41 protein-coding genes and 1 pseudogene (2 of these 42 only partly in view) are annotated in these 57,671 nt (G+C 64.9%); 15 read left to right on the top strand and 27 right to left on the bottom strand.

Features of this window, described 5'->3' with window-relative positions; translation table 11 throughout:
- Positions 1-334 carry the beginning of a carotenoid oxygenase family protein gene (locus tag I1A62_RS37540; protein ID WP_219457340.1) on the bottom strand. Its footprint begins 1,067 nt before the window's first position, so only the first 334 of its 1,401 coding nucleotides appear in the window; the start codon lies at positions 332-334; its stop codon lies beyond the left edge, outside the window.
- A 139-nt stretch (positions 335-473) separates the two neighbouring features.
- On the opposite strand from I1A62_RS37540, the gene I1A62_RS37535 reads away from it, so the two are divergent.
- From I1A62_RS37535 to I1A62_RS37525, 3 genes are read left to right on the top strand one after another with little or no spacing between them, the layout of a single operon-like run.
- Positions 474-1,736 (top strand): pyridoxal phosphate-dependent aminotransferase, encoded by a 1,263-nt coding sequence (locus I1A62_RS37535; RefSeq protein WP_005253480.1) that lies wholly within the window; start codon positions 474-476, stop codon positions 1,734-1,736.
- Between the two features lie 56 nt (positions 1,737-1,792).
- On the top strand, positions 1,793-2,512 hold the full coding sequence (locus tag I1A62_RS37530) for a helix-turn-helix domain-containing protein (RefSeq protein ID WP_124395729.1): 720 nt from the start codon (positions 1,793-1,795) through the stop codon (positions 2,510-2,512).
- Entirely contained in the window at positions 2,509-2,949 is a 441-nt protein-coding gene (locus I1A62_RS37525) for a hypothetical protein (protein WP_219457338.1), read from the top strand. The genes I1A62_RS37530 and I1A62_RS37525 overlap by 4 nt, the downstream gene beginning before the upstream one ends.
- On the opposite strand, the gene I1A62_RS37520 is transcribed toward I1A62_RS37525, so the two are convergent.
- Positions 2,940-4,121: an MAB_1171c family putative transporter gene (locus tag I1A62_RS37520; protein WP_219457337.1), complete on the bottom strand. Its 1,182-nt coding sequence runs from the start codon at positions 4,119-4,121 to the stop codon at positions 2,940-2,942. The two genes, I1A62_RS37525 and I1A62_RS37520, sit on opposite strands and share 10 nt — an antisense overlap.
- Before the next feature lie 4 nt (positions 4,122-4,125).
- Positions 4,126-4,587, bottom strand: coding sequence for a hypothetical protein (locus I1A62_RS37515; RefSeq protein ID WP_257890636.1), 462 nt, complete (start codon positions 4,585-4,587; stop codon positions 4,126-4,128).
- A gap of 559 nt (positions 4,588-5,146) precedes the next feature.
- On the opposite strand from I1A62_RS37515, the gene I1A62_RS37510 reads away from it, so the two are divergent.
- Positions 5,147-6,448: a YibE/F family protein gene (locus I1A62_RS37510; protein ID WP_219457333.1), complete on the top strand. Its 1,302-nt coding sequence runs from the start codon at positions 5,147-5,149 to the stop codon at positions 6,446-6,448.
- An 11-nt stretch (positions 6,449-6,459) separates the two neighbouring features.
- Here I1A62_RS37510 and I1A62_RS37505 read toward each other — a convergent pair whose 3' ends face one another.
- The 4 genes from I1A62_RS37505 to I1A62_RS37490 form a co-directional block, all read right to left on the bottom strand.
- A complete protein-coding gene (locus I1A62_RS37505; RefSeq protein WP_257890635.1) occupies positions 6,460-6,693 on the bottom strand; it encodes a hypothetical protein in 234 nt (77 codons plus the stop codon).
- A gap of 84 nt (positions 6,694-6,777) precedes the next feature.
- The gene (locus I1A62_RS37500; protein WP_219457331.1) at positions 6,778-8,205 is read right to left on the bottom strand and encodes an Hsp70 family protein; all 1,428 of its coding nucleotides are present in this window, start codon (positions 8,203-8,205) and stop codon (positions 6,778-6,780) included.
- Positions 8,206-8,320: 115 nt separating this feature from the next.
- Positions 8,321-9,280: a triacylglycerol lipase gene (locus I1A62_RS37495; protein ID WP_219457328.1), complete on the bottom strand. Its 960-nt coding sequence runs from the start codon at positions 9,278-9,280 to the stop codon at positions 8,321-8,323.
- A gap of 107 nt (positions 9,281-9,387) precedes the next feature.
- On the bottom strand, positions 9,388-10,710 hold the full coding sequence (locus I1A62_RS37490; protein WP_124395736.1) for a UDP-glucose/GDP-mannose dehydrogenase family protein: 1,323 nt from the start codon (positions 10,708-10,710) through the stop codon (positions 9,388-9,390).
- Positions 10,711-10,815: 105 nt separating this feature from the next.
- On the opposite strand from I1A62_RS37490, the gene I1A62_RS37485 reads away from it, so the two are divergent.
- A complete protein-coding gene (locus tag I1A62_RS37485; protein WP_219457326.1) occupies positions 10,816-11,334 on the top strand; it encodes a protein tyrosine phosphatase in 519 nt (172 codons plus the stop codon).
- On the opposite strand, the gene I1A62_RS37480 is transcribed toward I1A62_RS37485, so the two are convergent.
- Both I1A62_RS37480 and I1A62_RS37475 read right to left on the bottom strand, forming a co-directional pair.
- A complete protein-coding gene (locus tag I1A62_RS37480; protein ID WP_219457324.1) occupies positions 11,299-13,011 on the bottom strand; it encodes a polysaccharide biosynthesis tyrosine autokinase in 1,713 nt (570 codons plus the stop codon). The two genes, I1A62_RS37485 and I1A62_RS37480, sit on opposite strands and share 36 nt — an antisense overlap.
- A gap of 121 nt (positions 13,012-13,132) precedes the next feature.
- Positions 13,133-28,909 (bottom strand): non-ribosomal peptide synthetase, encoded by a 15,777-nt coding sequence (locus I1A62_RS37475; RefSeq protein WP_219457322.1) that lies wholly within the window; start codon positions 28,907-28,909, stop codon positions 13,133-13,135.
- 236 nt (positions 28,910-29,145) lie between these two features.
- Here I1A62_RS37475 and I1A62_RS37470 point away from each other — a divergent pair, with 236 nt between their 5' ends.
- Complete coding sequence (locus tag I1A62_RS37470) at positions 29,146-31,017, top strand: DUF4012 domain-containing protein (protein WP_219457320.1); 1,872 nt, start codon at positions 29,146-29,148, stop codon at positions 31,015-31,017.
- Between the two features lie 19 nt (positions 31,018-31,036).
- Here the strand turns inward: I1A62_RS37470 and I1A62_RS37465 are convergent, their stop codons facing one another.
- The 3 genes from I1A62_RS37465 to I1A62_RS37455 form a co-directional block, all read right to left on the bottom strand.
- On the bottom strand, positions 31,037-31,270 hold the full coding sequence (locus tag I1A62_RS37465; RefSeq protein WP_219457319.1) for a hypothetical protein: 234 nt from the start codon (positions 31,268-31,270) through the stop codon (positions 31,037-31,039).
- The gene (locus I1A62_RS37460; RefSeq protein ID WP_219457317.1) at positions 31,267-32,520 is read right to left on the bottom strand and encodes a S8 family serine peptidase; all 1,254 of its coding nucleotides are present in this window, start codon (positions 32,518-32,520) and stop codon (positions 31,267-31,269) included. The genes I1A62_RS37465 and I1A62_RS37460 overlap by 4 nt, the downstream gene beginning before the upstream one ends.
- 187 nt (positions 32,521-32,707) lie before the next feature.
- Positions 32,708-33,139, bottom strand: a complete 432-nt coding sequence (locus tag I1A62_RS37455) for a hypothetical protein (RefSeq protein WP_219457316.1) — start codon at positions 33,137-33,139, stop codon at positions 32,708-32,710.
- Between the two features lie 289 nt (positions 33,140-33,428).
- On the opposite strand from I1A62_RS37455, the gene I1A62_RS37450 reads away from it, so the two are divergent.
- Positions 33,429-36,047, top strand: a complete 2,619-nt coding sequence (locus tag I1A62_RS37450) for a LuxR family transcriptional regulator (RefSeq protein WP_219457314.1) — start codon at positions 33,429-33,431, stop codon at positions 36,045-36,047.
- Positions 36,048-36,138: 91 nt separating this feature from the next.
- Here I1A62_RS37450 and I1A62_RS37445 read toward each other — a convergent pair whose 3' ends face one another.
- Positions 36,139-37,458 (bottom strand): HNH endonuclease signature motif containing protein, encoded by a 1,320-nt coding sequence (locus tag I1A62_RS37445; RefSeq protein ID WP_219457312.1) that lies wholly within the window; start codon positions 37,456-37,458, stop codon positions 36,139-36,141.
- An 87-nt stretch (positions 37,459-37,545) separates the two neighbouring features.
- Between I1A62_RS37445 and I1A62_RS37440 the strand changes: the two genes are divergently transcribed.
- Complete coding sequence (locus tag I1A62_RS37440; protein WP_257890633.1) at positions 37,546-38,124, top strand: cold-shock protein; 579 nt, start codon at positions 37,546-37,548, stop codon at positions 38,122-38,124.
- A 37-nt stretch (positions 38,125-38,161) separates the two neighbouring features.
- Here the strand turns inward: I1A62_RS37440 and I1A62_RS37435 are convergent, their stop codons facing one another.
- The 13 genes and pseudogenes from I1A62_RS37435 to I1A62_RS37380 form a co-directional block, all read right to left on the bottom strand.
- The gene (locus tag I1A62_RS37435) at positions 38,162-38,719 is read right to left on the bottom strand and encodes a YdcF family protein (protein WP_257890632.1); all 558 of its coding nucleotides are present in this window, start codon (positions 38,717-38,719) and stop codon (positions 38,162-38,164) included.
- Positions 38,720-38,788: 69 nt separating this feature from the next.
- Positions 38,789-40,114 carry a UDP-glucose/GDP-mannose dehydrogenase family protein gene (locus I1A62_RS37430; protein WP_219457310.1) on the bottom strand — a complete coding sequence of 442 codons (1,326 nt, stop codon included), beginning with the start codon at positions 40,112-40,114 and terminating at the stop codon, positions 38,789-38,791.
- Positions 40,115-40,162: 48 nt separating this feature from the next.
- The gene (locus I1A62_RS37425; protein WP_219461646.1) at positions 40,163-41,125 is read right to left on the bottom strand and encodes a GDP-L-fucose synthase; all 963 of its coding nucleotides are present in this window, start codon (positions 41,123-41,125) and stop codon (positions 40,163-40,165) included.
- Entirely contained in the window at positions 41,125-42,153 is a 1,029-nt protein-coding gene (gmd, locus tag I1A62_RS37420; RefSeq protein WP_219457308.1) for a GDP-mannose 4,6-dehydratase, read from the bottom strand. The genes I1A62_RS37425 and gmd overlap by 1 nt, the downstream gene beginning before the upstream one ends.
- Positions 42,154-42,304: 151 nt before the next feature.
- On the bottom strand, positions 42,305-43,087 hold the full coding sequence (locus tag I1A62_RS37415) for a WecB/TagA/CpsF family glycosyltransferase (protein ID WP_219461642.1): 783 nt from the start codon (positions 43,085-43,087) through the stop codon (positions 42,305-42,307).
- Between the two features lie 14 nt (positions 43,088-43,101).
- A complete protein-coding gene (locus I1A62_RS37410; RefSeq protein WP_219457306.1) occupies positions 43,102-44,388 on the bottom strand; it encodes a hypothetical protein in 1,287 nt (428 codons plus the stop codon).
- On the bottom strand, positions 44,379-45,593 hold the full coding sequence (locus I1A62_RS37405; protein WP_219457305.1) for an O-antigen ligase: 1,215 nt from the start codon (positions 45,591-45,593) through the stop codon (positions 44,379-44,381). Before I1A62_RS37405 ends, I1A62_RS37410 begins: the two co-directional genes overlap by 10 nt.
- 28 nt (positions 45,594-45,621) lie before the next feature.
- Complete coding sequence (locus tag I1A62_RS46700) at positions 45,622-46,266, bottom strand: glycosyltransferase (RefSeq protein WP_257890631.1); 645 nt, start codon at positions 46,264-46,266, stop codon at positions 45,622-45,624.
- 201 nt (positions 46,267-46,467) lie between these two features.
- Positions 46,468-46,767, bottom strand: a pseudogene (locus I1A62_RS47355) (glycosyltransferase family 4 protein); the annotation flags it as partial.
- 8 nt (positions 46,768-46,775) lie between these two features.
- Entirely contained in the window at positions 46,776-47,942 is a 1,167-nt protein-coding gene (locus I1A62_RS37395; protein ID WP_219457301.1) for a glycosyltransferase family 4 protein, read from the bottom strand.
- Complete coding sequence (locus tag I1A62_RS47350; RefSeq protein WP_374710850.1) at positions 47,932-48,273, bottom strand: DapH/DapD/GlmU-related protein; 342 nt, start codon at positions 48,271-48,273, stop codon at positions 47,932-47,934. The genes I1A62_RS37395 and I1A62_RS47350 overlap by 11 nt, the downstream gene beginning before the upstream one ends.
- 260 nt (positions 48,274-48,533) lie before the next feature.
- Positions 48,534-49,364: a glycosyltransferase gene (locus tag I1A62_RS47345; protein ID WP_219457297.1), complete on the bottom strand. Its 831-nt coding sequence runs from the start codon at positions 49,362-49,364 to the stop codon at positions 48,534-48,536.
- A 149-nt stretch (positions 49,365-49,513) separates the two neighbouring features.
- Complete coding sequence (locus tag I1A62_RS37380; RefSeq protein WP_219457296.1) at positions 49,514-51,037, bottom strand: sugar transferase; 1,524 nt, start codon at positions 51,035-51,037, stop codon at positions 49,514-49,516.
- A 483-nt stretch (positions 51,038-51,520) separates the two neighbouring features.
- On the opposite strand from I1A62_RS37380, the gene I1A62_RS37375 reads away from it, so the two are divergent.
- The 4 genes from I1A62_RS37375 to I1A62_RS37360 all read left to right on the top strand — a co-directional run bounded on the left by I1A62_RS37375 (position 51,521) and on the right by I1A62_RS37360 (position 54,434).
- The gene (locus tag I1A62_RS37375) at positions 51,521-52,648 is read left to right on the top strand and encodes an acyltransferase (protein ID WP_219457294.1); all 1,128 of its coding nucleotides are present in this window, start codon (positions 51,521-51,523) and stop codon (positions 52,646-52,648) included.
- A gap of 84 nt (positions 52,649-52,732) precedes the next feature.
- Positions 52,733-53,074, top strand: a complete 342-nt coding sequence (locus I1A62_RS37370; RefSeq protein WP_219457292.1) for a hypothetical protein — start codon at positions 52,733-52,735, stop codon at positions 53,072-53,074.
- Positions 53,071-53,553: an ISAs1 family transposase gene (locus tag I1A62_RS37365; protein WP_257890630.1), complete on the top strand. Its 483-nt coding sequence runs from the start codon at positions 53,071-53,073 to the stop codon at positions 53,551-53,553. The genes I1A62_RS37370 and I1A62_RS37365 overlap by 4 nt, the downstream gene beginning before the upstream one ends.
- Positions 53,554-53,942: 389 nt before the next feature.
- Positions 53,943-54,434, top strand: a complete 492-nt coding sequence (locus I1A62_RS37360; RefSeq protein ID WP_219457290.1) for a hypothetical protein — start codon at positions 53,943-53,945, stop codon at positions 54,432-54,434.
- Here the strand turns inward: I1A62_RS37360 and I1A62_RS37355 are convergent.
- Entirely contained in the window at positions 54,418-54,816 is a 399-nt protein-coding gene (locus I1A62_RS37355; protein ID WP_219457288.1) for a hypothetical protein, read from the bottom strand. The genes I1A62_RS37360 and I1A62_RS37355 overlap by 17 nt on opposite strands.
- 358 nt (positions 54,817-55,174) lie before the next feature.
- Here I1A62_RS37355 and I1A62_RS37350 point away from each other — a divergent pair, with 358 nt between their 5' ends.
- The 3 genes from I1A62_RS37350 to I1A62_RS37340 all read left to right on the top strand — a co-directional run.
- Positions 55,175-56,989 carry an MFS transporter gene (locus I1A62_RS37350; RefSeq protein WP_219457287.1) on the top strand — a complete coding sequence of 605 codons (1,815 nt, stop codon included), beginning with the start codon at positions 55,175-55,177 and terminating at the stop codon, positions 56,987-56,989.
- A 56-nt stretch (positions 56,990-57,045) separates the two neighbouring features.
- A complete protein-coding gene (locus I1A62_RS37345; protein ID WP_219457285.1) occupies positions 57,046-57,477 on the top strand; it encodes a nitroreductase/quinone reductase family protein in 432 nt (143 codons plus the stop codon).
- 123 nt (positions 57,478-57,600) lie between these two features.
- Positions 57,601-57,671 carry the start of a family 43 glycosylhydrolase gene (locus tag I1A62_RS37340; RefSeq protein WP_219457284.1) on the top strand. Its footprint extends 1,369 nt past the window's final position, so only the first 71 of its 1,440 coding nucleotides appear in the window; the start codon lies at positions 57,601-57,603; its stop codon lies beyond the right edge, outside the window.

Genomic DNA, 57,671 nt, shown 5'->3' with positions numbered 1-57,671 from the left:
TGACCCCGGCCCAGATGACGTGTCCGGCCTCCTCTTCCGCCGCCACCATCGGGGTGCGGACGAATCGGTTGGTGTACCGGGCGGCACTGTCGGCCAACTCGACCCGGTGGACCATGCCGTCGCCGTCGAGTGGATACACGTAGGTGCCGATCGGGTCGAACCGCGGATTGGGACCGTTGCGCAGATACGCGCCGTGCAGATCGGCGGGCAGTTCGCCGATCACCTCGAGATCCCGGACGTCGACCTCCTCCCGCTGCGGCTCGAACACTCCGACGAGGTGGCTGTGGTGCGCGATGTCGACGGGGCCGGGACGGCCGGTTACCGGTGCTGCCATGTGGGTCTTTCCCTCCGGGCGCGGTGAACACGACCCCCTCTCGAGGGTACGACGGGCGCGTGCGCGGGCGGCGTGTTTCGACGACACGACGACGGTCCGATACCCACCAGTAGAAATCGGGTTGCCCGGGAGTGGGAGAATGACCGTCGTGAGCAACCCAGACCACGGCCACCACCGCATGCCGCATCGCAAGCTGGAGCAGTCCACCAAGCTCCAGAACGTGCTCTACGAGATTCGTGGACCGGTACATGCCCACGCCGCCCGGCTGGAGGCGGAGGGACACCGGATTCTCAAGCTCAACATCGGCAACCCCGCGCCGTTCGGTTTCGACGCGCCCGACGTGATCATGCGCGACATGATCGCCGCGCTCCCGTACGCGCAGGGGTACTCCGAGTCCAAGGGCATCCTGTCGGCGCGCCGCGCGATCGTCACCCGCTACGAACTGGTCGCCGGGTTCCCCGAACTCGACGTCGACGACATCTACCTGGGCAACGGCGTGTCCGAGCTCATCACGATGACGATGCAGGCGCTCCTCGACAACGGCGACGAGGTGCTGATCCCGGCGCCGGACTACCCGCTGTGGACGGCGATGACGAGCCTTGCCGGCGGCACCCCGGTGCACTACCTGTGCGACGAGGGCAACGACTGGAACCCCGACATCGCGGACATCGAGTCCAAGATCACCGACAAGACCAAGGCCCTCCTCGTCATCAACCCGAACAATCCGACGGGTGCGGTGTACTCGATGGAGGTGCTGCAGCAGCTCGTCGATCTGGCGCGCAAGCATCAACTGTTGCTTCTCGCGGACGAGATCTACGACAAGATCCTCTACGACGACGCCAAGCACATCTCGCTGGCGACGCTGGCCCCGGATCTGCTGTGCCTGACGTTCAACGGTCTGTCGAAGGCGTACCGCGTCGCGGGTTACCGGTCCGGCTGGGTGGCCATCACCGGCCCGAAGGAGCACGCGGCGGGTTTCCTCGAGGGACTCGACCTGCTGGCGTCGACGCGTCTGTGCCCGAACGTGCCCGGTCAGCACGCCATCCAGGTGGCGCTCGGCGGGCACCAGAGCATCGAGGACCTGATCCTGCCGGGTGGCCGGCTGCTCGAGCAGCGTGACGTGGCGTGGGAACGCCTGAACATGATCCCCGGCGTCTCGTGTGTGAAGCCGAAGGGCGCGCTGTACGCGTTCCCGCGTCTCGACCCGAACGTCTACGAGATCTACGACGACGAGAAGCTGGTCCAGGACCTGCTGCTGCAGGAGAAGATCCTGATGGTGCAGGGCACCGGTTTCAACTGGCCGGACCACGACCACCTCCGGATCGTGACGCTGCCGTGGGCGCGGGATCTCGCTGTCGCCATCGAGCGGTTCGGTAATTTCCTCACCAGCTACAAGCAGTAGGATCGAGACACAGCAAGCGACACGCGCGTCGCTTGCGTGTCTCCTGGGGGAAAACAATGGTCACCAGCACCCGCGCGCGTTTCGGACAATTCGTCCACCGGCGACGGCGTCTGCTGAACCTCACACAGGACCAGGTCACGGCCGCCGGTGGCCCGTCCGACGCAGCTCAGACACGCGCCGAGAACGGGACCGGCCCGGATCCGAGCATCGAGACGCTCCGCAAACTGGACGTCGCGCTGCGGTGGGCGCCGGGCAGCGCTGCCCGCACCCTCGACGGCGGTCACCCGACTCCCCTCGAGGCGCTCGACGGGGACGAGCGGGCGCCGTCGTCACGTCCGCTGACGCTCGGACCGTCGGAGATTCCGCTGGATCTGGACACGATCATCGAGATCCTGGGGCCGCACACCCAGCTCACGAGGCTGAGCGTGGCGCACCCCGAGGTTCCTGGTCTCGTCGAGGCGGCGGGTGAACTGAGCCGTGTGGTCTCGAAGATCACCGGCGCCTACGTGACGCGGTTGCTGGAAGTCAACGGAGGCCCCGCCGGACCGCGCCAGCCGCTGGTGGAGTTCGCGTTCGGTCACCTGCTGGAGGAGCCGTCGACCGTCACCGACCCCCGCGAACTCGAGGAGGCGCGGTATCGCCGTTTCCTCTACGGCCGGGGGGAGGATCTCGACGCGGCCACCCGGGAGCGTTTCTGGCGTCGATGGGAGGACGCGGTGAAACTCGTCGCCACCGACGATCCTGAACGCAGCGGAGACGCGGAGGTGACCGCATGAACGGGGTGCCGTTGTCGGTGCGGGTCAACCGCCTGTTCTCCCTCGCCCACGATCTCGACGGTCCCGAACCGGGCGAGGACACCGTCGCCGCGGGGGTGTCGCGGATCCTCGGCCGCCCCGTTGCGCCGTCCGAGATCGAGTCGCTGCGCACGAATGATCACGAGCCGCCCGAACCCGACGTCCTGCGGGCGGTCGCGCAGCACTTCCACGCCCCCGAGCAGTACCTCGCGGCCGACGGCTACCACGACTACGACACCCTGGTCCGGTTCAAGATCGCGGTCCGCGAGGCGGGGGTGCAGCACCTGTCGATGCGATCGCTCGACGCGAACGCGGAACCGACCACCGCCGAGATGGAATCGCTGATCCCGCTGCTGGAGAATCTGCGGCGGAGCCACGGCCAGCTGCCGATCGCGTCGCCGGACTCCCGTCAGACCTGAGCGGGGACGCGCGCCGACGGGTCCTCGGGCCCGCCGAACTGCGGGAGGCGCCGCGCCCACAGCGCGGCCGCCATCCGCTCGCCGGCCTTCCAGTGGTCGGCCAGCCGCGCCAGTTCCCACGGTTCGCCGCCGACGTCGGTCGCGAACCGGTGCGTCGTCCCGCCGGTGCCGTGCGCCCGGTGGCCGGCGCTGCGGGCGAGGCACGCGAGGTGCAGTCGCGCCGCCGTGACCACGGGCGGTGCGATGCCGGTGTGGTCGCCGAGTTCGAACACGACGTGCCGGTCGAGGACCATGATCGCGTCGCGGATCTCGACGCTCATGCGGTCCAGGCGGCCGCGGACGGTCAGTGCCCGGCGGTCGGCCGGCCGCAGTTCCAGGACCACTTCCGGGACCGCGCCCGTCAGGGTCCGCCACATCGGCTGCAGCCGGCGAATGATCCGCCGCGACCGCCACCGGTGACCGAGCACCCGGATCACCGGTCCCGCCGAGATGATCGCGCCCGCCGACACGACGAGCACCCGGATGAACGCCCCCGAGTCGCTGTGCGATTCGGTCAGGGCGTTGTCTTCGCTGACGGCGTTGACCACCCCGGTCGTCATGACGACACCCATGTCGAACACCTCGAACAGCGACAGCGCGATGACGGCGAGAAACACCCGGCGTTCGCGTCCCGGGGTCGCGCTGCGCACGGCTTTCAGTGAGATCCACAGGTTGAGCACGGCGACGGCGAGGATCGGGACGGCGTACGTGATGCAGTAGGCCGCGAAGAGCCAGCCGCCCTCGTCCGCGATGGCGACGCCGCGCGACCGTGCCGGGGCGCTCAGCGCGATGAGGGTCGCCCCCGCGACGAGGCACACCGACAGCGACACGACGTGGATGTGGGGCAGACGCGCCGGGCCGAGCGCCCACGCGGAGAAGAGGCTGATCAGCGACGCCGCGGTGAGGATGATGCAGACGTTGCTGAGGGTGTTCGCGAATCCGTACCCGAACCAGAGGTCGAGCCAGTGCTGCGCCGGCGACCGCTGGAGGACCAGGGAGAGCGAGGCGAAGACGAGGGCGGCGTTCATCCGGCGTTCGGCGACGGTCGACCGGACCAGGGCCACGCGCAGGAGGGTGGTCCCCCAGACGACGGCGAGCAGCGGCCAGCTCACGTAGGTGGGCGGTTCGTACACGGCGTCAGAACGTTCCGAGCATCCGCGACGCCCGGGCGTCACCGGCAGTGACGCCGCTCGTCGTCACGCGGCGACCGGCCATGATCAGCGTAGCCAGCAGTTCCGCCTCGTATTCCTGGTCGTTCGAATAGTTGGATCGGCCGAGCATCTTGACCACACCTGCCGTGTCGACCGACGGCGCGGCCGCCGACAGCACCGTCGAGTCGACGGACGTGTCTCCGACGGCGTCGCGGTCGTGGCCGAGTTCCATGTGCGCCAGTTCGTGGCAGATGATGTGGGTGGCGTGGACGTCCGACATCCCTGTCGCGTAGAGGATCACGTCGTCGTCGGCCCGTGCGAGCCAGAGTCCGGAATGTCCGCCCTGGACCAGGGCGTGCGAGACGGGGACCAGGTGGATCGGGCGGCCCCGGCGGGCTGCGACACCGCCGATCAGCTGATCCCTGTTCCAGGGCACGGGAATACCCATCTCCGCCACGATCCGGCGAAGATGGTTGCTGGGTCGTCGCGATGGCCGCGAGATTCGCACTGGTAACACCTCCGAACGGCAATAATCCTAAGCCGTCGGCGTTCGAGGTCACGACATGTGGGCGATTTCACCTACCCGGTTGACGAATACCCCTCATGTGTCGGTAGATTGGCAACCGGCACCTCGAGTGCCGCGAGCACCTGTCGCCCCTCCCCCCTGTGGGCGCCAGGTTGGTGGCGGGGTCAACCCCCTGTACCCCGCCACCCAGCTCGGCACTTCTCCACGCAGTGGCTTGTCGCCCGCGGAACACACCCCTCGTTCGGAGTTCCGGACCACCTTCGCGTGAAGCTCGGCGTTCGCTGCAAATTAACTGCTGCGTGCCATGTTCCGATATCTAATCACACCGGCGACATATAAGCGACACAAGAGCAATACGCACCGGACAGCTCGGCAACACCGGCACCGCACGCCACTTCCGTCACAGCGTTCCCGGTCTGCTTCCGGTTACCCTGTCGTGCGTGCGGAGACAATCCCCCCAGCAGCCGACGCGAAGCGGACGATGAGCGAATTCCACGGACACGGCCACGGACATGGACACGGCCACAGCGACGGACCGGCCCCGATGGGACCCGTCGCCGCCAAGGTGGTCGTCGGGCTCCTCGTCGCCATCGGTGTCGCGGTACTCATCGGCGCCATCGCGTTGTGGCCCGGCAAGCCGAGCGTCGACGTCGAGCAGCCGTTTCAGAGCGCCCAGGGCGGTGCCGTCGTCACGGAGTCGGGCACGGTCACGATGCAGAACATCGGCGACTGCGGCAGTCCGTCGGCCGGGCGCGCGTTCACCGGCGCACCGCTGCCCCCGCCCGCCGGCGCCTACGAGTGCCAGCGCAGCATCGTCGACATCGAGTCCGGTCCCAACTCCGGCACCCAGACGCTGCTCGAGATCATCCCGGGCCCCGGCCAGCCCGACCTCCGGGTGGGCGAGCACATCCGGCTCTCCCGCCAGACGGATGTGAACGGCACGACGGACTACTCGTTCGAGGACTACGCCCGCGGTCTGCCCGTCACCCTCATCGCACTCGCGTTCGCCGCCGTCGTGATCGCGGTCGCGCGGTGGCGCGGGTTCCGGGCGCTCGTCGGCATCGTCGTCTCGTTCGGCGTGCTCGTCCTGTTCACGCTCCCGGCCCTGCTGGACGGGCAACCGGCGATCCCGGTGGCGCTCGTGTCCGGCGCCGTCATCCTGTATGCCGTGCTGTATCTCGCGCACGGCGTCTCGCTGCGCACCAGTTCGGCGTTGCTCGGCACCCTCGCGTCGATGGCCCTGGCGGCCGTCCTCTCCTACGCCACCATCGAGATGACGCGCCTGACCGGGCTGTCCGAGGAGCAGAACACCAACGTCCAGACTTACATCCAGCACGTCAGCATCACCGGGCTGCTGCTGGCCGGTTTCATCATCGGCTCGCTGGGTGTGCTCAACGACGTCACCATCACGCAGGCGGCGTCGGCATTCGAACTGGCCTCGCTCGACCCGGACGCGTCGAGGCGCCAGATCTTCGGTTCCGCGATGCGCGTCGGCCGCGATCACATCGCCAGCACCGTGTACACCCTCGTCCTCGCGTATGCCGGCGGGGCGCTGCCGCTGCTGTTGCTGTTCAGTGTGGCGGGCCGGTCGATCCAGGACGTGCTGCTCAGCGACGCCGTGGCCATCGAGATCGTGCGCTCGGCGGTCGGCGGCATCGCGTTGGCGCTGTCGGTTCCGCTGACCACCGCGATCGCGGTGATGCTGGCGCGCCCGATCGGCGCAGGGCCCAGCGGCGCGGCGCCCGCGGTCAGGCCGTCACGGGGTGGCCGTCACTCCAAATAGCGGGTGCACCCCTAGCTGAAGAGTCCGACCTCCCGGAGGACGATGAAGATGATCGCGATGACCATCAGCGCGTATACGGTCAGCATCGTCACCTTGGCCGCATGTTCGCTGGTGGGCGGGAACATCTTCAGGATCGGCTTCGTATACGCCACGAGCCGTCGTGTTTCTGCCGGCGCGGCCGCCGAAGACGGGGAAACGTTGGGAGTGCTGTGGAACTCCGCTGGATTTGCAGTCACTGCACACATCCTCTCTACGCCGGAACCATTCCCATGGTAGGCCCGCGGAGCGGGGCAAGGCACCTCGAATCGGCGGCCGGGCCGCGGCGACGTCTAGGTTCCGGGGAGCCTGGGCAGTTCGGGCAGTTCGGGCAGTTGGAACGGCGGCAGTTGGATCTGCGGCAAACCGGGAAATATCGGTGCGGGCGGAGGCGGCGGCGGTGCGGGTTCCGCCTCGGGAATCCGGATCTGCGACGCCGTCTGCACGGGCGCCTCGACGGTCTCGGACGTCGGCGGCGGCGCGGGCGTCGTCGGTGACGGTGTGGCCATCTCGGTGACGACCGGCGGATTGGCGGTGAGTTGCGTAGTCGCCGGCTGCGACGACCCCTCGGTGCGCGACAACAGGTTCTTGCCGTACCCGAGACCGAGACCGATCACCGCCACCACGGCGAGCGCGGTACCCGCCAGCGCGGCGCCCCGGATCTGGATCTTGGCCACCTGCTGACTCGGCGGCGGCGCGGCGGCGCTCAGCCACGACGGGGTACTCGACGGCGCACCGCTGCGCGCGACGACTGCGGTCGGAGCGTGCCGGAAGGCGTCCGCCTCGAACTCGGCGCGAGGCGTGTACTGCGGCGGCGGGAGGACTCGGGCGACCTCGGCGGCCGGTGGCATCACAGCCTGGGCGAGCAGCGCAGCACCTTGTGCCGCAACGAGTTCGGGATGATCGGGAACGATGACCGGCAATCCGAGCCACGACTCCAGCACCGTGCGCACGAGAGGAATGCGGGCACCGCCACCGGTGAGCACCACGGCATCCGGGGTTCGTCCGGACCGCGTGATCACGTCGCGTGCGAGGCGCGCCGACGATTCGACGGTGACACCGATGAGCGAGTCGAAGACGTCGCGCGACAACAGCAGCAGGCCACCGTCGCCGGGGACGGCGACGGCGCCGCCGGTGGACAGCCGCTCCTTCGCCTCACGGCAGCGGAGGTCGAGCGCCAGGCTCGCGGCCGCGTCGCGGGGCGCCTCGATGCGGTTGTTCTCCAACTGGTTGGCCCGGACCATCCGGTCGAAGACGTCGCCGCTCACCGTGTCGGTGCGGACCGTCTCGACCACCTCACCCGTCGCCCGGTCGACGACGCTCACGGTGAGCCCGGAACTGCCCAGGTCGTAGAACACGAGCGTCGAGTGGTCGCCCAGGGCTCCCGAGACGTCGAGGAATTTCAGCGCGGCCGAGGCCTCGGTGACGAGTTGGTAGTTGACGAGTTGCTGCCGGGCCATCGCCGCCTGGACGGCACCTGCCTGCGCTTCGTCGCGGTAGGCGACGCCGGTGGCGTGCACCTGCCCGGCGTCGGGTGCCCCGGCGAGGACGACGCCGATCGATTCGGCGGCCAGTTCCTCCGGCAGATCCCGGCCTGCGGCGACGACCTGCGCCCGGAAATCGGGGAGGTGCCTGCTTGCGGCGTCGTCACGGTTCACGGAGTCGGGTCGTGCCAAGCGCACAGCGCTCGCACCGACCGACACACCTAGAACCGAACTCATGGGCCGCCCAACTCGACTGTGCACGGGTTCGATCCGGAATCCCCCCACTCCATGGCCCGCAGTCTAGCGAAGCGGTCCGACACGGCAACCGGGCAACCGGTCGGCGGCGGACAACTCAGAAGTTGCTCGCGATGATCACTCCCGGGATGCCCGTGCCCAGCGGCACGAACGTGCACGGCGGCACCACCACGTGGGCGGGATCGAGGGTGTTGAGCACCAGTTGCTGGGAGAACGGGTCGTACGGCAGGTTGAAATGTCCGGTCTGATCGATCGGGCACAGGTCCTGGACGAGGATGTTGGTGGCACCGGGGTCGTGCAGCGCGACGTTGGTGTACGGCTGGATCACCTCGTCGTAGCGCGTCCCGATCGTGGTGTATTCGGCGCCGGGGACGGTGTCACCGCCGGCATTGAGGGCGGTGAGGAACGGCGAGCCCTGTACCTGCTCGGCGAGCGCCTCCGAACCGATCGTCTCGATCAGTTCGGTGCCCCCGGGAACGGACGTCACCGCCGTCGCGATCCCGAAGAACGTTCCCCCGTAGGTGGGCGACGCCAGACCGATCCAGTGGTGCACCTTGGATGCTCCGCCGAGCCTGTTGACGTAGTACCGGGCCACCGTCGCGCCCTGCGAGTGCCCGATGAGGTCGACCTCGTCCGCGCCGGTCGCGGACAGCACGTCGTCGACGAACACCTCGAGTTCCGCGGCACCCTCGGTCATCGTCTGCATCCCGAAGTGGTCGGTGCCCGGTTTCCGCCCGTAGTTGAGGGCGAACACGCAGTAGCCGGCAGCTTTCAGTTTCGGGCTCAGCCCGGCCCAGTTCGAATAGGCACTGCCGTCGCTGCCGTGCACGAGAATCACGGGGCGGGGATGCGCGGGATCGGGGCGGCACGAGAAGTCGTTGGCGCCGGGCGGCGCGGAATGCGGATGCTGCTTCGCGTACGCGATCGCGGTACCGGGGTCGGATTGCGGGGGCCCCGGCAGCGTCGGGACTTCCGCCGCGTGAGCGGGCGCGGCGCCGAGCACGCAGATCACGGCAGCGAGGACTGCGAGTCGGAATCCGTGACGTGCCTTCGACATCGCCCAGCCCTCCGTTACGATTTGGGCTGACGCTACCGTCCGCCGATGCCGCCGGCAGTGGAGATCGTCAAACCCGTTGTCGCGGGGCGTTCCGCACTCTGCGCGAGCTATCCCCTCCCGAGGCCCCGGTAGACCCACCCGGCGGTGCGCCAGTCCGCGGCGTCGAGGCAGTTGCGGCCGTCGACCATCACCCGCGCGCGCACCACACCGTTCAGATCCTCCGGTTTCAGGGCGGCGAACTCTGCCCACTCGGTGAGCAGCAGGACGGCGTCCGCGTTGTCGCACGCCTCGACCGCCGACGTCGCGTAGTTCAGCGTCGGGAAGAGCCTGCGGGAGTTGTCGAGGGCCTTCGGGTCGTAGACGCTGACGACGGCCCCGTGCAATTGCATCATTCCGGCGACGTTGAGTGCCGGGGAGTCGCGGACGTCGTCGGACTCCGGTTTGAACGCCGCGCCGAGGACGGCCACGTTGGCGCCGAGCAGCGATCCTCCGCACGCCTGCGCCGCCAACTCCACCATCCGGGTGCGACGGCGCATGTTGATGCTGTCGACCTCCCGCAGGAAGTGCAGTGCCTGGTTCGCGCCCAGCTCACCGGCCCGGGCCATGAACGCGCGGATGTCCTTGGGCAGGCAGCCGCCGCCGAAGCCGAGACCGGCGTTGAGGAACCGCCGGCCGATCCGCGCGTCGTAGCCGAGGGCGTCGGCGAGTTGAGTGACGTCGGCGCCGGTGGCCTCGCACACCTCGGAGATGGCGTTGATGAAGGAAATCTTGGTGGCGAGGAACGCGTTGGCCGAGACCTTGACCAGTTCCGCGGTGGCGAGGTCGGTGACCAGGAACGGGATGTCCTCGCCGAGCAGGCGGGCATACAGCTCACGCAACTCGGCCTCCGCGCGTCCGGGGCGCAGGCGGTCCACGCCCAGCACCATCCGGTCGGGGTGCAGGGTGTCCTCGACGGCGAAGCCCTCCCGGAGGAACTCCGGGTTCCACGCCACCTCCACGGCGTCACCCGCCGGCGCGAGCGCGCGGGCCCGCGCACCCAGATCGGCCGCCGTCCCGACGGGCACGGTCGACTTGCCGACGATGACGGCGGGACGGTCGAGCAGCGGCGCGAGCGTGTCGATCACCGAGTGCACGTGCCGCAGGTCCGCGCCGTACTCCCCCTTCTTCTGCGGGGTGCCGACACCGAGGAAGTGGAGGTCCGCGAACTCCGCGGCCTCGCGGTACGACGTGGTGAAGTGCAATCGGCCGGCGTCGATGTTCCGGCGCAGAACCTCGGCGAGTCCGGGCTCGTAGAACGGGACCTCTCCGGAGGAGAGCTTCGCCACTTTTCCGGGGTCGATGTCGACGCCCAGGACGTCGTGACCCAACTCCGCCATGCAGGCGGCGTGGGTGGCTCCCAGGTATCCGGTTCCAAACACGGTGCAGCGCATGCACCCTTGATAACCAGTGCAGGTGAGCGCGATATTTACCCGGCAGATGTTCGAAGCCAACAGTGCGTGTACGGACGGTGCGGGGCGAGACCCTATGCTTCGCCCATGCATGTTCTCTTCGTCTGCACCGGAAACGTCTGTCGCTCCCCAACGGCCGAGCGCCTCGCAGTGGCATACGCCGAGGAGCTCGGGATCACCGATCTGACCGCCGAAAGCGCAGGTACACGCGCTGCCGTCGGACGCCCGATGGAACCGACGGCCGCGCAAGTCCTCGAAGGGCTCGGCGGTAACCCGGCCGAGTTCACCGCGCGGATGCTCACCGCGGATCTCGCGGTGGAGGCCGACCTGGTGCTGACGATGACCGAGCGTCAGCGCGAGAAGGTGCTGGCGCTGGCTCCCGAGCAGTTGAAGAAGACGTTCACGCTGAAGGAGGCCGCCCGTCTCGCCGAGGCGGCGGATGCGAAGTCGGTGGCCGATCTGGCTGCGGCGCGTCCCAGACACAAGGCCGACGACACTCCCGAAGACGTGCCGGACCCGATGGGACAGGACGAGGACACGTTCCTGACCATCGGGTCCGAGATCGCCGATCTACTGGGTGTGATCGCGCGGAGCATCCGTCTCTGACCAGGGTTCCTGGTCGTCACGGTAGCGGCGGGTGCGCCTCGGTGTGGGAGGCACCGGTGCGCCCGACTGCTGCTCGTTGCCGTAGTGGTCGGCAGCTCCGTACCACTGCTGACCCTGGTCGCCGTGGTATGCGCCCTGATAGGCGGGGGCACCTTGGTAGGCCGGGACTTCCTGCTGATCTCCCCCGTACGGCTGCTGCGGGTACTCGTCGCGCACGTACTGGGCCTGCTGCTGCGGCACCGGCGGCTGGGGTGTCTGGTGCTGCGGCGCCTGCTGCTGGACGGCAGGCTGCGCGGGGGCGGCCTGCTGCATCTGAGGCAGCGACTTGTCGGTCTCGTAGTAGTACTTGTACTCGTAGACCCCGCGACCGCGGCTCGGCGTCATCGTGATGATCGTTCCGAGGATGGTCGCCCCGACGCTCTGTAGGTTGCCCACCGCCCGCGACAGCTGGTCCCGCTTAGTTTCGGCGTGCCGGGCGATGACCAGGGCGCCGTCCGACATCGCGGTGAGCACGGTCGCGTCGGTGACCGGCAGCAGCGGGGACGCGTCGACGATCACGTAGTCGAATCGTCCGCGGAGGTCGGCCAGCGCCTGGCGGGCCGTCTCGGTTCCGAGCAGCTCACTGGGGTTCGGCGGGATCGGCCCGGACGCCAGGACGGTGAGACCCGAGTATTGCGTCGGCTGGAGCACGGCGTCGAGGTCGGCCTTGCCCGCCAGGACGCTGCTGAGCCCGACGGACCCGACGACGCCAAGGTACTTCGACACGCGCGGCTTGCGGAGGTCACCTTCGACGAGGCACACGTTCTGGCCGCCCTCCGCCAGCACGAGCGCAATGTTGATCGCGGTGGTGGTCTTGCCCTCGGTGGGCAGCGAACTGGTGACCACGATGACGCGCGGCGGGTTGTCGACCTCGAGGAACTGCAGGTTGGTGCGGAGTTCGCGGTAGGCCTCCGCGCTCGAGGAATTGCCCTCGGCGAAGTTGATGGCCTGCTGCGTCTGCCGCTCCTTGTCGAACGGGATGGTGCCGATCAGCGCCGAACCGGCCAGTTCCTCGACGGTGCGCCGATCCTTGACCGTGTTGTCGAGGCGATCCCGCAGGACGGCGAAGGCGATGCCGAGCAGCAGCCCGACCGCCGCGCCCAGTGCGAGGTTGCGCAGCGTCTTGGGCGAGACGGGAGTGGACGGCGTCTGCGCCTGCTGTTCGACGACGACGCGGGCCGCGGGGGCCCCACCCTTCTCCGGGGTCTCGAGCTCCCGGGCCATGACGACGAACTCGTCGGACAGGGCGTTGGCGATGTCGCGGGCGCGTTCCGGCGACGGATCCTGCACCTTGACGTCGATGAGCACGGTGTCCGGTGCGGAGCTGGCCTTCACCTGTGAGGCGAGCGCCGCCGCCGTGCCGCCCAGATCGAGCTTGTCGATCGTCCGCTGCGCGAGGGTCTCGCCGGTGAGCAGTTTGGTGTAGGACGTCACCCGCTGCTGCGAGAACAGGTTGCCCTGGTACACCTCGTTCACCGACGATCCCGCGGACGTCGAGACGAACAACCGGGTCGACGCCTCGTAGATCGGAGTGGTCAGCAACGACGCTCCGAGTGCACCGAGAATCGCGACCACGGTGGTGATCGCGATGATTTTCCAACGTGACTGCAGAATTCGCAGGTAGTCCTGAATTTCCATTATCGAGTCTCTTCCAATTGCGTCGCGCTCAGCGGCGCGATCGAGCTGTCATTCACATCGTTCTGACCCGACTGAATCGCTACATCGTAGTGATGAGGTCCACGGTCGGCGTCACGTGCCGTCACGGTTCGCCGTGGTCCCCCGATCTCCGAAGCAGTCGGCCGATCTCGGCGAGCGGGCCCGGGTCTGCCATCTCGGAGTGGGTGGTGTCGATGTGGTGTGCGGTGACGACGCCGTCGGCGTGCTCACGCCAGGCGTCGACGACGTCGGGGTGCCGGTTCAGGTCGCGGGCGGCGACGAACAGGTCGAGGTCGCCGTCGAACCGCCGGGGGCGGTGGGTCGACGCGATCAGCTCGAGCCGCTCGATCACGGCCCGGATCTCCCGTAGCCGGTCGACGCTCACGTACGCGCCGAACTGCGCGATCAGCTCGTCCTCGCTCAGGGTTTCCGGTTCGGGTGGCTGATGTTGCGGCAGAAGCGTGTCGAGGAGTGCCGGCGCGGCCACCTCGTGGCCGGCGTCGCGGAGCTGGACGGCCATCTCGTGGGCGATGGTTCCGCCGAGCGACCACCCCAGCAGGTGGTAGGGGCCCGCCGGCTGGACGGCGCGGATCGCGTCGACGTACCGCGCGGCCAGCCCGGACAGCGTCTCGGGCAGGTCCGGCCTGCCGGTCGCCTGGATGCCGTACAGCGGTCGGTCGCCGACGTGATCGACGAGACCGCCGAAGCACCAGGCCAATCCGCTGAGCGGGTGCACGCAGAACAGCGGCGCTCCCACATCGGCGGGGCGGAGTTCCACCACGGTGTCGAAGAAGCTCTCGGGCCGTGCGCCGTCGTCGATCCGGGCGGCCAGGCGCTGCACCGTGGGGTCGGTGAAGACCCATTCGATGGGCACGTCGCGGTCCAGCCGGCGACGCAGTTCCGTTGCCACCGACGCCGCTCCCATCGACGTGCCGCCGAGCGTGAAGAAGGCTTCGTCGGCGGGAACGTCGGCAATGCCCAGGACGTCCGCGAATACCGCGGCGATCGCCTCTTCGAGTTCGCCTGCCGGCAGCGCGGATTCGACGACCTCGATCGTCGGGGCCGGCAGTGCGGCGCGGTCGAGTTTGCCCGACGGCAGCAGCGGCATCGTGTCGACGACCGTCACCGACGCGGGGACCAGGTGCCGCGGCAGCCGGCCGCGCGCGAAGTCGAGCACGGATCGCGGCGTCAGACCCGCGGCGCCCGCGACGTACGACGCCAGCACGGTGTCCGTCGGCGTCGGCGTCGGCGCCGCGATCGTCGCGGCAACATCGATGTCGGGGTGCCCGGCGAGCACGGCATCGACCTCGGCGGGTTCGACGCGGATTCCGCGGATCTTCACCTGATCGTCGCTGCGGCCCAGGTATTCCAGTTCACCGCCCGGGTCACGCCGCACGACGTCGCCGGTGCGATACAGCCGCTCCCCCGGTTTGCCATAGGGGTGTGCGACGAATTGTCCTGCGGTGAGGTCACTTCGGCCCAGGTAGCCCCGGGCGATGCCGCTGCCGGCCAGATACAGTTCGCCCGTCACGCCGTCGGGCACGGGGTGCAGACGCGTATCGAGGACGAAGGCGGCGTTGCCGTCCAGGGCGCTTCCGATGGTGATCGGCAGGCCGGGTTCGAGGGGGCCCGCGACGGACGCGTCGACGGTGAACTCGGTCGGACCGTAGGCGTTGAACAGCCGGTGCCGCCGCGACCACCGGTCGGCGAGGTCCCTGGGCAGTGCCTCTCCCCCGACGACGACCGTCGACGGTGCGAGGCTGTGCGGGTCGAGGGAGGCCAGCACGGTCGGCGTGAGCGTGAAGTGGGTGATGTTCTGCGACACCACGAACTGTGTCAGTTCGTCGCCGGCGTAGCTGAAGGCGGGTGCGGCCACGAGGGCGCTGCCCAGCGACACCGCCCAGAGCATTTCGAACACCGCGACGTCGAAGGTCGGGGAGGTCGACTGCAGCACCCGGCCGGCGTCGCCCCCCTCCACGTCCGGCGTGTAGGCGGGCGTGGCGAGGAGGGTCGTGAGTCCGCGGTGCGTGACGACGACGCCCTTCGGCCGGCCGGTGGAACCCGACGTGTAGATCACATACGCGGCGTTGTCGATGTCGGGTGCCGCCGGATCCGCGTCACCGGAGGGCCGCTCGTCCAGGCACAGCCAGTCGACGGATCGCGGCAGATCCCCGACCTCGCCGACGGTCAATCCGAGCACCGCGCGCGAGTCCGTCAGCATCCAGTCGAGCCGCTCCGCGGGATGGGTGGGATCCAGCGACATCCACGCCGCACCGGCTTTGGTCACCGACCACACCGCCAGGAGCCAGTGCCGGCCGCGGGGTGTCGCCACGGCGACGACGTCCTCCGGGCCGACGCCGCGGGAGGCGAGTGCGCGGGCCCAGCGGTCCGATTCTTCGTCAAGTTCGCGGTAGGTCCACCGGGTGTCACCGTCGACCACCGCGACGGCGGACGGGGTGGCGCCAGCACGGGTGGCAAGGATGTCGCCGAGCGTCCGCGGCGTGGCCACCGGCCGGGGGCCCTGCACGAGTTGTGCGCGTTCGGTGTCGTCGAGGATGTCGAGGTCGCCGACGGCCGCCGACGGGGTGGTCAGGGCGGCCTCGAGGACGACGGCGAACCGGCTCAGGAGCGTGAGCGCCGTCTGCCGGTCGAACAGGTCGGTGGCGTAGTCGAGTCGCACCGTCATGTTCTCGGCCGCGTCGGTCACGTCCCACACGAGGTCGAATTCCGTTGCCTGCGTCTCGGGATGGTATTCGTCGGTGCCGACGAAAAGTTCAGGGAAGTCGACGGCCCGCTGGTACGTCAGCATCACCTGGAACAGCGGGTTGTGTGCCGCGGATCGGGGTGGGGCGAGGTGTGTCACGACGTCGTCGAACGGGACGTCGGCGTGCGCGAGCGCGTCGAGGTCGACGGTGCGGACGTCCGCGAGGAATTCCTCGAACGGTTGCGCCGGCGAGACCGCGGTGCGCAGTGCCACGGTGCCGACGAACATGCCGACCACCGAGTCGAGCACCGGATCGGGACGGCCGCCGACCGCCGTGCCCACCACCACATCGGACTGTCCGCTCACGCGGGCCAGCAGCACCGCGAGGGCGGCGTGGAGCACCATGAACACGGTCGTTCCGCGGCTGCGTGCCAGTGCGACCACCCGCTGCCGCAGGTCGTCGTCGAGCGTCCATTCCGCACTGGCCCCGACGTGGCTGGGGTGTTCCGGCCGGGGGCGATCGGTCGGCAGCGGGAGCGGCCCCGACACACCGGAGAGCACCTGCGCCCAATGCTCGAGTTGGGCGCGGGCCGCGCTGCCGGGATCGGAGGCAGTCCCGAGCAGTTCGCGCATCCAGATCGCGTAGTCGGCGTACTCCACGACCAGCGGCGCCCACTGCGGGGCCGACCCGTCCGCGCGGCACCGGTAGGCGGTGTCGAGGTCGGTGAGCAGCGGTCCCATCGAACCGCCGTCCAGCGCAATGTGATGGACCACGACGCCGAGCATGAAGCCGCCGCCCTCGGTGCGCCACAGTTTCACCCGCACCGGGGTCTCGGTGGTGAGGTCGAACGGCCGGGCGCTCCACGTGTCGATGGCGAAGTCCGCTTCCGCGCCGACGTCCTCGGTCACGGACTCGACGGGCAGCACCAGCTGATACGGGCCTTCGGCGTCGACGGGGAAGACGGTGCGCAGCAACGAATGCCGCTCCAGCACGTCCCGCATCGCCAGCCGGAGGGCGTCGACGTCGACGTCGCTGCCGACCCGGGTGACGAACACCATGTTGTGCAGGGCGGTGTCGGGGGTGACCCGGCTGAGCAGCCAGAGGCGTTGCTGCGCGGGCGACAGCGGCACTCGCGCCCCGGACGGGCGGGGACCGAGCACCGGCCGCACGGCTCCCGACGCGGGGGCGTCCAACCACCGGGCGAGCGACGCGGGGGTCGGGTTCTCGAACAGCACCCGCACGGGCACGTCGACGCCGAACGTGGCGGACAGTCGGGCCGTCACCGCCGTCGCAGTCAGGGAATCGCCGCCCGCGTCGAAGAAGTTGTGCCCGGCACCGATCCGGGCGGAGCCGAGCACGTCCGCGAACACGCCGGCCACCATCTCCTCGGCCGCGGTGCGTGGGGGTGCCGCGACGACGTCGTCGCCCCAGGCCTCCAGCGCGGCGACGTCGAGCTTGCCGTTGGCGGTGAGCGGCAGGGTGTCCATCGTGACGATGCGGGGCGGCACGAGGTACGAGGGCAGACGGCCCGTCAGCTGCTGTCGCAGCGTCCGGGAGTCGAGGTCCGTGCCGGCGACGAAGGCCACGAGGTCGTTTCGCTGCACCGCCACGGCTGCCTGCTCGACACCCTGCAGCTCCAGCAGCGCCGCCTCGATCTGGGCCGGTTCGATGCGCATGCCGCGCACCTTGATTTGCCGGTCGACGCGGCCGATGAAGGTGAGGTGGCCGTCCGCCCGTCGGTGCACCAGGTCGCCGGTGCGGTACCGGCGGGTGCCGTCCGGGGCGGCGACGAAGCGTTCCGCCGTGAGGTCGGGGGCGCCGAGGTAGCCCTGGGCGAGTCCGGGTCCGGCGAGGTAGAGCTCGCCGACACCGCCGACGGGGACTGCCCGCAGCTGCGGGTCGAGCACGACCGCGGTGGTCCCGGGGATCGGGGCGCCGATCGTCACCGTGCCGGTCGCGGATCCGGGCTCGAATTCGGTCAGCGTCGCGACCACCGTCGCCTCGGTCGGACCGTAGGCGTTGAGCAGAAGCCTTCCGGCACTCCATGTTCCGGCCAGTTCGGGACTCAGGGCCTCGCCTCCGACCCCCACGACGCGCACCGACTCGAGCCCGTGGGGGTCGAGCGTGGCGAGCACGGACGGCGTGGAGAGGTAGTGCGTGACCCGCTGCTCGACCAGCAGCCGATGCAGTTCGGCGCCGGCGAAGACGTCGGCGGGGGCCACCACCAGGCAGGCGCCCGACCCGAACGCGAGCAGCATCTCCAGCAGCGCCGCGTCGAAGGCGGGGTTGTAGCCGTGCAGCACACGGTCGTCGGGGCCCACCCGGTACCGCCGCACCACCTCGGTGGTGAGCGGGCCCAGTCCGCGGTAGGTGACCGCGACGGCCTTGGGTGTGCCCGTCGACCCGGAGGTGTGGATCACGTACGCCACGTCCCGTGCGCACTTCTGGTAGCCCTGGCCACCGAAACCGCTCACGGGGCTGAAGGCCGCGCCGGTCTTGGCGACGGCCCAGAGTTCGATCACGAAGTCCGACGACCGCGGCAGGTCGATCGGAACCACCTCGCCCGGTCCGACGCCCAGCGCGGTGAGCTTCCGCGCCCGCGCGTCGGAACGCTCGTCCAGTTCGCGGTACGTCAGCGTGACGTCGCCGTCGGTGAGTGCGGCGTTGTCGGGATAGGCGGCGGCGGTGGCCGTCAGGATCTCGGCCAGGGTGCGTTCACCGGCGGGCTGCGGACCGACGAGCGGCTCCGCGGCGGTCAGCGCGACGTCGCCCACGGGCAGGTCGGGATCGGCGCAGACCGCCCCGAGCACCCGTCCGAGTTCGGTCGCCATCGTGTGGACGGTCGCGGGGTCGAAGGCATCCGCCGAGTACAGGGCGGTGCCACGCATGCCCGTGGGGACGTCACCGTCGGAGGTCTCGGTGAGGGTCAGGTGGAGGTCGAATTTCGCTGTTCCGGTGTCGAATTCCTGCGCCACCACCGTCATGCCCGCCGCCTCGAGGGTGGGGATCTGCAGGTTCTGCAGGGCCAGGGCCACCTGTGGGGTCCGCCCGCCGAGCAGTCCGGCCACCACCTCGAACGGCACGTCCGCGTGCTCGAAGGCGTCGACGTCGAAGTCCCGGACCTGTGCGAGGAGTCCGGTGAACGGCATGTCGGGCAGTACCTGTGCCCGCAGCGCGAGGGTGTTGACGAACATGCCCACCAGGGAGTCGAGTGCGCGTTCCCCACGGCCGGCGACGGCGGTGGCGACGACGACGTCGGGCCGGGCGGCGAGCCGGGACAGCACCACGGACAGCGCCGCGTGCAGGACCATGAACGGTGTCGCGTGGTGTCGCGCTGCCAACTGGTGCACGGCCTGCTGCACGTCCGCCGACACGTCGAATGCGACGACGCCGGCGCGGGTCGAGCCACTCGTCGACCGGTCCGGTGTCAGCGGCGCCGTGCTGTCGATGCCGTCCAGCGCCCGGCGCCAGTGCTCGACGCGGCGCTGCCCGTATTCGCCGTCCAGCAGTTCCCGCTCCCACACGGCGTAGTCGGCGTACTGCAGCGGCAGTGGGTTCTCCTGCGGGGCGATCCCGGTGGAGTGCGCGGCGTAGGCGTTGAGCACGTCGGCGACGAGCGGGGTCAGCGACCATCCGTCGGCGGCGATGTGGTGGATGTTCATGGCCAGCACGTGGCGCTGCGGGTGCAGACGCAACAGGGCGACGCGGATGGGCCGGTCCTCGGTGAGGTCGAAACCGCGGGCGGCGAACTGCTCCATGAACTCGTCGGGATCGCGCACGTCGACCGGCGTCAGGTCGAGCGGCGCCGGGTCGAGGATCTCCTGGTAGGGGTGGCCGTCGACGGGGTACCGGGTCCGCAACGTCTCGTGCCGCCGGATCACGTCTTCGAACGCCGCGGTCAGCGCGTCGACGTCGAGTGCGCCCTCCATCCGCACGGTGGCGGGCAGGTTGTACGTCGGCGACCCGGGGTCGGTGCGGTTCAGCACCCACATGCGGTACTGGCTGCGGGACAACGGGATGCGGTCCGGTCGGGGCCGTGCGACGAGTGCGGGACGCAGGTCGGTCTCGGGGACCGCGTCGTCGAGGGCTTCGGCCAGTTCGGCGACGGTGGGGTGCGCGAACAGGGTTCGCAGCGGCACCAGGTGTCCGATGGAGTCGGTGAGCCGTGCCGTCAACTGGGTGGCGAGGAGGGAGTTGCCGCCCGCGTCGAAGAAGTGCGTTCCGCGGCCCACGTTCTCCTGTCCGAGGACGTCGGCGAACACGCGGGCCACGGCGCGCTCGGTGTCGGTGTGCGGCGGTTCGTTCTCGGCGACCCCCAGTGCCGGCATCGGCAGCGACCGCAGGTCGAGTTTGCCGTTCACGGTGGGCGGCGCGGCGTCGAGCACCACCACCGCGGTCGGAACCAGGTAGGCCGGCAGCGATTCGGCGAGGCGGCGTCGCAGATCGTGGGTGTCGAGGTGGCCGTTCGGCAGCACGTAGGACACCAGCATCTCGGCGCCGGCGCCGGTGGTGCGCACGACGGTGGCCGCGAAGTCGACGTCGGCGAGCCGCGCGATGACGGTGTCGATTTCGGCCGGTTCGATGCGCACTCCCCGCATCTTGATCTGGGAGTCGTTGCGCCCGAGGTACTCGAGTTCGTGGGCGGCGGCGGTCTTCCGCCAGCGCACCAGGTCGCCGGTGCGGTACAGGCGTGCGCCGCCGTCGGCCGCGACGAACCGCTCCGCCGTCAGACCCGGCTGGTCCGCGTAGCCGCGGGCGAGCGCGCTGCCCGCCAGATACAGCTCGCCGGGCACGCCGGGAGGGACCGGGCGGAGCCGGTCGTCGAGCACTACCGCGGACACACCGTGCACGGGGGCGCCGATCGAGACGGGCTCCCCCACACCGAGTGGTCCGGTGCTGAACGCGTACATGGTGGTCTCGGCGGGGCCGTACGCGTTGAACAGGCGACGTCCGGCCGCCCAGCGGTTCACCAATTCGCTGCCGAGTCGCTCGCCGCCGACCATCAGCACCTGCAGGTCCGGAAGGTCCCGTTCACCGAGGGTCGCGAGGATCGTCGGGGTCATGCAGGCGTGCGTGATGCGGTCGCGTTCCATCAGGTCGGCGAGCGGAGGGCCGGCGTATTCGGCGTCCGACGCGATCACCAGGGTGGCTCCCGACGCCCCGGCGACGAGGACCTCGAGCAGCGTCATGTCGAATCCGGGCGCACCGCGGTGCAGCATCCGGGAACTGGGGCCGGCCGCGTACCGCTCGCGCAGGTCGGCGTCGAGGGCGGCCAGGCCGCCGTGCGTCACGACGGCGCCCTTGGGTGTGCCCGTCGTCCCCGAGGTGTAGACGACGTACGCCACCTCCGACGTGAGCGGCAAAGCGTGCTCCGGCACACTTTCCCACTCACGTGGGGTGAACGGGGTGCGCGCGGGGTCGAACAACACCGGGGCCGCACCGGTCTTCGCGATGGCCCACAGCCGCACCACCGCGTCCACCGACCTCGGCTCGGCCCACGGAACCAGGCTTCCGCGGCCCACCCCGCTCTCGCCGAATTCGCGGGCGAGAGCGTCGGATCTCGTGTCCAGTTCGCGGTAGGTGAGTTCGACGCCCCCCTCCATCACGGCGACGGCGTCCGGCGCAAGGGCGGCGCCGCGGGTCAGAATCTCACGCAGCGTCGACGACGCGGGCGCAACGGGACCGACCGCGGGCACCAGGGCGGCGCGTTCCGCGGCATCGAAGAGGTCGATGTCGCCCACCGGCAGCAGCGGGTCGGCACTGACGGCCTCGAGGAACCGCACCAGCCGCAACGCGAACTGCTCGATCGTCGAGTGCTCGTACAGGTCTGCGTCGTAACCGAAGTCGAGGTGCAGGCGCCCGCCCGGACCGGACTCGGTGACGGTCAGTTGCAGGTCGAAATTGGCGCGGTCCACGATGTCGCCGACGGGTGTCACCGTCAGCCCGGGCAGGGCCACCGGGCCCGGCCGACTGCGCTGCATCGACAGCGCGACCTGAAACAGCGGGTGGTGGGACGTCGACCGCGCCGGATTCAGTAACTCGACCAGAGCCTCGAACGGCATGTCGGCGTGCGTGTAGGCGGCGATGTCCCGTTCGTGGACGTGCGCGAGCAGTTCCGCGAACGTGGCCGACGGATCCACCGCGGTGCGCAGCACCAGCGTGCCGGCGAACATTCCCACCATGTCGTCGAGTTGCGGATCGGTGCGACCGGCGACGGCGGTCCCGATGGGGACGTCACGGCTGCCGCTGTACCGCGAGAGGACGGCGGCCAGTGCGGCGTGCAGCACCATGAACGTGGTGGCCCGGCCGCCGCGCGCCAGCGTCTGCACCGCGTCGTGCAGTTGTTCGCCGAGTTCGACGCCCACCGTGCCGGCGTGACCGGACGCCGCCGGGCGCGGATGGTCGGCGGGCAGGGTGACCTGCTCGGGCAGGTCCGCGAGGGTGTCGAGCCAGTACCGCCGCAGGGTGTCGGCGGACGCGTCGTCGAGAACCGCCCGTTGCCACACGCTGTAGTCGCTGTACTGCACGGGCAGCGGGAGCCACTCGGGGCTACCACCCCCGAGGCGAGCCTGGTACGCCGTCATCGTGTCGCGGATCAGCGGGGTGAGCGACCACGCATCGGCGGCGATGTGATGCACCACGAGGGCGAACACGTGCGCGCCCGGTCCGACGCGATACAGCCGCGACCGGATCGGTGCGTCGACGGACACGTCGAATCCGCTGTCGACGAACGCGCGCAGGTGCGCGTCGACGGCGTCCCCGGGCAGCGCGATCGGCGTCAGATCCAGCGGGACGTCCTCGGCGTCGAGGACGACCTGGTGCACGCCGTCGGCATCGGACGGGTACACGGTACGCAGAGTGCGGTGCCGTTCGATCAAGTCTTGGGCGGCGGACGCCAGGGCATGCACATCCAGTTCGCCGTCGAGGCGGACGACGAGCGGGAGGTTGTATCCCGAAGCACCGGTGTCGAATTGGTTGACGAACCACATGCGCTGTTGCGCCGGCGACAGCGGAACGCGGCCGTCCTGCGACGCCGGCCGCAGCGGGAGGCGTCGGCGCCTGGCACCGGACCGCTCCTCGATCCGGGCGGCCAACTCGGCGACCGTCGGGGCTTCGAAGACGTCCTTCACCGTCACGTCGATGTCGAAGACGGCGCTGACGCGTGCGGACACCCTGGTGGCGAGCAGCGAATTGCCGCCGAGGTCGAAGAAGTTGTGCCGCGTCCCCACCTCGGCACCGCCGAGCACCTCGGCGAACACATCCGCGACCACGTCCTCGATGGGTGTGTGTGCGCCCTGCCCGTCCGCGGTCACGACCCCCGGATCGGGCAGCGCGTCGCGGTCGATCTTGCCGTTGACGGTCAGCGGGATTTCCGGGACGGGAATGACAGCGGCGGGGATCAGGTGTTCCGGCAAGATGGCCCTGAGATGCCGCTTCAGCGTGGCGGCATCGGACAATGTGACCGAATACGCCACCAACTGTGTGCCGAGCGCGGTGTCCCGCAGCACCACCGCGGCCGCGTCGACAGACGGGTGTCGCAGCAGTGCCGCCTCGATCTCCCCGGGCTCGATACGGTAGCCACGGATCTCCACCTGGGAATCGGCGCGACCGATGTAGTCGATGGTTCCGTCGCTACTCTGGCGGACCCGGTCGCCCGTGCGGTACATGCGTTCACCGTCCGCCGCCGCGATGAAGCGGGTGGCTGTCAGCGCAGGCCGACGGTGGTACCCGCGGGACACCTGAGTGCCCGCGACGTACAACTCGCCGACAGTGCCCGGCGGCACCGACTGGAGCGACGCGTCCAATACGTACGTTCTGAGTCCCGGCAGCGGCAGGCCGACCGAGGGCCGGGTTTCTGCGCTCGTCAGATCGTGGCGGGTGACGTGAACGGTCGTCTCCGTGATGCCGAACATGTTGACGGCTCGGATCTCCGGGCGTCGCTCGAGCAGCGGCGCCACGGTGGAGGCGTCGAGGGGTTCGCCGCCGAAGATCAGCAGTCGGAGACTCTGCGGCAACTCTCGGTCGACGAGTTGACCGAACGCGGAGGGAGTCTGATTGAGAACCGTGACACCTTCGCGCTCGAGCAGCGAGGTGAATTCGTCGGGCGAGCGAGCCACGAAGTGATCGACCACGACCAATCGGCCGCCGGTGGTGAGCGCTCCCCACATCTCCCACACCGAGAAGTCGAAGGAGAACGAGTGGAACAGGGTCCACACATCTCGTGGACCGAACCCGAACTCCACGCGGGTGTTGGCCAACAACGACAGCACATTCGCGTGCGAGACGAGCACGCCCTTGGGCTGCCCGGTCGAACCCGACGTATAGATCAAGTAGGCGCCGCGCCCCCGTGCATGACTGCCAACCTTCCGCGACAAATCAGCGCTCACCGGCGGCGTCACCATAACGGTGGGGCAATCGACTGAGGGAAGACGCTCGGCGTCGGCTTCGTCGGTGAGCAGCGCCGCAGGCGACCCGTCGCTCAGCAGGTAGCTGATGCGTTCGGTCGGGTAGTCGACGTCGACGGGCATGTAGATGCCGCCCGCCTTCGCCACGGCGACGATGGCAATCACCACGTCGATGGACCGTGACAGTGCAACGGCCACGACGTCCTCCGCCGCTACGCCGACGTCGCGCAGCCTGCAGGCGAGTTCTTCCGAACGGTGATGCAATTCGGCGTATGTCAGGTCGGTGTCACCGAAGCTCGCGGCTACCGCGTCGGGACGCTGAGCCACCTGCGCGTCGAGAAGGTCGGTAAGCGAGTCGGCGTCGAGTTTCACGCCGCCGCCGCCCGACAGCGACGACGCGCGCTCCTCCGCGCTCAGTACGTCGATGGCCCCGATCGCGGTGTCCGGCTCATCCGTCGATGCAGTCAAGACGCGCAGTAGTCGCGCTGACCACTGCGTGACCGTTTCCTCGTCGAAGAGCGACTCAGAGAAGGTCATCGAGCCCACCAGCCCATCGGCGCCACCGTCGCCGGAGCGCCGTTCGCTGATCGACACTTCCAGGTCGAATCGGCTGATGTGCGAATCTAGTTCGCGGGCCTGAATGTTCATCCCGGGCAGCTCGACGACGGCACCGGCGAAGTTCTCGTAAGCGAGCATGACCTGGAACAGCGGATGGTGACCGCCGGACCGGGCGGGTGCCACCGCATCGACAATCAGGTCGAACGGAACGTCCGAATTCGCGAATGCCGCGAGATCCGTGTGTTGCACCGATGTGAGCAGTTCGGTGAACGTCGCACGCGGATTCACCCGGCTACGCAGGGGCACAGTGCCGACGAACATCCCGACGACGTCGTCCAGGGCGGGGTCCGTGCGACCCGACGTGGGAGTTCCCACCACGATGTCGTCGGTACCGGTGAGCTTGTACAGCAGGACGACCAGGGCCGCGTGCAGCACCATGTAGGTGGTCGAGTTCTTCTCGCGTGCCAGCGTTTCCAGCTTGCGGTGCAGGTCGGCGGAAACCGTGAACCGCACGTGCCCGGCGCTCGGCGCGTCACCGGCGAGCCGGGGTCGATCGGTCGGCAGCGGCAGCAACGTGGGTAGGTCTGCGAGACTGGTCGCCCAATAGTCGAGTTGCCTGCTCCCCAGACTGTCGGGGTCTGCGAAATCACCCAGTAGTTCTCGCTGCCATCGGCTGTAGTCGGCATAGTCGACCGGAAGCGGCGCCCAGTCGGGGCTCCGGCCGTTCGACCGGGCCTCGTAGGCCGACGTCACGTCGCGCATGAGCGGGGCGAGTGAGAGCCCGTCGACAGCGATATGGTGCACCACGACCGCGAGCGTGTGCCGACCAGCTTCGTGCGTGCACAAGCCCACCCGGAGGGGCGGCTCGGCAGTCAGATCGAATCCGCGTGCGGTGAACTCGGATATCTCGTTCTCACTCAACGAGACCAGTTCGACCGACGGGGCTCCGAGCGCCTGAATCGGGCCGTGTTCGGTTTCGGGAAACACCGTTCGCAACAGGGGATGGCGGTCGAGCACGTCGTTTAGGGCGAGGCTCATCGCAGCCACGTCGAGGTGACCGTCGATATCCACGACAAACGGCTCCGCGTATGCGGACGATTCCGGCTGGACCCGGTCGAGTACCCACAACGGCTGCTGGGCGGGCGCGAGTGGCACAGGCCCCTCGGCGGGACGATGTTCGAGCGGAGGGCGCCGCTCGCCTCCTTCGGCGAGTACGGAGGCCAGACCGGCGACGGTCGGCTGCTCGAACAGCTCCCGCACCCCGAGGCGCACGCCGGTAGCGGCGGACAACGTGGACACCACCCGCGTCGCCGACAGCGAGTTGCCGCCGAGCGCGAAGAAGTCGGTCTCCGCATCCACCTCCCCCACACCCAACACCTCGGCCACCACCCCCGCCACCAGCTCCTCGAGCGGACCACGCGGCACACGTACCGACGGCATCGCCGGCTCCGGCAACGCCCCACGATCGACTTTGCCGCTCCGAGTCAACGGCAACTCACCCAACACCGTCACCGAAGCAGGCACCATGTACCGCGGCAGACGCTCGCTCACGAACTCCCGCAGCAACACCCCGTCCAGCCGCTCCCCCACCACATACGACGCCAGCACATCCCCACGCACCACCGTCACCGCGGCATCAACACCAGCACACGACCCCAACACCGTGTCGATCTCCCCGAGCTCCACCCGGAACCCACGAACCTTCACCTGATCATCGACACGACCCACGAATTCGAGCTCATGCGACACGCTCCACCGCACCAGATCACCAGTGCGATACATCCGCCCCGAACCAGAAATGTTCGCCACGAATCGTTCGGCCGTCAGCCCCGGAGCACCTGCATACCCGCGCGCCAACGCAGATCCAGCTAGGTACAACTCGCCCACCACACCCGCAGGCACCGGCCGCAACCTACCGTCCAGCACGACAGCGCTGGTGCCTGGAATGGGACGACCGATGGTGACTGCCGAGTCGACGCCGAGTGCTGCGCTCACCAGCGTTGTCACTGTGGCTTCCGTGGGACCGTAACTGTTCACCATCGTTCGGTCGGCGGCCCAACGGTGGACCAATTCGGATGGAAGTGCCTCCCCACCGACGTCGAGGACCACAAGATCGGGCAGCCCCGCGGACGCCATCGACGCGACCACCGCGGGCGTGAGGACGGCATGGGTGACACGTTCGCGCCGCAACAGTTCGGCCAGTTCGTCGCCGGCAAACAGATCGGGCGGCACGATCACCACGGAGGCACCGGCAGTGAACGCGAGCAGCAACTCTTCGATCGAAATATCGAAGGACGGCGACGCGAAATGCGCCACGCGCGAAAAGGCGTCGACTCGATAGACGTCATGGCGTGCCCGGGCCAGATCTACGAGGCCTCGGTGAGTAACCACCACGCCTTTCGGTGTACCGGTCGAGCCGGAGGTGTACAGCAGGTAGGCCGGATGATCTATCGACAGTGGATGCACGCGATCAACATCCGAGATGGGAGCCGACGATCCCGGCAGGTCATCGATGTCGATCCATGAGACACCCTCGGTAACGACATCGCCATCGAGCGCCAGAGCGGTCGAGGCACCGGAGTCGGCGAGCATGAATGCGATCCGGTCTGCCGGGTATCCGGGATCGATGGGCAGGTAGACGGCGCCCGCACGGGCCACAGCCCACAACGCGACAACTGATTCGACCGAGCGCGGTAGCAGCACGGCCACCACATCCTCTGGACCGAGGCCCTGAGCGATCAGACGGCGCGCCAACCGGTTCGACCGGGCATCCAATTCCCCGTAGGTGATCTCCACACCGGCGTATCTCAGGGCCAGTGCCGACGGATCAGAGGAGCGCAGCAAGGACGCCAACGTCGCGGGCTCTGCAGCCGAAGGCCCCACGCACGGGACAAGATCCGACTGTTCGTCGGCATTGAGGATCGGAAGCTCCTCGATCGGGCCGTCCCATCCCGATCTGACGAAGCTGTCGAGGAATCTCAGGAATCGGGCGTAGTGGGCGCTCAGAATCTCCGCGCTGTACAACTTGGGGTTCGCCTCGAAGTTGACCCGGGCACCACTGCCATCACCCGACGAGTACACGTTGAGTGCGATGTCATCGATGATTCCGGAGGCGAGTGGACGGAATTCTCCGATGACATCGCCGAGGGTGATCTCCGAGTGGTACATCATCAGGTTCACACCGGGCCCGAAGCTACTGCGTGCGGTGTCCGCCGGCATCTCGTCGCGCATGTCCTCGTGGCGGTACCGCTGATGCCGCAGTGCCCCGGTCAGCTCGCGCTGGACGTGGCGCACGAGGTCGGAACACGCGCTGTCCGCCTCGACTTGCGCACGAAGTGGAACGATGTTCGACACCATGCCTGCCGACCGTCGGGCAGCCGCCGTCGTGCGCGCAGAGACGGGCAGACTCAGTACGACGTCGGAGATACCCGTCATCCTCGCCAGATAGGCGGCGAAGGCGGCGACCAGCACGGGCACCTCGGACGAGCCACCGGCACGGGCCCGTTCCACGACCCGACCGTACATATCCTGGTCGAGGCTGCCCCCGACGATCCTCGACGGCATGACAGCGGTCTCTTCGCGGCCGCTCAGCCGGGCGGGTGCAGGAAGGTTGTCGACACGCTTCGCCCAGTGCTCGCGGTCCGTCAGAAATCTGTTGCTCGCCCGGTAAGCGGTCTCGTCATAAAGGTCGCGTAGATCGAGCGCGCGGGAGTCCGGGGCTTCGGTGCCATTGATCAAATGGGTGTACAACTCGGCCACACGCGTGGTGAGAACCACGGCGCCGAACCCGTCGATGAGCAAGTGATGCGCACGGGAGAACCAGAAGTAGTGATCGTCCGCAATCTGTAGAAGGGTCGCCGAGATGAGACGGTCGGTCATCAGGTCTCGCGGGCTGGTGTACTCGACGTCCATCCACTGTCGCGCCTCCGCTCCCGGATCATCGCAGTGGCGAAAATCACGGTAGGTGAGAGCGTCTTGGATCTCGAGATCCACGACCTGGGCAGGCAAGTCTCCGTCATCCACCAGATACATGCAGGGCGATTGCAGCTCGCGACACCCGCGGTCGGTGGCGGCTGTCAGGACGTCGAAGTCGACGTGTCCCCGCAGTTCCACGAATTGCGCCACATTGAGGGGCACGTCAGGGTTCATTTGCTGCGCGAACCAGTGGCCTCGCTGGGCACGCGAAAGAGGGAAGGCGCTCACTGCTGCCATTCCCCGTTCACAAGCCCTCGACCCCGAGCAGCAACGTGCGCGTGCACCCAAACCTCATCCATCATGATTCGGCCACAACGACCGCACACTCATCCCGCTGTCGTATATGGGACGACGAGCAAGATTCGTTACAGACAATAATGAGCAACCGCAGCGCCCACCACGTGAGGGTAGGCGTTGCGATTCACATCACAGATATCCTCTCCGTGCAGTTTTGACGACAGGAGCCAGAACCCGTGAACTATCAATCCCGCGGTGACGCCGACGGCGCGAACCCGAAGCCCGAGAATCCGGGCACTTCTGCGGGAGAACCCACAGTTCGGCGGGTGCGCCGACGCACCAGCGTGCGCAGCAAGGCTTACAAGCGCAAGCGACGTGTTGCCGCCGCATCGGGCGTCGCGGCGCTCGTGATCGTCGCGTTCGGCCTGTGGTTGGGCTACTCCGCGAAGGAGGCGCGGTCAAATCTGTACGAAGCTCGTAATCACGCGCAGCTGGCAAAGGATGCGTTACTGGACGGTAACACCGAGGTTGCCCAGCGGTCGGCGGCCGACGCCGACAAGTACGCGTCGCGGGCCTACGACAACACGCACTCGATTCCGTGGAGCATCACCGCTGCCGTCCCGGTTCTCGGTAGTCCGCTGGCAACTTCTCAGCAGATCTCCGAGGTCGTGCGGGGGCTCACCCGCGACGTGTTGAGTCCCGCCGTGGACGCGGGAAGCACGCTGGCCCCTGATCAGCTGATCGAGGGCGGTGGCCGCGTCAACGTGCAGTCGTTGCGCGACGCCGTTCCGGTACTGGATCGGACATCCGTTGCCGCGCAGTCGCTGTCGGATCAGGCGCAGACCATCGACGAGGCCACCTACCTCGGCGTGGTGAACGAGGCACGCACGGCGTTGCAGGATCAGACGGCGGAGCTGTCGAAGTTGCTGAGCAACACCGCGATCGCCGCGAAGGTGGTGCCGGCGATGCTCGGCGGGGACGGGCCGCGGAACTACTTCCTCGGATTCCAGACGAACGCCGAAGCTCGTGGAACCGGCGGGCTGCTGGGTGGATTCGGCATCGTCCGCGCCACCGACGGCTCGGCGAAGGTCGACACGCTCGCCTCGAATTCGGAACTGTCGATGGACAAGCAACCTATTGATCTCGGCCCCGATTTCGCGGCGCGCTATGGCGAAAGTCGGCCCACCACCGACTTCCGGAACAGCAACCTCAGCTCCCACTTTCCCTACGCCGCACAGATCTGGAAATCACTGTGGGCACAGGAATCCGGCGAACAGGTGGACGGAGCCGTCGCGACCGATCCTGTCGCCCTCAGCTACGTGCTCGGCGCCATCGGCCCGGTCACGATGCCGGACGGCGAGGTGATCACCAAGGACAACGTCGTGGAACTCACCGAATCGACCGCCTACGTGCGATTCGCCGACGACAACAAGGCCCGCAAGCAGTACCTGCAGACTGTCGCCGCGCGCGTGGTCGACAAGATGACCGGCAAGCTGTCGTCCCCGCAGGCTCTGCTCGACGCGCTGGGCAAGGCCGCCGGCGAGGGTCGCATCGCGGTGTGGAGTGCGGACCCCGCCCTCCAGCAGGTGCTTTCGGGCACGAAGGTCGGCAACGTCGTTCCGGACGACGCGGCGCCATATGCGGGTGTCGTGGTGAACAACCAGGGTGGCAACAAGCTCGACTACTACCTGTCCCGTGAGATCGAATATGTGGCGGACAGTTGCGTCGACGGCACCCGTTCGTCGACCGTCACGGTGCGCCTGACCAACAACACACCCGCGGGGGAATTCCCCGACTATGTTGCGGGATTGTTCGAGTCGGTCGGCAACGTGCCGAAGGGCACCAACGCCGTCGACCTGTCGCTGCTCGCCACTCAGGGGGCGACCCTCGACAAGGTGACGATCAACGGCGCTCAGCAGTTCGTCTTCACGGGAACCGAGCGCGGTCACCCCGTGTTCAACGTGCGACCCCTGCTTCAGCGGGGAAAAACCGCCGAGGTGAAGTTTGAGCTCACCGAGCCCACCGCTCCGGGTGAGGCCCGGGTTCCGGTGCAGCCGTTGGTGGATTCGCCGAACGTCACGGTGGACGTGCCGAACTGCGGTAGCTGATTCGGTTCGGGTGCCGCCGCTACTGCGGGTTCGCGTCGGGCGGCGGTATCTGAACGATGTTCTCCGTTTCGACGGACTGCACGCCGGCTACGGATTCGAGGTCTGCGCGATCGTGTTCTGCGACGGCGCCGGAGATGATTCCGATCGTGTCGTGCACCTGATCGACACGCATCCCGTGCGACTGCAGTGCGGCGCCGACCGCTTCGATGGTGTCGAGGTGGTCGGCGTCGACGGTGACGGTGATCCCGATCATGCCGGTGCCTGGATCAGCCCCGACCCGACATCGAGTGACGGCAGCAGGAGTCTCCGGGCCTGTTGGGTGAGGACGGCCCACAGCTCGGTGCCCGAGCGTCCGGTCGCCTCACACCACAGCGCTGCGATGCCCGCGACGTGTGGGGCGGCCATGCTGGTCCCGCTCTTCGTGCCGTACCGCGTCGGCACGGGGACAGTCGAGAACACGCCCACCCCGGGACCCGCCACATCGATCTGACCGCCGATGACGGGGTTGCTGCGGGCCGAGAAGTTGGCCAGTCCGAGCGCCGAGTCGATCGCTGCGACGGCCATGATCGACGGGCTGTTCGCGGGCGGACCCACGAACCCCATGTTCCCTGCCGCGCGGTTCGCGTTGTTGCCTGCGGCCGCGACGATCAGCGACCCCGAGGCCAGTGCCCGGCTGCCCACCGTCTCGTACGCAACGGACACCGCCTCCACGTTCGCACCGAGGGACATCGAGATGACCTGGCAGCCGTTCACGATCGCCCATTCGATTCCGGCGAGAATTCCCCGGTCGGCTCCGCGTCCCTGATCGGACAACACCTTGCCGACGAAGATGTCTGCCTTGTGGGCCACTCCGTATCGGCGGGTGCCGCTCGGGGACTTGGGGCCGCACGCGGTTCCGACGCAGTGCGTGCCGTGCCCGTGACCGTCCTGCGCGGCGGCACCCGGCACAAATGACTGGGCGGTGATGGTGCGGTTCTCGAAATCCGGATGCGCCAGATCGAAGCCGGTGTCGAGGACGGCGACCTTGACGCCGAAGCCCCCGCACGCCGACGCGCTGACATTGGTGGCATGCAGTCCCCACGTGAGCTCCGAGGTGTCGGTGAAGCTTGCCACTTCGGCCCGCACACGAGGATCGGTGCCGATGGAGAGGGCGTAGTGCATCAGCTCGGGTTCGATGGAGAGCACCGGGCCGTCGCCGGCCTCGGCCGCCCGTAGTGCCGCCAGTTGGTCGGGATCGGCGGTGACCACCGCGATCCCCAGTTCGTCGAACACGACGGCGTCGGCTGCCTGCGTCTCCGACAGGTCCAGCGCGCTGGATTCGAATTCGATGCTGCGTGCCACGTCGGACAGACCCGCAACGTCGCGGAGTGTCTGTGCGGCGTCCGTTCGGTTGCCGCCTTCGGTGAAGACGACGACGTGGCTGCCCGTGACTTCGGGTTCGGAGGGAGCGGCGAGTGTGTTGTCGCCGTCGTTGTCGCCGTATGAATTTCCGTGTGATATCACGATGTCGTCCTTGATCGGGGTGAGTCATTGAGGTGAGCGCTGTGGGTCGGTTCGATCGTCGACCGGCGTTCAGAGGGGGCCTTCAGTGTTCGAACACCTCAACGCTCCATCGATTGGTCCCGAATTCCACGAGTGGCGCTCTACCCGACTATTGGGTGGACCGAGCCGGCGGGCAGAGTAGTTCGGCTCACGCCGCCGTCGACTTGGGGTGATACCAGTCGACGACGACGGACCGCACTCCCACCGATGCGATCATCGTGCGGATGGGGCCGTCGACACACAATTGGCTATCGACGTGTCGTGCGCTGGAGCAATCACAGATGTTCGGCGTGGCCGTCAGCCCGATCAGGATTTCCGGGGACGCGCTGGAGCGGCCGCCCTCGATGAGGAGCATCTCCTCGTCGACGACGCGAACCGCGACGTCCCGGCCGTCCGCGACGTCTCCGACGACCAGCGCGAGGTAATCGACATCGTCGTCCTCGTCGCGGGCGGCGATCAGACGGGCCGTGCAGGTTCCCAGTGGCACGAGTTCGTCCAGCACCAGATCGGTGGACTCGGATTCGCGGAGTTCGACCCGTCTCGCCGTCCAACTGAAGAAGGGCTCCGGCCGCGCGGTCATGACGTTCTCCTGTAGTTCGACGCAATAACTTTCCGCGATACGCATTCAGCTTGGCCGAAATGTCAGTTAGTCTCGCGAGTAGCGCCCTACTCGAACGCGCGGGACACGCCTCGGGTCGAGAACGAAACCGAACCGGCGCCCGTGCCGGCCTACTCAACCCGTCGACGCTTCTGGAGTATTACGGCGAAAAGCGACTCCGAGGTTGTATTGCACTGTTTCGCTCCGCAACTCGCGTTCGATCCTCGTCGCGGTGCTGTTTCCGGGGACGCGAGAATCTAGAATCAGACCTATGGGTCCGGTGTGGCCTCTCGTTCAGCGACAAGTCGAGTTCGACGCGATCACCGCGTCGCTCACGGCTCGGTCCGGAGGATGCGGTGTCGTCCTCACGGGCGATCCCGGCGTCGGCAAGACCACTCTCGCGCGGTTCGCCACCGAGTCATTGCCTCGAGAGGTGAAATGGGTGGCGGGCACCGAGTCGGCGCGGAGCATTCCGCTGGGAGTGTTCGCCCATCTGGTCGGAACGTCCACCTCCCGGGATCCGGTCGCCTTTCTGTCCGCTGCGCGGCAAGCACTCCTCGACGACAGCGGACGTCGCGACCTGGTGGTCGGCGTGGACGACGCGCACCTCCTCGATCAGCTCTCGGCGACGTTCCTTCACCAGCTCGCCCTCGACAAGGCCGTCCACATCGTCGCCACCGTTCGCAACGGTGAGACCGTCCCCGACGCAATCACGTCGCTGTGGAAGGACGGCCACCTGCTGCGACTCGAACTGGCGCCGTTCAGCCGGGATCAGAGCATCGAACTGATCGAGTCCGTGCTCGACGGCCCCCTCGAGGGGCTGAGCGCCGACATGATCTGGGAGGCGTCCGGTGGGAACGCGTTGTTCGTCCGGCATCTGGTGGAGGGCGCCCTCGAAGCCGGGACGCTGCGCCGCTCCGGTGGCGTCTGGCAGTTACGGGGACGCGCCGCCATCACCTCCGAACTCGCATCTCTGTTGGAGCACCGGATCGATCAGATTCCCCACGACGTGCTGCAGGCGTTGCAGCTGCTCACGTTCTGCGAGCCGCTCGATCTGGACATCCTCGGTCAGCTGGCGGGCGAGGACGCGGTGGAGGAGGCCGAGCGACGCGGCCTCGTCAGGATCATCGAGGACGGACGCCGGCTCGACGTCCGCTACACGCATCCACTGTTCGGTGAGGTGATCCGGCGACGGGTGGGGCGCGCGGCGGGCCGGCGGCTCCGCGGACGGCTCGTGGAGGCGTTGAGCAGTCGCGCCGTGGTCGGGTCGTCGAATCGGATTCGCCTGGCCGAGTTGGCCCTCGACAGCGATCGATCCGTCGAACCCGCCCTGCTGGTCGACGCCGCCGAGGATGCCATCGGTTTGGCGAATGTTCCTCTGGGCGAACGGCTCGCCCGCGCGGCACTCGACCAGACCGGCAGCTTCGAGGCGGCCGACCTCCTGGCCCGAGCACTGCTGTGGCAGGGACACGCCACCGAGGCGGAATCGTTGCTGCGGTCCTTTTCGCCCGACAGCCTCGACCAGGTGCAGCTGGTGCGCTGGGGCACGTCGCGGATCGCGAACTTGTTCTGGGCGAGCGGCAAGTCGGAGAAGGCCGACGAGGTGCTCGCCGTTCTGCGGGAGAAGGTCACGCACCCCAGCCTCGTGCCGATCATCGAGGGAATCGGCTCGGTATGCTCGGTGTTCGAGAATCGACCCGAGGAGGCGGCAGCGGCGGCGACGGCAATTCTGGCGGCCGACCGGGTGCTTCCGTGGGCGGTCGAGTGGGCGTTCTTCGGCGGCGGGCTGTCCCTCGCACTGATGGGACGCGGCGGGTGTGTGCCGGAACTGGCGGCACGCAGCGCGGCGGTGGCCGATCAGATCGACGGGTTGCTGCGTTTCCCCGCCGGCCACGGCGAAATCCTGGCACTGACGCTGACCGGAAGTTTCGATACGGCTCAGCGGCGTGCCGACGAGTACCTCTCGCTGGCATCCAGCGGCCGGTACGTCGCGTGGGGGCTGGCGAACATCCTGGTCGGAACCGTCGAACTTGCCCGCGGCCGTTTCACCGACGCCGCAGGCCGCCTCGAGCAGGCAATCGCCGCCCTCAACGTCGGTGATACCGCCGACGCCATCTCCTGGAGTTTCCCGGCGTATGTCGCGCTCGGCCAGGGGTATGCGGAACTCGGTCGCATTCACGAGGCGGACGGGATCATCACCGAGGCGCAGGCACGCAACGGCAGGCACGTTGCCGTGTTCGGGCCCCAGCTCATGATGTCGCAGGCGTGGCTTGCCGCGGCACGCGGTGAAACGTCACGGGCCGTTGATCTGTCGCGGTCGGCTGCAGAGTCCGCCTGCACAGCGGGACAGCTCGGCATCGAAATGGTCGCGCTGCACCTCGCCACTCGGTTCGGTGACACCACGACCGCTGCACGCCTCGCCGAGTTGGCGGGCATCTGCGACGGCCGACTCGTCGACGTTGCGGCCATGCATGCGGCGGCGGTCGCGGCGGGTGACGGTTGCGGGGTGGCATCGGCAGCAGCCGAGTTCGAGAGTATCGGCGCTCTGCCGGATGCGGCCGATGCCTACGCTCGCGCAGCGGTTGCCTTCTCGGCTGCCGGAAACAAGCGGCGTTCGATCGAGTGTGCCGCCGCGGCGGAGGCGCTGTCGGCGCGTTGTGACCACATGTCCTCCCCCGCTCTGGTGGAGGCCGCTCATCCGCTGCCGCTGACGAGTCGTGAGCGGGAGGTGGGGTCGATGGTCGCGGCTGGTTTGTCGAATCGGCAGATCGCGGATCGGTTGGTTGTGTCGGTGCGGACTGTGGAGGGGCATATCTACCGTGCGTGTATGAAGTTGGATGTTGCTGATCGCAGTGGGCTTGCGGAGTCGATGGGGACGACAGTTCGGTGATGCCGTGCCCGTGCTCCGGGCACCACGACATGCCGGCTCGGCAACAGGAATCATCCTGTCGCAGAGTCGGCTATGTGCGAGGCGCCCGGGGTCAGGCGATTAGGGGCCGTGTCCGGTTGTGCGCTGGTATCGGCTTTCGTTCCCAGTCGACTTGCTGTGGCGGGATGAAAGTGGGGTGCCGGTCTGCGCCCATTTCGATTTCCCAGGCGCTGTGGTGGAGCAGTCGGTGGTGGAATCCGCACAGCAGTACCAGGTTGCCCATGTCGGTGGGTCCGCTCTCGGACCAGTGGATGATGTGGTGGCCTTCGCACCACGATGGCGGCGCACCGCATCCGGGGAATGCGCATCCTCGATCTCTTGCCACCAGCGCCTTGCGCTGTCGTTTGGTGACGGTTCGGGTGGATATGCCGAGGTCGAGTGGCGCGCCGTTATCGTCGAGCACGATCGGTGTGTAGATCGAGTCGCAACTGAGGAGCCTGGCTGTCCAGAGGCTCAGCGGCCCCATCCACTCGGTCCATGCCACTCCGTCGACGTCGAAGAGTGTGCCGTCGGATGCTGCGGCCGCGGCCTGCTGTCCTCGTTCACTGCACGCGTTGTGTTCGGCCAGGTCTCGTGCGTTGACGTGGAGTGAGACGTGTGGCCGTTCTCCGCCTTCTTCGCCGGCGATCCCGGAGTTGAGGTAGCGGCGCAGCAGTTCGGTGAACCCGTCGGCCCTTCGCTGTCCGGGTGTGCGGGTGTCTTTGGTTCCGTCTTGTGCGGGCCGCGGTTTGGATAGTCCGGAGAGAGCGGAGAGCAGCATTTCGCCGGCGACGGCGTCGAGGTCGCCTTTGAGGGCGATGCGCCCGTTGAGTGTTTTGCAAGCGTGGAATTCGTTGAGTTCGGTGTCTTCGCTGGGCGGCGGGTCGTCGGATTCGAAGATGCGTTCCAGTCTGGCGATGACGGCGCGCAGTGCGTCGGTATTGGCGGTGGGACCGGTTGCTGCGAGCAGCAATGCATTTCGGCAGTCGTCCATCGCCTCATCGGGCATGCCTTTGGGCGGCCGTTCGCAGAACTTCATGATGAGCGCTGCGTGCTCCGCTGAAATGTTGGTGCCGAAGTACTGTTCCGCGATCTCCGGTTGGAAGCGCAAACCTCTGCCCAGCATCACGATTCGTCCGGCGGCTCCCACCTCGAGTAGCGTCTTGGAGGCCAGCCACATCTTGGCGTTCGGAAACCCGAGAACATCTACCGTGCAGCGGTGGTCGACGGCGCCGACGAGTTTGATGCGCAGCGCCTCAAGCCGCTGAATCTCGTCCGAGATACGAACGACCGATTCGAGCAGCTCCGCCTCGGCCAGCCGCCATGCATCACCCACCGCGGTTGTCAGAATCTCGTCCGACAACGCCCCCTGGATATCCTCCCCGATTCCCATGTTCGAATTCTAGTTCGAACATCAGTTCGGGTCAATAGTCGGTGATTCCTTGCCCGCGAGCACTACTCGTCGCGCGACAATGACTGCATGGCAACTTCCGGGGTCGTCCGTAGCTGGAACATCGAGGAGATGCAGGGCATCATCGATTCCGACGAAACGCCGGGCGGGTGCTGGACGTTGTTCCACAGCGTCGCGGTCGAGGGCTTCCCGGCGCTACGCGAGGGCCAGCAGGTGGAGTTCGAGTGGGACACGCTCGACAGCCCAATGAACGGGTGCAACTTCTCCACGATTCGCGCGTGGCCCGCGGGCAGCGAGCCGTACGTGGCGCCACCGCCGGACAGCCCTTACTCGTCCCGGTTGTGGATCACCTTTCCCGACGGCACGGCGAGGGAGATCACCGAAGCGGATGTACCTCCCGTGCCCCCGCGGATTCACGCAGACCGCACTACCGGGATTGTGCGCACTTGGAGCGACGAAGAGGGCTGGGGTGTGATCGATTCCGACGCCACTCCCGGTGGCGCGTGGGCACACTATCGCTACGTCGAAGGCCCGGGGTTTCGTTTCTTGACCCCGGGACACCAAGTGACGTTCGAGCCCGAGTCGACAATCGGCGGAACCCAGGACGGCTACCACTACCGCGCTCTGGACGTTCGGAAGGTGGAGTAGAGCGGCTGTCCGCGCCCCTCACCACGATGGCGAGAATTTAGCTGCGCCCCTGGAAGAACGCCTTGACGAATCCGAACGTCTGATAGAGGTAGATGTACTCCCAGTGGGCGACGCTGAAGTCGTAGTCACGCGGGACCGGCCGCATGACGATCTCGCCGTCGAAGCACTGGGAGAAGATGTACCGCGCACGCGGCAGGTGATACCGCCAGCTGATCACCATGACGCTTGTCCACCCGTGCTGGGCGGCGAGATCCCGCGTGAACAGGGCCTCGCCGCGCGTCGCACGCGGTTGCGGTCGGACGCAGGTGACGGTGAATCGCGGGTCCTGGACGGCGCAGAACTCGGCCATCTTGGGGTCATCCTTCCAATATGGGTTCGACAGAACCACATTCGACGAGAGCCCATCGCGCGCAAGTTCGATGCCGTACTCCTCGCGACCGTCACGATCACCACCAAGCACGATGATGGCATCGACAGGCTGCATCGGGTCAACGCGCGACTTGGAGTAGAGGAAGTAGCCGACCCCGCCCAAGCCGGCCATTCCGACCGCCACAGCACCCAGAGCACTCATCGCAAGGATCGCCAGTCGCTGCACCGTTCCCAGCGTAGACGGCATCATCTTGCGCTGCGGAACGGAACAGCGTGGCAGTTGCCTGCTTTCCCGCTATGGCCTTCCCAGTCCCCTGTAGGTCCAGCCGGCATCGCGCCATTGTTGCGGATCGAGGCAGTTGCGGCCGTCGATGAGGACCTTCTTGCGAACCACCGCGTCCAGATCTGCTGGTTGAAGCTTCTGGAACTCAGGCCATTCGGTCAGCACCAGGACGACATCGGCTCCTTCGCACGCATCCAGCGCGGTGTCCGAGTATCCGAGTGTGGGGAACAGCGCCCGCGAATTGTCCATCGCCTTCGGGTCGTACACGTTGACCGCGGCGCCCTGAAGTTGAATCTGGCCGGCGACATTCAGGGCAGGAGAATCACGCACATCGTCGGAATCTGGTTTGAATGCCGCGCCCAACACCGCGACCCTGGCACCCAAGAGTGAACCGCATGCTTCGCGCGCGAGTTCCACCATGCGGGTTCGACGGCGCATGTTGATGTTGTCGACTTCGCGTAGGAAGGTGAGCGCTTGGTCGGCACCCAACTCACCGGCCCGCGCCATGAATGCCCGGATGTCTTTCGGCAGGCAGCCACCGCCGAAGCCAAGACCGGCGTTGAGGAAGCGCCGACCGATTCGAGCGTCATGGCCGATTGCGTCAGCCAGTACCGTGACGTCGGCGCCGGACGCCTCACACACTTCCGCGATCGCGTTGATAAACGAGATCTTAGTGGCAAGGAATGCGTTCGCTGAGGCCTTCACCAGTTCAGCCGTGGCGAGATCCGAGACCAGGAACGGGATGCCCTCGTCCAGTAACTGCGCGTACACCTCGCGCGCAACCGACTCAGCCCGCCCGGGTCGATCACGATCCACTCCGAGGACCAGGCGATCCGGGTGCAACGTGTCTTGAACGGCGAAGCCCTCACGCAGGAACTCGGGATTCCAAGCTACCTCGACGGCATCTCCGGCCGGCGACAGCTCGCGAGCGCGGGCACCCAATCGCTCTGCAGTTCCGACGGGAACCGTCGACTTACCGAAGATCACCGCCGGACCGGCGAGAAGCGGTGCGAGGGTTTCGATAACAGCATCAACGAACTTCAGGTCGGCGGCGAACTCCCCCTTCTTCTGAGGGGTACCGACGCCGAGGAAGTGTATTTCGGCGAACTCGGCCGCTTCCTCGTACGAGGACGTGAAGCGAAGACGCCCGGCGGCGATGTTTCGCCGCAAGACTTCTTCGAGCCCCGGCTCGTAAAAGGGCACCTCGCCAGCTTCGAGCTTGGCTAGCTTAGCCGCGTCGACATCGACGCCGAGCACCTCGTGGCCCAGTTCAGCCATGCATGCGGCATGGGTAGCACCGAGATAGCCGGTACCGAACACTGCTATGCGTGTTGTCATTTCGAGTTACCTATCAAAGACAGCGGACGTGTCGGGTTCGATCGTCGACTAGGTGCGGACAGTATTCACATGCTCGCGATACCACTGAACGGTCGACGCTATTCCGTCCCTGAGTCCGATCGTGGGCTCCCACCCAGACTGGCGCAGTTTGGTGACATCGAGAAGCTTCCGCGGTGTGCCGTCGGGCTTGGTGGTGTCCCACTCGATCCGACCGTCGTACCCCACCTCGTCGGCAACGATCTCCGCGATCTCACTGATCGTGGAGTCCTCTCCCGTACCGACATTGACTTGGTCCGGTCCGTCGTAGTTTTCGAGCAGATGAAGGCAGGCCGAGGCCATGTCATCAACATGCAGGAACTCGCGACGCGGCGAGCCGGTCCCCCAGTTTGTCACCGACTCGGCACCGCTCCGACGTGCCTCGTCGAACCGCCGAATGAGAGCAGGAAGCACATGCGACCCCTGTGGGGAAAAGTTGTCTCCAGGTCCGTAGAGATTTGTCGGCATGGCAGAGATCCACGGGAGCCCGTGCTGTCGTCGCACCGCTTGAATCTGCAGAATCCCCGCGATCTTCGCGATTGCGTACGCATCATTCGTGGGCTCGAGGTGACCGGTAAGGAGGTACTCCTCCTTGATCGGCTGCGGAGCAAGCTTCGGGTAGATGCACGACGATCCGAGGAACAGCAGTCGTTCGACCCCGTGCTCTAGAGCCGCATCCAACACATTGACCTGGATGCGCAAATTCTCGGAGAGAAAGTCGACCGGGTAGGAACTGTTCGCCAGGATCCCACCCACTTTGGCGGCCGCCAGCACGACGTACTGCGGCTTAGCTTCAGCGAAGAATGCAAAAACCGCAGCCCGGTCTCGCAGGTCCAACTCACCCGACGATCGCCCAATCAGACGCTCGAAGCCAGCGGACTCCAGCGTTCGCCAGATGGCCGAGCCAACGAGACCGCGGTGTCCTGCGACGAAGAACGACGCTGACCGGTCGAGAGCCTCAGAGGTCTGGGGCATCACAGGATTTCCCAGTCCGGGTGAGACGGCGAATCAATCCACGGCCGGCCTTCATGCTCGAGCGCCTTGATATCTGCATCGACCATGATCTTCGCCAGCTCGGGGGTGTGGACCGCCGCTTTCCAGCCCAACTTCTCTTCAGCCTTGCTTGCGTCGCCGATCAAGGCATCAACCTCTGTGGGCCGAAGGTAGCGCTCATCGAACCGGACGTGCTTCTCCCAGTCCAGGCCGGCGTGCTCGAATGCCACTGTGAGGAAGTCGCGCACAGAGTATCTGCCACCAGTTGCCAGGCAGTAGTCATCAGGCTCGTCGGCCTGCAGCATTCGCCACATTCCCTCGACGTACTCGGGCGCATAGCCCCAGTCGCGGATTGCGTCGAGGTTACCCATGTAGAGGTTCTCCTCGATGCCCGATTTGATCCGCGCCACGGCGCGGGTGATCTTTCGAGTCACGAACGTCTCACCGCGTCGTGGAGACTCATGGTTGAACAGGATTCCATTGACCGCGAAGATTCCGTATGCCTCACGGTAATTCTTCGTCACCCAGTACGAGTAGACCTTCGCAGCGCCGTATGGGGACCGCGGATAGAACGGCGTCTCCTCGTTTTGCGGTGGCGGTGTTGCACCGAACATCTCCGAGCTCGACGCCTGGTAAAACTTGCAGTCCAAACCGGCCAATCGAACTGCCTCGAGAAGCCGGACCGAACCCACACCCGTGGTGTTGCCTGTGTGCTCGGGTTCATCGAAGCTCACTCGAACGTGAGACTGCGCTGCCAGGTTGTATACCTCATCAGGCTGGATCTGAGACAACAATGTAACAAGACGTGCGCCATCGCTTAGATCTCCATAGTGCAGGAACAGCTTCGCAGCAGGATCGTGCGGGTCCACGTAGAGATGCTCAATCCGGGACGTATTGAAACTCGACGAACGCCGAATTAACCCATGAACTTCATAACCCTTTCGAAGAAGCAGTTCGGCCAGATAAGATCCATCTTGACCGGTAATACCCGTAATCAGTGCGCGTTTCATGATCCTCCATTCCAAAAGTCAGTACATGTCCAACAAAACTGCACCGCACCCCGACGTAACATCGGAACCCAGATCGCAGAATTACTAAAAGTCAAACCGGATACCCACCCTGGGCTAGACATCCAGATAAGTGCTCACGGTTCGCTTGCCACTATCCCCGCAATTGAAACCCTCCCAAAGCCGCCACACGCAGAAAAGTGAGATTTCCGAAGACGTACCGCCGCCATAGACGCCGAGGCTCTTTCATAAAACGATAAAGCCACTCGAACCCAGATCGCTGAACTATCAGCGGAGCTTCACGAGAAGTTCCAGCAACGAAATCGAAAGCGGCCCCAACTGCGACACATGGCTGACCAACCATGCTAGATAACCGCGCGGCAGCAAAATCCTGCTTCGGCGTACCCAAGGCAACCCAAACGATTTGAGAATCGGTCTTCCGAATTGCATCCTCGGCGGCTCTGTAGAACTCGTGATCCAAGGGTCCAAATGGCGGGGAGTAGAAACCCGATATTTTCGCGCCCGGGTACCTTCGCCGAACTTCTTCAGTCAGTTGAAGCAGGGTATCCTCGGTGGTTCCAAGAAAAAAATGACGGAGCTCATCTTCTCGCCCGCGATCAAGAGTCGAGACAAAGAGGGACGGACCCCTCACCCTCATTGGACGAATCATCCCCCTCATCCTCCCCCGCATGAACCACACAATCGGAAGACCGTCAGGAAATGCAATTCCTCGACCAGAAAAAAGTGCGGCATATTCGGGATCCTTCGACGCATGAGCAACGCAATAAGCGTTGCTCAAGAAAACCGGAATAGATATCGATTGAAGGCCGAGGTTAATAACGAACTCTGTCGCAGATCGCAGCGTCGTCGCCGCGAAGGGAATCTCACCTATCAAACATGTCGGGTGAACCTCTGGATTTTGGGTACTCGTCGCCATCTTCTCGCTCTCGCTCAACTGAAATCACGCAATCCTGGGGAACCCGTATGCACGCTCGATTCAACGGGCTCTTCACTCCTAAGCCGTGTACTACGTAGAAAAAGCCACCAGACCGCAAGTGCGGCGACAATACTCGCAACCATGAGCCCTACCGCTGCACCAAGAGTGTCCGCAACTTTGTAACCAACAATTACTGCGGCCGGCCCAACTGGAAGGAGCGCAAGTCGGACCACCATCGTTTGTCGCGAGATCTGTAGTGCACGAAAACCGAGCATCGCACCCAGAGTCACGCCAGAAGCAGCCTGGGCGATTCCCATGGGCCACACAAGCCCATGACCCAGCACCCAGTTCTCGCCGAGAACGAGTCGTCCCCAGTGTGGCGGGATGACGCTTACAAGGACTATATACAAAATCGATATCCCAAAGACCACGCCAGAGATTGTCGCGGCGTAGTGCCGCACATCCCGCTTCCGGTCGGCACCGAGACCGATAAGCACAGTGCTTACCGAGAGAATAATTCCCTGGGAAAATACCCCTAGCGGACCGAGAACAACCTGGATGGCCCTAATCCCTCCAACCGCGGTCAAACTACCGACCATGCTCAGGACCAAGATGGCGATATACTGACTGGCTGACGCCGCAATGGACTCGACGGCCAAGTTCATACCAGTACGCCCATTCCGCGAGATAAAAATTCGCATATCCGAACAGGACCAGCGACTCCAAATGGCCCTAGGGGCGCAAAACACAGAGAGTAAGGCACTCAGAGCCCAGACAACTACTTGCGTTGGCACAGTTGGATCACCAACTGCATGAAGCCACAAGAGAAGCCCGAATTGCACTCCGGCCCAGACAACGTCGATACTCAGCACTCGCTTAATGCCGCACTCGTTCAGCACCACGTATCGAACAACATCCTGAAGCAGGATGCAGGGGATTAGAAAGGAAAACGCGAGAACCAACGAGACGTACTCACTGCCTATAAACACCAAAGACAAACACGCGATTGACGCAAGCGCGACACCCGAAATCAACACTGCAGTAGCAGCGCCCGCACGTAGTCTCGGACCCGGCATATTGCTGCTGAGTTTCGAACGGCCAAAATCCATCATGTATGGCATAACGAACTGAGCACGCTCTATTGTAATCAAAATCGTCGCAATCGCAAAGACGACCCCATACGAACCAAACTCGTCAGGATTCGCATTCCTCGCAATGAAAAATGCCAGACCCAAACTCGTCAACGAGTACACGCCCTGATCCAAAAGTCCCCAGAACGCAGACTTCAATTTCACGAGCATGCTCGCTCGATTCTTGCCATACTGTTCAATGAGAGTACAACAGATAAACTAAAGAACAGCGCCGTGCGAATATCAATTAATATCGGATTCACACTGCACATCACGAGTATGGATGCAATCGCTGACATGCCTGTCACGAGTATGACCCGATCCTCCGTAGGCGCCGATCGAGAGGACAGCGTCACAACGCCGCGAATCAGAAATATCACCATAATTGCAACGAAGGCAGCTGCGAAAACTATCCCACCACCAATTGCCAGCTGCAAATAGTCGTTATGGACAGGAACGTACTTGAACTTCCCTGTAATGCCACCTGGAGCATATATTGCAATGTCTTCAATAAACCAGGATCCAAACCAAGGGCGATCAAAGAATTTCCGTAGGCCAATCTCAAGTAGGGCCTCGCGAGTTTCAGAATTATCCGTCTTCCCAACCGAAGTGAAATAGTGGCTAATCGAACCCAATACGAGGTCTATATTCATTGCGATCGAACTGCATATGGCGACTGCGGCCGCCAGGACTAGAATCATCTGCGCGCGATTCACATAGAATGCGCAAATGCAAATCGCAGCTACCGCAAATCCGAGAAGATAACTGAGAGCGGGGTAATTCAAGTACGTCACGATTATTGCAGCCATTACTAGCGCAAGTTCCAACCACCTCAACGTCACGGTTGCCAAAACTGCTCCGGCCACAAGAAAGAAGCTGGTCTGGTGGTGAAAGTGACCTTCAGACGATAGGGGAACCGAAAACTGTACGACAAGAATTGCGAAAACCGAATACACAGCGCTCAGGATCCGAATAAGCGCTACTACACCGTTAACGGGCAAGACACGCCCTGACGCCCACCACAGCACCACTAGCACCATCGCGAGAAAGAACGGCAGCGCGTTACCTTCCTGACCGTAAAAGATTCTTCCTGCAACAGTTCCAAGAAGCCCCCACCCAACCAGGAATGACAAAGATGTAACGTCAACGCTTCGCCTCCTGGCCGGTCCCGTAAATGAGTTCACCATTGCAGTTACGGTTGCGAAGGTCGCAAAATACCAAAGACTCGGTGATATTCCGTACCTGTAGTGAATGCCGGAAGCGAATACACAAACCGCTCCGAAAGAAATCACCCAAAACGCTCGCGGCCAGCCATTCGAATAGCCGGAGAGCTGGCCCTGCGTTTCTTTGTTGTGCACTTCTTCGGTGGTGTACATGTAACTCCTTCCTGCCACTATGCCGGCGCTAATCCGACTTTCGATTGGCCCCAATTGCCTCGTTGTATATTTCCTGAAGTCTCAACGTCGTCGCTTCTGGCGAAAGAATATCGTCGTACCGTCGACGGGCGGAATCCCGTTTGGATTCGGCGATACTGTAGTGTTCGTCGATTCCGCGCGCGACTGCCTGCGCGGTAGACGCGATCTGCCAGCCCCCGTCTCCGATCAATTCCGTAAGTGCACCCCTGCCGCTATGAAGCACCGGCGTGCCCATTGCCAGACTCTCGAGAACGACCCGCCCAAAGGGCTCTTCCCACAGCGGAATAACTACAGACAGCCGAGATTTGGCAATCAAACGCATAGCTTCCCCGTGTGAAATTTCAGCACAGAATTGCACTAACCCCGGGTATCGCTTGAGTAAATCCTCCGCTTCCGCCCTGAGGGAACCGCTTCCCACGATTGTCAATGGCGGACGATGCGACTTTTCCCAACCACTCAAAAAGTGATGGAATCCTTTCTCCGGCTCCAGTCGGCCAACCCATATCAATCCCGACTTTTCGGCAGAATTTCTAGTTGGCTCTTCTTCGAGACAGTTATACTTAACTCGAATTTCGTACTTTCCTGGTTCATTCAGCTCTATCCGGTCCTTCATGGCGTGAGACAGAGCGATCACGAACCGAGGCTTTCCCGATTCCTTCCGCCGCTCACTTCGTATCCCTATGTCGTGCAACAAAATGGCTGAACTAGCAGGACGACTGTCGCGGTAGCAACCGTTCAGGACGCCGCGCCAAGCAGTTGCCGATTTCACGCACGCGTGACATTCCGCCTTTTCCCGAAAATGATTCGCGCTGAGGCAACTCCATCGATAGTTTCTCAGCGTTTGCACGTATGGTATTCCAGATTGACGAATTGCTCGGATTCCGCCAACACCCCAACTTGGCCATAAATTCTGAACATGAATGAGGTCTGGTTGAAAATCGTCGATTGCGTCGTGCATCGCACGCGACGTTCCACGGCCGGTTACTAGGTAGTCAACGACTTGAAGCGAGGATAACGATTCAGGGGTCGAGCGTAGGAGAAGTCGAACCTCGGCACCGGCCGCCCGAAGGTGGCTCGCCTCGGCGTAGACACTCTTCGTTTCTCCCCCGGCAACCCGGTAGTCGTTGTGGACCATCAAGACTCTCACGGCAGGGCCTCATACATGCGCTTGATCCGGCACTCGAACTTGTCCAGATCCCAAGCATCTATTGCCTGGGCAGTGCGCTCGCCCTCAGCAATCGAGATCAAATTTGCGACGATAGAATGCACCGGGTCATCAATGTCGATGAAGCACGCATTCGATTTAGCGAGCGAGGGGCCGCCACCCAAATCAAAACAAACCACCGGCAATCCACTAGCGGCCGCCTCGGCTACTGCCCAGGGCGCACTGTCGTGAAGACTGGGAAATACAAATGCATCAGCGATTGACAGTGCGTTCAATACCTCCGAGCGTGGCCTTCGACCAAAGAATGTGATTCGATCTTGCACTCCGAGGTCATAGGCAAGTGCCTCGAACGCGGCTCGAGCCTTTCCGTCCCCGTATACATGAAGTTGCCACTTAAACTCTCGGTCATGAGCGAGAGCAAGTATTGCAATTCTAAGGCCCTTCCACTCAACAAGACGTCCAACATAAACCGCCGTCATCATGTCGTTTGACCTGGCCGCCACGGGAGTGTCTGAAATTTCAACGATCGCATTCGGTTCGACCACAATTCGCTCAGCACCTAGGCGGCCAAGTTCACGAGCCGTATCAGAATTGAGTGCTACACACAAGGATGAGTTCCTAATCGTTCGTCGCGCCACGGTAGAACGAGAAACTTTACTTACGACTATTCTCAATCCTTCGGCAAGATTGGCCCGCCTGCTCAGATATCTCCTTAGCTCCTTCGGCGTGCGTGTACTCCCACCGACAGGACCCCATACCGTCGGCACTCCAAGTCCACCGATACAGCTGGGGAGCCAGTCACTCGCATAGGTAACATGATGAAGTAGATCGTACCGATGTGAACGGTTTCGGTTACGCAACACGGTTCGCGCCTTCATTAGCCAGTAGGCGTATTTTGGATATCTCCACACCCCGTCTCGGTCAACGGAATCGAGGGGTGTCGCGACTCGGACTACCTCAACCTTAAGACCCGCCGCTCTGACCGCATCTTCGAGTTCTTTGCCCTCCCCAGCGCGAGTGAAGACGTCGACGTCGTGCAGTTTCGCAATTGCTGAAAGCCATTGCCAGCCTGCTCCCGGCTCTGAGCCTTCGCAAGGGTGACATGCATACGCGACTAATCCGACACGGAGTCGTCTATTTGTCATCCCGACTCGCCTCCACGGTCCCGACGGGCCTAGCTGGGTTTCCTGCAACAATGGTATTTCTTGGTACGTCGCGAGTCACAATCGATCCTGCGCCGATTACTGAGTTCCGTCCGACCTGGACTCCCTTGAGGATAATTGCATTAGCGCCGACGAACACGTTTTCCTCTATAGTGACGCAATCGGACGGCTGCGGTTTTGGTATCGGTGCATATCGCCGTAAATCGCCATGAGTCGGATGGAAGTCGGTATCAGCGATAATAACGTTGGCGCCGAGGAGAACTCCGTCACCAATTACAATTCTGTACGCCGCACACAGCGATGCTCCACTCATGCCGACGTTGGAACCGATACAGATTGATGATTCCGGAAGAAGCGTCCGCAATACCGCTTCGTGGTGCACACCGAGCGCGGTGTGGCTCGATACCGAGACGATGGTGGTCCCAGCTCCAATTTTCACGGTCGAGTTCGGTGACAAAGTGATACAGGGTCTTCCAAAGAATCGCACACCCGACCCTACTTCAAGACCACGAATTCGCTTGGTCCTTGCTCTAATAATCGCGTGAGCGACGGCAAATTTTCTGCGAAATGTTCTCACTTTTGTTCACCAGTCTCGATGGAAGAACTTTGATCCATTGCACGGCCGCATCTAATTTCGGCAATATGCTCGCGCAACACACCGCCATTCACTACTTTCAATAGTCCGTGATGTAGCCTCCCAAAAGCACGCGAGTATTTGTCCACTTTCACGCCTGGCAGACTGCTTCGCTCTCGGTCGGCAAACGCCTTTCCGTGTTGGGACGTTAGCTGTTCATCGTGTAGACGAAAGGCAGACAGAGGCTGGTTTATAAAGCCGAACTTATGGCCGCGCCGACTGAGTCTGAGGTAGAGCTCAAGATCCATAACCTGTTTATAGGCCGGGTCTAGATACAGGTCGCCTGCGTCTCGTACACGGCGACGAAAGAAAACGGAAGAACTCTGTATGTATGTTCCGTACGTCCGCAATACGAAGGGACTGAATCGGTGCTGGGCGACCAACCGCGAGAATGATCCTGTTTCGCCGGTGTGTATCGTGTTTCCGTAGACTATGTCCACTTCGGGGTGTTTTTCGAAATATTTGCGGACTACGTCAAACGCGAACGGAAGATAGTATTCGTCAGAATTGAGCCAGCTCAACACATCCGCACAGTTATCTGAATTCTCCAAAGCACGATTTACAGCGTCACATTGACCACTGTCCTGTTCCGATACATAGCTTAGCCCCTTCCACATATGTCGCCGAATTTCGGAAATACTACTGTCAGAACTCAAGGCGTCTTGTATGTGGTGCTTCACTCGGGACGCACCCTGCATGCGCACACTTTCGATTGCATCACCAATGAATCGGCCATAGTTTCGGTTAGGAGTCGCTACGAAGAATTCCACCGAGTTTCTCACAATCTAGTATTGTGGAGATCATGCTCCATCGATTCGCGTACTGCCCAATTGGGAATGGGTATCTTGACACCGGTTAGCGCGGCCAAACTGAGTTTACGAAGAAGTTGGATCGACTGCGTGGGTGTTGAGTCCTGCGGTCAATACGCACCGTCGCTCGCGACTACTGCCCTCAGAGTCTTCCCGATGATCAGCAAGTCCCCCATCATCGACCAGTTGTCGACATATGAGAGGTCTAGCCGCACAGTCTCCTCCCATGACAGGTCAGAGCGTCCACTCACCTGCCACAGCCCAGTGACCCCGGGCTTCACGAGTAGACGACGTCGGACAGTGCCGTCGTAGGCTTCCACTTCGCTGCGCAGCGGCGGTCTTGGGCCGACCACGCTCATCTGGCGGAGGAGGACATTAATGAACTGAGGCAACTCGTCGAGGCTGAACTTTCGCATGAAACGGCCCACCGTCGTCACCCGCGGGTCCTCACGCAGCTTGAAAAGGACGCCGGCGCCTTCGTTAGCCTTCATCAGCGAGACGACCTGCTTATCGGCGTCCACAACCATGCTGCGGAACTTCAGCATCAGGAACGGCTTGCCGTCGATGCCCATCCGTTCCGATCTGTAGAAGACAGGGCCTTTACTGGTCAGCTTGATCACGATGGCGACCGCCAACAGAATCGGGCTGATGAGTATAAGCGCGAGTATCGCGAACACGAAGTCGAAGGACAGCTTCGAGAACTTTTGCGCACCGTGGTATTGCGGCTTCTCCACGTGAATTAGAGGAAGGCCGGCGACGGGTCGCATCGAGAGCCGAGGACCCGACACGTCCATCATCCCGGGGGCGACCACGAGGTCGACATGGTGAGGCTCTAGCGCCCACGCCAGGTCCCGCATTCCGTCGTGGCCGAGATGCTCGGTTGCCGTCACAGCCACTGTGTCGGCCTGGCAGAATTCCAGAGACTCCACCACATCTTGCTCGTCTCCGAGTACGGGTATCTCTCGCCCGTTAACAGTGATCTTGTCGCCATGTCTACCGGTGTGCCCCGGGATGCAGACGCCGACAACACGGTAGCCATCAGCGGTGCCACGGGCGAAGGATTCGGCGAGGTTCCGCACGGAGCGCTCCCCTCCGACTACCAGTACGGAGGTCTGAAACTCCCCACGCAAACGCTTGCGAGCGACCACCTTGCGCCACACCCAGCGATTCACCAGCAAGGCAATCAAACCGACAGGGAAAGCGATCGCCAGGTATAGGCGCGCCAGGTCGAGCCGAAATAGCAGTGCCAGGATCGCAAGGAAACCGAAGAGACGAACCGTCGAAACGAAAATCCGGCGGTACTCGTCTGGTCCACTTCCGATAACTCGGATGGTGCGCGTCCGGAAGATCACCAGTGTCATCAACCATGCAATCACCAGCAGAGCCGAAACAAGCGCGTAACTGAGGTCGTGGATGTCTTCGCCCGTAGTCAGAACACCGCTGTCGCCGAAGCGAATCCACTGGGCCAACGCGACGGCGGCAATCACCACCAGGGTGTCTGAGATCAACAGACGCCGGATATACGCTGCCTGCCACGCTCGGCGACTCCCGAGTCGTCCCGTCTCCGAAGAGACCGTTGTTGCGCCCGGCGCGCCTGATGCAGGGCCGAGCGGAACATCGAATGCGGTCACCATTCGTGCCTTCCACCTGAGAACCAATAAGTCGGCTAGCGCTGCTGTCTTCCGACTGTTGGCGGTAGATGACGACCGCCCCCCTGTATTGCTGCCGGGATGATGATCGCACCTTCAACCAACTTCGTTACTACCGGAGTGGCGAGAGTCACAGCGGCGAGAGGTCAACCGCGAGAACAGGTTCCTGTGCAGGTCATAGCTCTATAGATCAACTGAATGACACCGTCTACCCCATGTCGGTGCATCGGGGATAGGGCCGAAGGTCCTGGCATCCCGAACAGACTTCCGGTATTTTCCGCGAACACTACTCAGGGGTCAGATCTGATGGCGTACTCGCGTCCTCGCACTGCTCTGCGTCTCGACCATCATGCTTCACGGACCCATGAACGAGCGGTCGAGAAGAACGGCGCCCAGTCGACATTGCTTGGCAGGTGTCAGTTGAACGTGGGATTTGCTCAGGAATCGCCATACAGGAGAATGCCAGCCATGACGACCACCGCCGCCACGCTGGCGCCTGCAGAAAATCTTCGATCGCTAACAGGTCTGCGCTTCTTCGCTGCGATCATGGTGGTGCTCTATCACGTGAGCCGATACATCCCGCCCAGTCTTGGGTTCGACGCTGTCTTCGGCCTGGGATACGTCGGAGTGACGTTCTTCTTTGTGTTGTCCGGGTTCATTTTGACGTGGACTTACCGTCCTGGTGATACACCGCGCGCATTTTATGGGCGCCGGTTCGCCCGCGTCTGGCCCCTGCACGTACTACTCACTATGGCGGCATTGATATTCCTTGTCGTTGCGTCACGTCCCCAGAATCCCTTCGGACTGGCTCTGGCCATTCCGCTTCTCCAGGCGTGGGCACCGCCTGGAGATCTGCACTACGCATACAACGGCGTCAGTTGGACCCTTTCGTGTGAAGCGTTTTTTTACGCAATGTTCCCGGCCTTGATTCTGGTCGTGCTCTCAAACCGGAACATGAAACGATGGATCGCTGGATTGGTCGGTGCGATGATCCTGTTCGTGATCCTCGTCTTAGCGATTGCGGGGACAGCATCCGACCTAGCGGGCGTTACTTCTGAACAACTTACCGGATTCGCACTGTATGTTTTTCCTGGATTCCGGATCGGTGAGTTCGTCCTCGGCATGATGCTTGCAGCCTTTCTTCGAAGCGGTTGGTCGCCAAAGCTTTCCGTGCTTGGAACTGCTGCCGCCGTCGCGGCGGCTTATATCGTGCTACTCGTATTTGCGGCAGCATTTTTCGACAGCCCATTTGACGTACCGATGGGTGTAATTGATCTCGTGATGATGCCCTTCTTGGCTGCTCTCATCGTTGCAGCAGCCGTCCGGGACACCCGCAAAGGTGGTGGCGTCCTGACCCATCCAGCGCTCGTGGCGCTCGGACAATGGTCCTTCGCGCTCTATATCGTTCACGAACTTGTGATTCGAGTTGCTGACCAGTTCATTCGGGTCGACAACGCGGGAGGCGAATGGGCCCGGGCACTTGGATGTGTCGTCCTTTCGATCGGTCTCGCGGCGGCACTGTTCCGCCTAGTGGAGCGCCCCCTGGAGCGGGGACTGCGGCATCGTCTCGGAAGCCGCGCTTCGGTAGCCCACTGACACACGCGGCCGCGGGTTGAGCCAGCCGACTTTGCCTCAGGTCTGCCGTACGGGAGAATTCTTCGCAGGTCGAAGGAGTCGCGGTTGCGGACCGCCGAGCCCGTCAAGAACGCGGCTTTCTGGTTATTCATGGCGATTGCCCTCGTCATTGGCGGCGGCCTGTACTGGGCGGCAGAATCACGCGGACCGAGCGACACGAGCTACACCCCGGTAGTCGTCGAGCCGAAGCCGTGGCCTGGTGCGATATTCCTTGGCGACTCATACACCGCAGGCTCACGAGCGGGTGGTGAAGGCGCCCGATACACAACGATCGTGTGCAATCAGCTTAAGTGGCGATGCGAGGTCAACCGCCAAGGCGGCACCGGGTACACCAACATGGGGCAGCCTGAGGAAAATGAGACAAAGTTTGTCAGCCGAAACTGTTGAAGCGACTGAAGGCACTGCCGTGGAAGAACATTCCGGTGTCGACGTCGATTGCCGGACGGGGCCAAGGCGGGCTCGAACGCCGCACCATCAAGGCCACCGAACACACCGACGGCCTGGGTTTCCCCGGGGCAGTGCAGGCCCTGCAAATTCGGCGGACCATCACCCGCAGTGGGCGCAGAACCGTCGAGGTGGTGTACCTGATCTGTTCGGTGCCGATGACCGAGGTCGCACCAGCGCAGGTCGCCGCTTGGATCCGGGGGCACTGGACGATCGAGAACCGAGTGCACTGGGTCCGCGACGTCACCTTCGATGAGGACCGTTGCACGATCAGAACCGGGTCCGCTCCACAGGTGATGGCATCGCTCCGCAACGTGGTCATCGGGATCCTCCGGTTGGCTGGCCATCTCAACATCGCCTCGACACTGCGCCACTACGGCAGAGACCCGAATCGTCCGATCGACCTGCTTCTGTCCGTCTGAAGTGGGTTTATGCGACTTTGCCGGGGCCCTGGATTGGGATCAGACTCCCAAATACACCGATTTCGTCGGTATCAGCAGGACGCGACCAATGCGCGTCACATAGCCACGGAAGCGACGGTGACGGAACGCCACCAGTACGGCACTTGTTCATAACGACCCCGAGCCACATCAACCGATCACCCATGAAGTCGGCTTATGGTTTGCGGGATCGGTCCTCGCCTCTCGACAATTACGACGCCGGCCAGTGCGACAACATTGACCATGTTCCGGCGGGGCCTGGCTGTAGTTCCCGCAGTGGCGGTTACCCCTGATCACTGCGGCCCGGTCGATTAATCCTTTCGCCGTCGAACCCCGGATAGATCACTCACCTCGGTGGCACGATTGGCACCGTGACCAACCGCCCGCTCGACAATGCACCCCACCGCAGTCGCCTGCGCCGCCTGCGTGCGGCGTGGCGGAGGAAGCTCGATCCGAGTGAGCAGTCGGCGGTGGTGTCGTGGGCGGCGTTTGCCGGGGTGCGGGCATTGACCCACTGGATCAGGCGCGGGCACGGGCCGGCAGGCGGCGGGATGAGTCTCCACGGCCGCCATTTCCACCATTACAACCTGGGGATCGCCGCGCTGGCTGCCGTCGGGACGGTGGCGGTGCGAGGCTCGGAGAAACAGCGCCGCCATCCGACGGTGCCGATCTCGTACGGCGTCGGCACCGCGCTCATCGTCGACGAACTGGCGTTGCTGCTCGACCTCGAAGACGTCTACTGGGCGAAGGAGGGGCGGACGAGCGTCGACGCCGCCGTGGTCATCATCGGCCTCGGGGGACTGATGACTGCTGGTTTCGAGTTCTGGCCCGCCGCCCAGCGGGCGCTCACGGACCCGACGTAGGCGGCCGCACGCAGGACAACCGGGCGGTCCCCCACGGCTCGATGTCGTAGACGGGGATGCAGTCCAGACCGCGGGCACGCACCCGCTGCACGGCCGCCGCGTCCGCCGACGGGCACGTGCCCTCGGCAACGGCCTCGGTGACGATCGCGCACACCACGTCGCCGCGGAATTCGCGGACGGGTTTCAGCCCCTGCTCCACCGTCCAGTGCCGCACGGCAGCCCAGTGCGTCACCTCGGTGACGGTGGACGGGTTGCCGATGAACAACACACTCCGCGTCGCGTTCCGTCCGCCCGACGCAGGCGATGCCTGCACTTGAATCTCCGCCTCGGTGCACCACTCGGATGCCACCTCGGCCAGGGTCGTGCTCGCAATCGTCGACATCTTCCTCATCCTGTTGCCGGCCCCCGGATGCACATCATCCTGTCGCGGATCGGGCTTCTCGGCTGTCCCCCGATCGGGCCGAGAATCGGATAATTCCGTTGTCCCCCGATCGGCCGACGGTGACGTCACAGCGCCTGGGGCTGCGGGGTGGATCGAGACGTCGTATCATCCAAAGTTGATCCACGTCGCTCGGCGGAACCGATTGAGCGACACGACATAACGGACAAACCGGGCATCTCCGATCGAGGGACGTCGCGGTCGGCTGATTGTCATCCAGAAGAGCACACACGACAACAGAACACTTTGCGTTCCATTTACTTACTTTTGAAAACTATGAAAACCCGAGAGGTGAAATTCCTTGGTCTCGCAGACGCAGGAACCTGCCGTCCCGAACGATGAACGCACCACAACACTCGACGAACTCGGACCGCACTACAAGTGGATTGCGTTGTCGAACACCACCCTCGGCATGCTGGTGGCCACGATCAACTCGTCGATCGTGCTGATCGCGCTCCCCGACATCTTCAAGGGCATTCACCTCAACCCGCTCGAACCCGGCAACACGAGCTACTTGCTGTGGATGATGATGGGCTTCCTTGTGGTGACGGCCGTACTCGTGGTCAGCTTCGGACGCCTAGGCGACATGTTCGGCCGCGCCCGGATGTACAACATGGGTTTCGCCGTCTTCACGATCGCCTCGATCTTCCTGGCCGTGACGTGGTTCGACGGCTCCGAGGCCGCACTGTGGCTCATCGGGTGGCGCGTCGTCCAGGGCGTGGGCGGAGCCTTCCTGATGGCGAACTCGTCGGCCATCCTCACCGACGCCTTCCCCGCCGATCAGCGTGGGCTCGCGCTCGGCATCAACGGCGTCGCCGCGATCTCCGGATCGTTCCTCGGCCTGCTCATCGGCGGCATTCTCGCGCCGATCCACTGGAACCTGATCTTCCTCGTCTCCGTCCCGTTCGGCCTGGTCGGCACGATCTGGGCGTACCTGAAACTTCGCGACACTGGTGTTCGCCGGCACGCCGACATCGACTGGTGGGGAAACATCACGTTCGCCGTCGGACTGATCGCCGTCCTGGTCGGCATCACCTACGGCATCCAGCCGTACGGCTCCTCGTCGATGGGCTGGACCAGCCCGCTGGTGCTCTGGTGCCTCATCGGCGGCGGCGCCGTGCTCGCCGCCTTCTGCGTCATCGAGACCAGGGTCGCCAACCCCCTGTTCAACCTCCACCTGTTCCAGATCAAGTCGTTCACCTGGGGCAACATCGCCAACCTGGTCGCGTCGCTCGGCCGCGGCGGGCTGCAGTTCATCCTGATCATCTGGCTCCAGGGCATCTGGCTGCCGCAGCACGGCTACGACTACAGCCGCACTCCGCTGTGGGCCGGCATCTACATGCTGCCGATGACCATCGGATTCCTGATGTCGGCGCCCGTGTCCGGCGTCATCTCCGACAGGTTCGGCACCAAGTGGTTCACCAGCGTCGGCATGTTCGTCACCGCGGGAACCTTCGGATTGCTGATCGCGCTGCCGGTCAATTTCGAGTACTGGGCCTTCGCCGTGATTCTGCTGATCAACGGCATCGGCATGGGGATGTTCTCCGCGCCGAACCGGGCGGAGGTGATGAACAGCCTTCCCGCCGACGCGCGCGGCGTCGGCGCGGGCATGATGACGACCTTCCAGAACGCGGCGATGGTGCTGTCGATCGGATTCTTCTTCAGCCTGATGATCGCCGGACTCAGCTCCAACCTTCCGGCGGCGATGAGCGACGGACTGATGGCGAACGGCGTGCCCGCGGCGCAGGCCACCCAGATCGCGAACCTGCCCGCCGTCGCAGTCTTGTTCGCGGCATTCCTCGGCGTCAACCCGATCAAGGAACTGCTCGGACCGAACCTGTCCGCACTCAGCGAGCAGCAGCAGGCACACCTGACCGGCCTGGATTTCTTCCCCCAGCTGATCTCGGGACCGTTCGCCGACGGCCTGGCCATGGCGTTCGCGTTCGCGATCGTCGCCTGCGTGATCGGGGGAATCGCCTCACTGCTCACCGGACCGCAGAAGAACCCGACGGCCGACGAGCCGCGGGAATCGGTGGGTGCGGAACTCGCCGGAATCGCCGGCGAGGCGGGAATCGGCCCGAGCGAACTCGTCGACGAGCAACCAGCGGTGAGGTGAGGTGAGGTTCGGCGGAGCCGGCCTCCGCGGGGCGCCGACCTCGTTACGCTGACACCATGCCTTCGGACCGCGGACTCAAGTTCATGAACGCCCTACACCGCACTGTCCTGCGCATCACCGGCGGGCGAGTTGGGAAGAGCTTCGGCAAGATGCCTGCGGTGGAGTTGACGACCGTCGGCCGCAAGACCGGGAAGGTGCACAGCGTCATGCTGACCGTGCCGGTGACCGAGGGCGACACCCGTGTCGTGGTGGCCTCACGCGGCGGCGACGACCGCCACCCCGCGTGGTTTCTCAACCTGCAGGCCAATCCGGTGGTCCAACTGTCGGTCCAGGGGCAGCCCGCACAGTCCATGCGCGCCCGCGTGGCAACCCCCGAGGAGCGGGCCCGTCTGTGGCCGCAGGTGACCGCCGCCTACAAGGGCTACGCGGGCTACCAGAAGAAGACGGATCGCGAGATACCTCTGGTTCTACTCGAGCCCACCGCCTGACACCGGTCACCGCCCTCAGAACACGGTTCGGTTGCAGTCCGACATCGCGAGCCGGATCCGCCCTTAACCTCGACCTCACCCTTATAGATTTGCGCATTCCGGGCAGGCGAAGTTGGGAGTGCCGTGAACACTGACGATGCTGCGCCGCGCAGGTCCCCCGTCCGGCACCTCCCACGGCGCGGGTGGATCACGGC

Source organism: Rhodococcus sp. USK10, assembly GCF_019378875.1.
In the GTDB taxonomy this organism is placed as follows: domain Bacteria; phylum Actinomycetota; class Actinomycetes; order Mycobacteriales; family Mycobacteriaceae; genus Rhodococcus_F; species Rhodococcus_F pseudokoreensis.
The sequence above is the reverse complement of the archived record's forward strand: the minus strand, read 5'-3'. Positions and strand labels throughout refer to the sequence as shown.

What these genes read in the sequence shown, in the direction of transcription:
- I1A62_RS37535 (WP_005253480.1), top strand. Translation starts at nt 474, where the DNA reads ATGACCGTCGTGAGCAACCCAGACCACGGCCACCACCGCATGCCGCAT.
- I1A62_RS37530 (WP_124395729.1), top strand. Translation starts at nt 1,793, where the DNA reads ATGGTCACCAGCACCCGCGCGCGTTTCGGACAATTCGTCCACCGGCGA.
- I1A62_RS37525 (WP_219457338.1), top strand. Translation starts at nt 2,509, where the DNA reads ATGAACGGGGTGCCGTTGTCGGTGCGGGTCAACCGCCTGTTCTCCCTC.
- I1A62_RS37515 (WP_257890636.1), bottom strand. Translation starts at nt 4,587, where the DNA reads ATGGGTATTCCCGTGCCCTGGAACAGGGATCAGCTGATCGGCGGTGTC.
- I1A62_RS37510 (WP_219457333.1), top strand. Translation starts at nt 5,147, where the DNA reads ATGAGCGAATTCCACGGACACGGCCACGGACATGGACACGGCCACAGC.
- I1A62_RS37505 (WP_257890635.1), bottom strand. Translation starts at nt 6,693, where the DNA reads ATGTGTGCAGTGACTGCAAATCCAGCGGAGTTCCACAGCACTCCCAAC.
- I1A62_RS37500 (WP_219457331.1), bottom strand. Translation starts at nt 8,205, where the DNA reads ATGAGTTCGGTTCTAGGTGTGTCGGTCGGTGCGAGCGCTGTGCGCTTG.
- I1A62_RS37495 (WP_219457328.1), bottom strand. Translation starts at nt 9,280, where the DNA reads ATGTCGAAGGCACGTCACGGATTCCGACTCGCAGTCCTCGCTGCCGTG.
- I1A62_RS37490 (WP_124395736.1), bottom strand. Translation starts at nt 10,710, where the DNA reads ATGCGCTGCACCGTGTTTGGAACCGGATACCTGGGAGCCACCCACGCC.
- I1A62_RS37485 (WP_219457326.1), top strand. Translation starts at nt 10,816, where the DNA reads ATGCATGTTCTCTTCGTCTGCACCGGAAACGTCTGTCGCTCCCCAACG.
- I1A62_RS37480 (WP_219457324.1), bottom strand. Translation starts at nt 13,011, where the DNA reads ATGGAAATTCAGGACTACCTGCGAATTCTGCAGTCACGTTGGAAAATC.
- I1A62_RS37475 (WP_219457322.1), bottom strand. Translation starts at nt 28,909, where the DNA reads ATGGCAGCAGTGAGCGCCTTCCCTCTTTCGCGTGCCCAGCGAGGCCAC.
- I1A62_RS37465 (WP_219457319.1), bottom strand. Translation starts at nt 31,270, where the DNA reads ATGATCGGGATCACCGTCACCGTCGACGCCGACCACCTCGACACCATC.
- I1A62_RS37455 (WP_219457316.1), bottom strand. Translation starts at nt 33,139, where the DNA reads ATGACCGCGCGGCCGGAGCCCTTCTTCAGTTGGACGGCGAGACGGGTC.
- I1A62_RS37450 (WP_219457314.1), top strand. Translation starts at nt 33,429, where the DNA reads ATGGGTCCGGTGTGGCCTCTCGTTCAGCGACAAGTCGAGTTCGACGCG.
- I1A62_RS37445 (WP_219457312.1), bottom strand. Translation starts at nt 37,458, where the DNA reads ATGGGAATCGGGGAGGATATCCAGGGGGCGTTGTCGGACGAGATTCTG.
- I1A62_RS37440 (WP_257890633.1), top strand. Translation starts at nt 37,546, where the DNA reads ATGGCAACTTCCGGGGTCGTCCGTAGCTGGAACATCGAGGAGATGCAG.
- I1A62_RS37430 (WP_219457310.1), bottom strand. Translation starts at nt 40,114, where the DNA reads ATGACAACACGCATAGCAGTGTTCGGTACCGGCTATCTCGGTGCTACC.
- I1A62_RS37425 (WP_219461646.1), bottom strand. Translation starts at nt 41,125, where the DNA reads ATGCCCCAGACCTCTGAGGCTCTCGACCGGTCAGCGTCGTTCTTCGTC.
- gmd (WP_219457308.1), bottom strand. Translation starts at nt 42,153, where the DNA reads ATGAAACGCGCACTGATTACGGGTATTACCGGTCAAGATGGATCTTAT.
- I1A62_RS37415 (WP_219461642.1), bottom strand. Translation starts at nt 43,087, where the DNA reads ATGGCGACGAGTACCCAAAATCCAGAGGTTCACCCGACATGTTTGATA.
- I1A62_RS37410 (WP_219457306.1), bottom strand. Translation starts at nt 44,388, where the DNA reads ATGCTCGTGAAATTGAAGTCTGCGTTCTGGGGACTTTTGGATCAGGGC.
- I1A62_RS37405 (WP_219457305.1), bottom strand. Translation starts at nt 45,593, where the DNA reads ATGTACACCACCGAAGAAGTGCACAACAAAGAAACGCAGGGCCAGCTC.
- I1A62_RS37395 (WP_219457301.1), bottom strand. Translation starts at nt 47,942, where the DNA reads ATGACAAATAGACGACTCCGTGTCGGATTAGTCGCGTATGCATGTCAC.
- I1A62_RS47350 (WP_374710850.1), bottom strand. Translation starts at nt 48,273, where the DNA reads ATGAGTGGAGCATCGCTGTGTGCGGCGTACAGAATTGTAATTGGTGAC.
- I1A62_RS37380 (WP_219457296.1), bottom strand. Translation starts at nt 51,037, where the DNA reads ATGGTGACCGCATTCGATGTTCCGCTCGGCCCTGCATCAGGCGCGCCG.
- I1A62_RS37375 (WP_219457294.1), top strand. Translation starts at nt 51,521, where the DNA reads ATGACGACCACCGCCGCCACGCTGGCGCCTGCAGAAAATCTTCGATCG.
- I1A62_RS37355 (WP_219457288.1), bottom strand. Translation starts at nt 54,816, where the DNA reads ATGTCGACGATTGCGAGCACGACCCTGGCCGAGGTGGCATCCGAGTGG.
- I1A62_RS37345 (WP_219457285.1), top strand. Translation starts at nt 57,046, where the DNA reads ATGCCTTCGGACCGCGGACTCAAGTTCATGAACGCCCTACACCGCACT.